This is a genomic window from Paenibacillus polymyxa M1, from assembly GCF_000237325.1.
GTDB lineage: Bacteria > Bacillota > Bacilli > Paenibacillales > Paenibacillaceae > Paenibacillus > Paenibacillus polymyxa_C.
In genome coordinates, this window is the sequence record NC_017542.1 from 937,501 (window position 1) to 995,171 (window position 57,671).

The 57,671-nt window shown below is 47.3% G+C and carries 59 protein-coding genes, 2 rRNA genes and 1 riboswitch (2 of these 62 only partly in view); of the genes, 48 read left to right on the top strand and 13 right to left on the bottom strand.

Annotated elements, in window-relative coordinates:
• From PPM_RS04160 to PPM_RS29555, 5 genes are all read left to right on the top strand, one after another.
• A 23S ribosomal RNA gene (locus PPM_RS04160) occupies positions 1 to 1,044 on the top strand; it begins 1,883 nt to the left of the window's first position.
• Between the two features lie 77 nt (positions 1,045 to 1,121).
• A 5S ribosomal RNA gene (gene rrf, locus PPM_RS04165) occupies positions 1,122 to 1,238 on the top strand.
• A gap of 216 nt (positions 1,239 to 1,454) precedes the next feature.
• On the top strand, positions 1,455 to 2,447 hold the full coding sequence (locus tag PPM_RS04170) for a ketoacyl-ACP synthase III (protein ID WP_013369459.1): 993 nt from the start codon (positions 1,455 to 1,457) through the stop codon (positions 2,445 to 2,447).
• 134 nt (positions 2,448 to 2,581) lie between these two features.
• Positions 2,582 to 4,717 carry a DNA topoisomerase III gene (locus tag PPM_RS04175; protein WP_013369460.1) on the top strand — a complete coding sequence of 712 codons (2,136 nt, stop codon included), beginning with the start codon at positions 2,582 to 2,584 and terminating at the stop codon, positions 4,715 to 4,717.
• Between the two features lie 99 nt (positions 4,718 to 4,816).
• Positions 4,817 to 4,954, top strand: coding sequence for a hypothetical protein (locus PPM_RS29555; protein ID WP_013369461.1), 138 nt, complete (start codon positions 4,817 to 4,819; stop codon positions 4,952 to 4,954).
• Positions 4,955 to 5,139: 185 nt separating this feature from the next.
• Here PPM_RS29555 and PPM_RS04180 read toward each other — a convergent pair whose 3' ends face one another.
• The gene (locus PPM_RS04180) at positions 5,140 to 6,300 is read right to left on the bottom strand and encodes a type II asparaginase (protein ID WP_013369462.1); all 1,161 of its coding nucleotides are present in this window, start codon (positions 6,298 to 6,300) and stop codon (positions 5,140 to 5,142) included.
• A gap of 365 nt (positions 6,301 to 6,665) precedes the next feature.
• Entirely contained in the window at positions 6,666 to 6,794 is a 129-nt protein-coding gene (locus PPM_RS28340; protein ID WP_013369463.1) for a DUF4023 family protein, read from the bottom strand.
• 194 nt (positions 6,795 to 6,988) lie between these two features.
• Here PPM_RS28340 and PPM_RS04185 point away from each other — a divergent pair, with 194 nt between their 5' ends.
• The 20 genes from PPM_RS04185 (at position 6,989) to PPM_RS04285 (ending at position 26,614) form a co-directional block, all read left to right on the top strand.
• Positions 6,989 to 7,252, top strand: a complete 264-nt coding sequence (locus PPM_RS04185) for a DUF1294 domain-containing protein (RefSeq protein ID WP_013369464.1) — start codon at positions 6,989 to 6,991, stop codon at positions 7,250 to 7,252.
• 150 nt (positions 7,253 to 7,402) lie between these two features.
• Positions 7,403 to 7,837 (top strand): universal stress protein, encoded by a 435-nt coding sequence (locus tag PPM_RS04190; protein WP_013369465.1) that lies wholly within the window; start codon positions 7,403 to 7,405, stop codon positions 7,835 to 7,837.
• Positions 7,838 to 8,187: 350 nt separating this feature from the next.
• Positions 8,188 to 8,289: riboswitch (purine riboswitch) on the top strand.
• A gap of 148 nt (positions 8,290 to 8,437) precedes the next feature.
• Positions 8,438 to 8,923: a 5-(carboxyamino)imidazole ribonucleotide mutase gene (gene purE / locus PPM_RS04195; protein WP_013369467.1), complete on the top strand. Its 486-nt coding sequence runs from the start codon at positions 8,438 to 8,440 to the stop codon at positions 8,921 to 8,923.
• The gene (purK, locus tag PPM_RS04200; protein ID WP_013369468.1) at positions 8,920 to 10,095 is read left to right on the top strand and encodes a 5-(carboxyamino)imidazole ribonucleotide synthase; all 1,176 of its coding nucleotides are present in this window, start codon (positions 8,920 to 8,922) and stop codon (positions 10,093 to 10,095) included. The genes purE and purK overlap by 4 nt, the downstream gene beginning before the upstream one ends.
• Positions 10,096 to 10,097: 2 nt before the next feature.
• Positions 10,098 to 11,396 carry an adenylosuccinate lyase gene (purB, locus tag PPM_RS04205; protein ID WP_013369469.1) on the top strand — a complete coding sequence of 433 codons (1,299 nt, stop codon included), beginning with the start codon at positions 10,098 to 10,100 and terminating at the stop codon, positions 11,394 to 11,396.
• Between the two features lie 233 nt (positions 11,397 to 11,629).
• Positions 11,630 to 11,875 (top strand): hypothetical protein, encoded by a 246-nt coding sequence (locus tag PPM_RS04210; protein ID WP_013369470.1) that lies wholly within the window; start codon positions 11,630 to 11,632, stop codon positions 11,873 to 11,875.
• Between the two features lie 120 nt (positions 11,876 to 11,995).
• Positions 11,996 to 12,877, top strand: coding sequence for a phosphoribosylaminoimidazolesuccinocarboxamide synthase (locus tag PPM_RS04215; RefSeq protein WP_013369472.1), 882 nt, complete (start codon positions 11,996 to 11,998; stop codon positions 12,875 to 12,877).
• Between the two features lie 58 nt (positions 12,878 to 12,935).
• A complete protein-coding gene (gene purS, locus PPM_RS04220; RefSeq protein WP_007428837.1) occupies positions 12,936 to 13,181 on the top strand; it encodes a phosphoribosylformylglycinamidine synthase subunit PurS in 246 nt (81 codons plus the stop codon).
• A gap of 4 nt (positions 13,182 to 13,185) precedes the next feature.
• Entirely contained in the window at positions 13,186 to 13,875 is a 690-nt protein-coding gene (gene purQ / locus PPM_RS04225) for a phosphoribosylformylglycinamidine synthase subunit PurQ (RefSeq protein ID WP_013369473.1), read from the top strand.
• Entirely contained in the window at positions 13,853 to 16,096 is a 2,244-nt protein-coding gene (gene purL, locus PPM_RS04230; protein ID WP_013369474.1) for a phosphoribosylformylglycinamidine synthase subunit PurL, read from the top strand. The genes purQ and purL overlap by 23 nt, the downstream gene beginning before the upstream one ends.
• The gene (gene purF / locus PPM_RS04235; protein WP_013369475.1) at positions 16,081 to 17,562 is read left to right on the top strand and encodes an amidophosphoribosyltransferase; all 1,482 of its coding nucleotides are present in this window, start codon (positions 16,081 to 16,083) and stop codon (positions 17,560 to 17,562) included. The genes purL and purF overlap by 16 nt, the downstream gene beginning before the upstream one ends.
• Positions 17,563 to 18,218: 656 nt before the next feature.
• Entirely contained in the window at positions 18,219 to 19,259 is a 1,041-nt protein-coding gene (purM, locus tag PPM_RS04245) for a phosphoribosylformylglycinamidine cyclo-ligase (protein ID WP_013369478.1), read from the top strand.
• Complete coding sequence (gene purN / locus PPM_RS04250) at positions 19,259 to 19,873, top strand: phosphoribosylglycinamide formyltransferase (RefSeq protein WP_013369479.1); 615 nt, start codon at positions 19,259 to 19,261, stop codon at positions 19,871 to 19,873. The genes purM and purN overlap by 1 nt, the downstream gene beginning before the upstream one ends.
• Positions 19,874 to 20,003: 130 nt before the next feature.
• Positions 20,004 to 21,548: a bifunctional phosphoribosylaminoimidazolecarboxamide formyltransferase/IMP cyclohydrolase gene (purH, locus tag PPM_RS04255; protein WP_013369480.1), complete on the top strand. Its 1,545-nt coding sequence runs from the start codon at positions 20,004 to 20,006 to the stop codon at positions 21,546 to 21,548.
• A 64-nt stretch (positions 21,549 to 21,612) separates the two neighbouring features.
• Positions 21,613 to 22,878: a phosphoribosylamine--glycine ligase gene (purD, locus tag PPM_RS04260; RefSeq protein ID WP_013369481.1), complete on the top strand. Its 1,266-nt coding sequence runs from the start codon at positions 21,613 to 21,615 to the stop codon at positions 22,876 to 22,878.
• Positions 22,879 to 23,003: 125 nt separating this feature from the next.
• Positions 23,004 to 23,681: a TetR/AcrR family transcriptional regulator gene (locus tag PPM_RS04265; RefSeq protein ID WP_013369482.1), complete on the top strand. Its 678-nt coding sequence runs from the start codon at positions 23,004 to 23,006 to the stop codon at positions 23,679 to 23,681.
• A 99-nt stretch (positions 23,682 to 23,780) separates the two neighbouring features.
• Positions 23,781 to 24,638 (top strand): transporter substrate-binding domain-containing protein, encoded by an 858-nt coding sequence (locus PPM_RS04270; protein ID WP_013369483.1) that lies wholly within the window; start codon positions 23,781 to 23,783, stop codon positions 24,636 to 24,638.
• Positions 24,639 to 24,723: 85 nt separating this feature from the next.
• Positions 24,724 to 25,371, top strand: coding sequence for an amino acid ABC transporter permease (locus PPM_RS04275; RefSeq protein ID WP_013369484.1), 648 nt, complete (start codon positions 24,724 to 24,726; stop codon positions 25,369 to 25,371).
• Positions 25,372 to 25,385: 14 nt separating this feature from the next.
• Complete coding sequence (locus tag PPM_RS04280) at positions 25,386 to 26,135, top strand: amino acid ABC transporter ATP-binding protein (RefSeq protein WP_013369485.1); 750 nt, start codon at positions 25,386 to 25,388, stop codon at positions 26,133 to 26,135.
• 53 nt (positions 26,136 to 26,188) lie between these two features.
• Entirely contained in the window at positions 26,189 to 26,614 is a 426-nt protein-coding gene (locus PPM_RS04285; RefSeq protein WP_013369486.1) for an OsmC family protein, read from the top strand.
• 149 nt (positions 26,615 to 26,763) lie between these two features.
• On the opposite strand, the gene PPM_RS04290 is transcribed toward PPM_RS04285, so the two are convergent.
• From PPM_RS04290 to PPM_RS04310, 5 genes are all read right to left on the bottom strand, one after another.
• Entirely contained in the window at positions 26,764 to 27,741 is a 978-nt protein-coding gene (locus PPM_RS04290) for a FecCD family ABC transporter permease (RefSeq protein WP_013369487.1), read from the bottom strand.
• The gene (locus tag PPM_RS04295) at positions 27,738 to 28,742 is read right to left on the bottom strand and encodes a FecCD family ABC transporter permease (RefSeq protein ID WP_013369488.1); all 1,005 of its coding nucleotides are present in this window, start codon (positions 28,740 to 28,742) and stop codon (positions 27,738 to 27,740) included. Before PPM_RS04295 ends, PPM_RS04290 begins: the two co-directional genes overlap by 4 nt.
• Positions 28,739 to 29,725 carry an ABC transporter substrate-binding protein gene (locus tag PPM_RS04300; RefSeq protein WP_013369489.1) on the bottom strand — a complete coding sequence of 329 codons (987 nt, stop codon included), beginning with the start codon at positions 29,723 to 29,725 and terminating at the stop codon, positions 28,739 to 28,741. Before PPM_RS04300 ends, PPM_RS04295 begins: the two co-directional genes overlap by 4 nt.
• Before the next feature lie 203 nt (positions 29,726 to 29,928).
• On the bottom strand, positions 29,929 to 30,657 hold the full coding sequence (locus PPM_RS04305) for a response regulator (protein WP_013369490.1): 729 nt from the start codon (positions 30,655 to 30,657) through the stop codon (positions 29,929 to 29,931).
• Positions 30,650 to 32,326, bottom strand: coding sequence for an ATP-binding protein (locus PPM_RS04310; RefSeq protein WP_014599490.1), 1,677 nt, complete (start codon positions 32,324 to 32,326; stop codon positions 30,650 to 30,652). Before PPM_RS04310 ends, PPM_RS04305 begins: the two co-directional genes overlap by 8 nt.
• A gap of 161 nt (positions 32,327 to 32,487) precedes the next feature.
• Between PPM_RS04310 and PPM_RS04315 the strand changes: the two genes are divergently transcribed.
• Together PPM_RS04315 and PPM_RS04320 are read left to right on the top strand one after the other, a co-directional pair.
• Positions 32,488 to 32,781, top strand: a complete 294-nt coding sequence (locus PPM_RS04315; protein ID WP_013369492.1) for a putative quinol monooxygenase — start codon at positions 32,488 to 32,490, stop codon at positions 32,779 to 32,781.
• A gap of 45 nt (positions 32,782 to 32,826) precedes the next feature.
• Positions 32,827 to 33,651 (top strand): aldo/keto reductase, encoded by an 825-nt coding sequence (locus PPM_RS04320; RefSeq protein WP_013369493.1) that lies wholly within the window; start codon positions 32,827 to 32,829, stop codon positions 33,649 to 33,651.
• A gap of 91 nt (positions 33,652 to 33,742) precedes the next feature.
• Here the strand turns inward: PPM_RS04320 and PPM_RS04325 are convergent, their stop codons facing one another.
• Together PPM_RS04325 and PPM_RS04330 are read right to left on the bottom strand one after the other, a co-directional pair.
• On the bottom strand, positions 33,743 to 34,396 hold the full coding sequence (locus PPM_RS04325) for an SdpI family protein (protein ID WP_013369494.1): 654 nt from the start codon (positions 34,394 to 34,396) through the stop codon (positions 33,743 to 33,745).
• Positions 34,397 to 34,426: 30 nt separating this feature from the next.
• On the bottom strand, positions 34,427 to 34,705 hold the full coding sequence (locus tag PPM_RS04330; protein WP_013369495.1) for an autorepressor SdpR family transcription factor: 279 nt from the start codon (positions 34,703 to 34,705) through the stop codon (positions 34,427 to 34,429).
• 213 nt (positions 34,706 to 34,918) lie between these two features.
• On the opposite strand from PPM_RS04330, the gene PPM_RS04335 reads away from it, so the two are divergent.
• The 10 genes from PPM_RS04335 to PPM_RS04380 all read left to right on the top strand — a co-directional run bounded on the left by PPM_RS04335 (position 34,919) and on the right by PPM_RS04380 (position 45,250).
• Positions 34,919 to 35,530 (top strand): alpha/beta hydrolase, encoded by a 612-nt coding sequence (locus tag PPM_RS04335; protein WP_013369496.1) that lies wholly within the window; start codon positions 34,919 to 34,921, stop codon positions 35,528 to 35,530.
• Between the two features lie 73 nt (positions 35,531 to 35,603).
• Positions 35,604 to 35,828 carry a small acid-soluble spore protein Tlp gene (gene tlp, locus PPM_RS04340; protein ID WP_013369497.1) on the top strand — a complete coding sequence of 75 codons (225 nt, stop codon included), beginning with the start codon at positions 35,604 to 35,606 and terminating at the stop codon, positions 35,826 to 35,828.
• 237 nt (positions 35,829 to 36,065) lie between these two features.
• Positions 36,066 to 37,358, top strand: a complete 1,293-nt coding sequence (locus PPM_RS04345; protein WP_013369498.1) for an ABC transporter substrate-binding protein — start codon at positions 36,066 to 36,068, stop codon at positions 37,356 to 37,358.
• Between the two features lie 27 nt (positions 37,359 to 37,385).
• Positions 37,386 to 38,348, top strand: coding sequence for a carbohydrate ABC transporter permease (locus PPM_RS04350; RefSeq protein ID WP_013369499.1), 963 nt, complete (start codon positions 37,386 to 37,388; stop codon positions 38,346 to 38,348).
• Between the two features lie 3 nt (positions 38,349 to 38,351).
• The gene (locus PPM_RS04355; RefSeq protein ID WP_013369500.1) at positions 38,352 to 39,191 is read left to right on the top strand and encodes a carbohydrate ABC transporter permease; all 840 of its coding nucleotides are present in this window, start codon (positions 38,352 to 38,354) and stop codon (positions 39,189 to 39,191) included.
• Between the two features lie 212 nt (positions 39,192 to 39,403).
• Complete coding sequence (gene ilvA, locus PPM_RS04360) at positions 39,404 to 40,690, top strand: threonine ammonia-lyase IlvA (protein WP_025676833.1); 1,287 nt, start codon at positions 39,404 to 39,406, stop codon at positions 40,688 to 40,690.
• A gap of 198 nt (positions 40,691 to 40,888) precedes the next feature.
• Positions 40,889 to 41,863 carry a glycoside hydrolase family 43 protein gene (locus PPM_RS04365; protein WP_014599492.1) on the top strand — a complete coding sequence of 325 codons (975 nt, stop codon included), beginning with the start codon at positions 40,889 to 40,891 and terminating at the stop codon, positions 41,861 to 41,863.
• A 201-nt stretch (positions 41,864 to 42,064) separates the two neighbouring features.
• Complete coding sequence (locus PPM_RS04370) at positions 42,065 to 43,150, top strand: FecCD family ABC transporter permease (RefSeq protein WP_013369504.1); 1,086 nt, start codon at positions 42,065 to 42,067, stop codon at positions 43,148 to 43,150.
• Entirely contained in the window at positions 43,150 to 44,175 is a 1,026-nt protein-coding gene (locus tag PPM_RS04375) for a FecCD family ABC transporter permease (protein ID WP_014599493.1), read from the top strand. The genes PPM_RS04370 and PPM_RS04375 overlap by 1 nt, the downstream gene beginning before the upstream one ends.
• Positions 44,176 to 44,302: 127 nt before the next feature.
• Positions 44,303 to 45,250 carry an ABC transporter substrate-binding protein gene (locus PPM_RS04380; RefSeq protein ID WP_013369506.1) on the top strand — a complete coding sequence of 316 codons (948 nt, stop codon included), beginning with the start codon at positions 44,303 to 44,305 and terminating at the stop codon, positions 45,248 to 45,250.
• Positions 45,251 to 45,414: 164 nt separating this feature from the next.
• Here the strand turns inward: PPM_RS04380 and PPM_RS04385 are convergent, their stop codons facing one another.
• Positions 45,415 to 45,846 (bottom strand): hypothetical protein, encoded by a 432-nt coding sequence (locus PPM_RS04385; RefSeq protein ID WP_025677306.1) that lies wholly within the window; start codon positions 45,844 to 45,846, stop codon positions 45,415 to 45,417.
• A gap of 196 nt (positions 45,847 to 46,042) precedes the next feature.
• On the opposite strand from PPM_RS04385, the gene PPM_RS04390 reads away from it, so the two are divergent.
• The 3 genes from PPM_RS04390 to PPM_RS04400 all read left to right on the top strand — a co-directional run bounded on the left by PPM_RS04390 (position 46,043) and on the right by PPM_RS04400 (position 48,326).
• Positions 46,043 to 46,342, top strand: a complete 300-nt coding sequence (locus PPM_RS04390) for a hypothetical protein (protein WP_013369509.1) — start codon at positions 46,043 to 46,045, stop codon at positions 46,340 to 46,342.
• A 275-nt stretch (positions 46,343 to 46,617) separates the two neighbouring features.
• Positions 46,618 to 47,442, top strand: coding sequence for an alpha/beta hydrolase (locus tag PPM_RS04395; protein WP_013369510.1), 825 nt, complete (start codon positions 46,618 to 46,620; stop codon positions 47,440 to 47,442).
• Positions 47,443 to 47,534: 92 nt separating this feature from the next.
• A complete protein-coding gene (locus tag PPM_RS04400) occupies positions 47,535 to 48,326 on the top strand; it encodes a dioxygenase (RefSeq protein WP_013369511.1) in 792 nt (263 codons plus the stop codon).
• 72 nt (positions 48,327 to 48,398) lie between these two features.
• Here PPM_RS04400 and PPM_RS04405 read toward each other — a convergent pair whose 3' ends face one another.
• Together PPM_RS04405 and PPM_RS04410 are read right to left on the bottom strand one after the other, a co-directional pair.
• A complete protein-coding gene (locus PPM_RS04405) occupies positions 48,399 to 48,869 on the bottom strand; it encodes a hypothetical protein (protein ID WP_013369512.1) in 471 nt (156 codons plus the stop codon).
• 185 nt (positions 48,870 to 49,054) lie between these two features.
• Positions 49,055 to 49,573 (bottom strand): DoxX family membrane protein, encoded by a 519-nt coding sequence (locus tag PPM_RS04410; protein WP_013369513.1) that lies wholly within the window; start codon positions 49,571 to 49,573, stop codon positions 49,055 to 49,057.
• Positions 49,574 to 49,823: 250 nt separating this feature from the next.
• Here PPM_RS04410 and PPM_RS04415 point away from each other — a divergent pair, with 250 nt between their 5' ends.
• The 7 genes from PPM_RS04415 to corA all read left to right on the top strand — a co-directional run bounded on the left by PPM_RS04415 (position 49,824) and on the right by corA (position 56,661).
• Positions 49,824 to 50,918, top strand: coding sequence for a DUF3048 domain-containing protein (locus tag PPM_RS04415; protein WP_013369514.1), 1,095 nt, complete (start codon positions 49,824 to 49,826; stop codon positions 50,916 to 50,918).
• A gap of 188 nt (positions 50,919 to 51,106) precedes the next feature.
• A complete protein-coding gene (locus PPM_RS04420; protein WP_013369515.1) occupies positions 51,107 to 51,721 on the top strand; it encodes a DUF47 domain-containing protein in 615 nt (204 codons plus the stop codon).
• Positions 51,722 to 51,735: 14 nt separating this feature from the next.
• Positions 51,736 to 52,725 carry an inorganic phosphate transporter gene (locus tag PPM_RS04425; protein WP_013369516.1) on the top strand — a complete coding sequence of 330 codons (990 nt, stop codon included), beginning with the start codon at positions 51,736 to 51,738 and terminating at the stop codon, positions 52,723 to 52,725.
• A 241-nt stretch (positions 52,726 to 52,966) separates the two neighbouring features.
• A complete protein-coding gene (locus PPM_RS04430; protein ID WP_013369517.1) occupies positions 52,967 to 54,415 on the top strand; it encodes an amino acid ABC transporter substrate-binding protein/permease in 1,449 nt (482 codons plus the stop codon).
• A complete protein-coding gene (locus tag PPM_RS04435; RefSeq protein WP_013369518.1) occupies positions 54,408 to 55,136 on the top strand; it encodes an amino acid ABC transporter ATP-binding protein in 729 nt (242 codons plus the stop codon). The genes PPM_RS04430 and PPM_RS04435 overlap by 8 nt, the downstream gene beginning before the upstream one ends.
• Before the next feature lie 20 nt (positions 55,137 to 55,156).
• The gene (locus PPM_RS29400; RefSeq protein ID WP_158309126.1) at positions 55,157 to 55,327 is read left to right on the top strand and encodes a hypothetical protein; all 171 of its coding nucleotides are present in this window, start codon (positions 55,157 to 55,159) and stop codon (positions 55,325 to 55,327) included.
• Between the two features lie 374 nt (positions 55,328 to 55,701).
• The gene (gene corA, locus PPM_RS04440; RefSeq protein ID WP_013369520.1) at positions 55,702 to 56,661 is read left to right on the top strand and encodes a magnesium/cobalt transporter CorA; all 960 of its coding nucleotides are present in this window, start codon (positions 55,702 to 55,704) and stop codon (positions 56,659 to 56,661) included.
• Between the two features lie 6 nt (positions 56,662 to 56,667).
• On the opposite strand, the gene PPM_RS04445 is transcribed toward corA, so the two are convergent.
• Positions 56,668 to 57,174, bottom strand: a complete 507-nt coding sequence (locus tag PPM_RS04445; protein ID WP_013369521.1) for a hypothetical protein — start codon at positions 57,172 to 57,174, stop codon at positions 56,668 to 56,670.
• 229 nt (positions 57,175 to 57,403) lie between these two features.
• Between PPM_RS04445 and PPM_RS04450 the strand changes: the two genes are divergently transcribed.
• Positions 57,404 to 57,671 carry the 5' portion of a YerC/YecD family TrpR-related protein gene (locus PPM_RS04450; RefSeq protein WP_007428885.1) on the top strand. It continues 23 nt past the right edge of the window, so the window shows 268 of its 291 coding nt (coding positions 1-268); it begins with the start codon at positions 57,404 to 57,406; its stop codon lies beyond the right edge, outside the window.

Consider the following 57,671-nt stretch of genomic DNA (forward strand, 5'->3'; position numbering starts at 1 on the left):
GTTAAGGGGAGTGGTAAGCCTTCGGGCGAAGCTATGAACCGAAGCCCCAGTAAACGGCGGCCGTAACTATAACGGTCCTAAGGTAGCGAAATTCCTTGTCAGGTAAATTCTGACCCGCACGAATGGCGTAACGACTTGGGCGCTGTCTCAACGAGAGATCCGGTGAAATTTTAATACCTGTGAAGATGCAGGTTACCCGCGACAAGACGGAAAGACCCCATGGAGCTTTACTGCAGCTTGATATTGAATTTGGGTACGATCTGTACAGGATAGGTGGGAGCCGTTGAACCTTGAGCGCCAGCTTGAGGGGAGGCATCCTTGGGATACCACCCTGATCGTATCTAGGTTCTAACTTGGTACCGTGATCCGGTGCGAGGACAGTGTCAGGTGGGCAGTTTGACTGGGGCGGTCGCCTCCTAAAGAGTAACGGAGGCGCCCCAAGGTTCCCTCAGAATGGTTGGAAATCATTCGAAGAGTGCAAAGGCAGAAGGGAGCTTGACTGCGAGACCTACAAGTCGAGCAGGGACGAAAGTCGGGCTTAGTGATCCGGTGGTACCGCATGGAAGGGCCATCGCTCAACGGATAAAAGCTACCCTGGGGATAACAGGCTTATCTCCCCCAAGAGTCCACATCGACGGGGAGGTTTGGCACCTCGATGTCGGCTCATCGCATCCTGGGGCTGAAGTAGGTCCCAAGGGTTGGGCTGTTCGCCCATTAAAGCGGTACGCGAGCTGGGTTCAGAACGTCGTGAGACAGTTCGGTCCCTATCTGTCGTGGGCGTAGGAAATTTGAGAGGAGCTGTCCTTAGTACGAGAGGACCGGGATGGACGTACCGCTGGTGTACCAGTTGTTCCGCCAGGAGCACCGCTGGGTAGCTATGTACGGAAGGGATAAGCGCTGAAAGCATCTAAGCGTGAAGCCCCCCTCAAGATGAGATTTCCCAGTATGTAAGACCCCTTGAAGACGACGAGGTAGATAGGTTGGGGGTGGAAGTGCAGTAATGCATGGAGCTGACCAATACTAATCGGTCGAGGGCTTATCCTAAGATAAGGCGCAATGAAGTTTCGGATCCAGTTTTCAGGGTGTAACCTTGGAGTTAGAATTTGCGAGACAAATTCATGTTTGGTGGCGATAGCGGAGGGGTTCCACACGTACCCATCCCGAACACGACCGTTAAGCCCTCCAGCGCCGATGGTACTTGGACCGCAGGGTCCTGGGAGAGTAGGACGTTGCCAAGCAACAAGTAAAAAAGATCATGATCTCACTGAGATCATGATCTTTTTTTTGTGTTAAATTTCAGTAGTATTTTTTATTAGAGTAAGTTAGTTATAAGTTCGACTGAATATGTGGATATTAGCTAGTAAATAGATAGACATTTTTTTAAGAAAATTAGTACCAGGTATTAGTATCTGGTGTTATAATATGAATAAGAATTATAAAGGAGAGTGATCAGAATGTTGAATTCAAAAGCAAAGTTAACGGCCCTTGGCACTTATGTACCTGAACGGATTTTAACGAACGCCGACTTGGAGAAGCTTGTGGAAACTAGTGACGAGTGGATTGTACAACGAACGGGTATGCGGGAACGACGAATCGCGGCTGAAGATCAGTACGTATCTGATTTATGTATACAAGCTATTAAACGTATGGTTAACCTTTATAACGTAAATGTGAACGATGTTGACATGATCATTGTAGCGACAAGTACACCTGATTACTATTTTCCAAGTACGGCTTCCCGTATTCAGGCTTATTTTAATATTCCAAATACAGGATCAATGGATGTTAGTGCTGCATGCGCAGGCTTTGCCTATGGACTTCATTTGGCGAATGGTCTTATTACGGGTGGTCTACATCGTAAGGTTCTAGTGATTGGAGCAGAGACATTATCCAAAATTACAGATTATACCGACCGGACGACATGTGTTCTTTTTGGAGATGGAGCAGGAGTCGCACTTGTTGAATATGACGAGGATGAAGGATCATTTTTGACCGCAGATATAGGAACCTTTGGGCAAGGTGGAGCACATCTTTACCGCGCAGGATTATCTAACTATTTGGATGGAGAGAAGCTGCAAGATAATGGTTTTATTGCTCAAAATGGACGTGAGGTTTATAAATGGGCTGTACGCTCTGTTCCAGCTGGCATCGAAAGATTAATGGATAAGGCAAATATGGAGAAGGAAGATCTTGACTGGTTTGTACCTCATAGCGCTAATCTGAGAATGATTGAGTCCATATGTGAAAAAAGTACAGTACCTTTAGAAAAGACGCTGACAAGTGTAGAGTTTTATGGCAATACCTCGGCGGCGTCCATTCCGTTGGCTTTACAGTGTGGATTGGATGATGGGCGTTTAAGATATGGACAACATGTGGTGTTATATGGATTCGGGGGAGGCCTGACGTATGCGGGTCTGCTAATAAAATGGAGTGTGCCTGATTTGTAAGTTGGTCTAATTAATGCATAAGCAATAGTAATAGTAAGGAAAGATCATGTTGATAAAGAGACGTTGGTTGGCATTAGATTTATCGTAAGATGGTAGGATGGTATAATTAACATTATGAGAGAAAGGAGCGTAACATGAAGGTATTGGTATTGGCAGAAAAACCATCCGTGGCCAGAGAGATTGCACGTGTGATGGGCAGCCGAGAGAAGCATAAAAGTTATATAGAAGGACCTAAGTATGTAGTGACATGGGCTTTGGGTCATTTGGTCGGATTAGCAGAGCCTGAGGATTACGATTCTAAGTATGCGACTTGGAACTTGGAGGACTTGCCCATTCTTCCGAAGAACTCCAAGTTAAAGGTATTGCGGGAAAGTAATCATCAGTTCAAAGCTGTACAGCAGCTTATGAAACGACAGGACATTGGAGAACTTATCGTAGCAACAGATGCTGCTCGTGAAGGAGAACTGCTGGCACGATGGATTATACAAATGGCAAACTGGAAAAAGCCTTTCCGACGCTTATGGATTTCCTCGCAGACGGATAAGGCAATTAAGGCAGGTTTCGCGAAATTATTGCCTGGCCAGCAGTTTGATCGTTTATATGAATCGGCTCGCTGTAGGGCTGAAGCAGACTGGATGATTGGTCTCAATGTAACCCGCGCGTTAACGGTTCGTTATAACGCTCAGCTTTCGGCTGGAAGGGTACAGACACCGACACTGGGGATGATTATGGAACGTGAGAAAGAGATCACCCAGTTTCGTTCTCAGGAATATGATACTTTGACGGCTGATTTTGGCCATTTTCAGGCAACATGGCGGGCAGAAAATGGGGATTCACGTATGTTTGACCGTACTCAGGCAGAGACTTTGCGCCACAGGCTTGAGGGGGCCAAAGGTACAGTTGTGAGTGTTAAAAAGAGTGAAAAAAACGAGCCTCACCCGCTGGCGTATGACTTAACTGAGCTGCAACGAGATGCTAACCAGCGCTACGGCTTCTCAGCCAAACAGACGTCCAATGTCCTTCAGCGTCTGTATGAGCAGCATAAGCTGGTGACCTATCCGCGTACAGATAGCCGTTATCTTACATCCGATATGGTGGATTCACTTAAGGAAAGGCTCAGTAGCGTAGCAGTAGGTCCGTATGCTTCTTTAGCACGTCCGTTATTGCGTAACAAATTGCCAATCACAAAGCGAGTTGTGGATGATAGTAAAGTCACAGATCACCATGCGATTATACCTACTGAGCAGACATTATTGCTTAATCAGTTAAGCCCAGAGGAACGTAAGCTGTATGATCTGATTGCACGCCGTTTTATCAGTTTGTTCTACCCACCTGCACGTTATGATGCTGTAGCTGTATCGGTCATGGTGGGGCAGGAAACATTTCAGGTAAAAGGTACAACCATAAAAGATAGTGGTTGGCGTGCTGTATATGACGAAAGTCATTATGAATTGGACGATGAAGAGATAGATGATCGTGAAAATAATGGACGGGGCGTTATTTTGCCTGAGCTGAAAAAAGGAGACTCCGTCCAATTGCAGCGTTGTATTGTACGAGCTGGACGAACGATGCCGCCGAAGCGTTATACAGAAGCAGCCCTGCTCGCTCAGATGGAAAAGCACGGCCTGGGTACACCAGCTACTCGTGCAGATCTGATCGAGAAACTCGTCAGCTCGGATACGATAGAGCGCCAGGGGAACGTGATGCATCCAACTGGCAAAGGCAAGCAACTGATCGAATTGGCGGCTCCACAGCTACGAACGCCCGAATTGACGGCACGTTGGGAAGCGGAGTTGGAACGGATTGCCCGTGGTCAAGGACAACCTGAGCCATTTTTGAATTCTATCCGTGCTATGGCGAAAGAATTGGTTTCTACTGTGAAAAATAGCAGCGCGGAGTACAAACCCCATAACGTAACGAATAGCCATTGTCCGGATTGTGGTACAAAGTTGTTGGAGAAAAAAGGGAAGAAAGGCAAGTTCCTTGTATGTCCAAGTGCGGATTGTGGTTACCGTCGTTCAGGGGAAAAACGCTTGTCCAATCGACGTTGTCCACAGTGTCATAAAAAAATGGAAATGAAAGAGGGCAAAGCAGGTCTGTATGTAAGATGCTTACCCTGCGGCATTACGGAGACGCTGGATAAGGACAAGCAACGGGTAAACAAACGGGAACAGCAAAAGCTAGTAAAACAGTTTGAAAAGAAGGATTCCTTTGGCTCCAGTTTGGGGGATTTGTTAAAAGCAGCAATGGAGCAAAAGCAGGGCGAATAAAGATTGACCAGAACGTGCTATAAGCTACACAATTAGCAGGCGTATGTCGGTATAAAAAAGCTTACTCCTTGGCATGGTAATCCGAGGAGGTGAGTATTTATGCCCAAGCATAAGCCGCTTAAAATCAATAATCAGCAAAATAAATCAAGTATACTGGAGGAAGAAATCGCTGCTCATCTAGAGAAGCAAGCTAAATATCCTCCAAGCTTGAATGGGATTCCCAAACAGCAGTCTTGATGCTGCCTGTAAGGGGAAACGAATGGCTGTATAAGACCAGAACGATTGGAAACCAGATAAATTAGTTATCGGTCCCAGACTCTATTTTCTTGCATAAAAGAAGCAGCAGTACGGCGGTCAACCGTAACTGCTGCTTCTTTTTCATAATAAGGAAGTTGTATTTATTTGACTTGGAATGACTGCTCTTAGTATTCATTAAAGAAAGATTGAATTTGGTTCACATCGTGCGTTTGGGTCAAAGCGAGCATGAGCAAAATCCGTGCTTTTTGCGGATTGAGCGAATCAGTGGACACAAAGTTCGAAGCTGCGTCTTTTGTCGACGGAGACACAACTCCACTTCCTACGCGGGTAGAGCGGGCAATAATAACTCCTTTTTTACCTGCAGCCTCTGCGCCTTCTGAGGAGGTCTTGGACAAGGAACCATTACCGGAACCAGCGACCACTATACCCTTGGCACCAGCTGCTACGGCTGCGTCATACAGGTAGCGACCGTTGTTTTGATATTCGTATAAAATATCTACTTGTGGTAGCTGGGTGAGATTAGAGATATCGAATACAGAAGAAGTTGTGTGCTTATGAGTGGATTTGTTGTAGTAGTATACTTGATCGCCTACTACAGCTCCAAGGTATCCCTGCTCTACAGACTTGAACGTATCGACTGCTGTTGTGTTTGTTTTCGTGATATATCTTGCTGCACCGATGCGATCGTTCAGCAGTACGAGTACACCCTGGCCTTTAGAGGCCGAAGCACCGGCAACTTTTACAGCATTATAAAGGTTGAATGGACCATCGGCACTGATGGCAGTAGCTGGGCGCATAGAGCCAACAACAACTACAGGCTTATCGCTCTTAACGACAAGATTGAGGAAGTATGCCGTTTCTTCCAATGTATCTGTACCATGGGTAATGACAATACCATCTACATCATCTCTGGCAAGCAGTTCGTTGGTGCGTTTGGCAAGTTTTAAGAGGATTTCATTATTAACATCGGGGCTACCTACGTTAACCACTTGCTCACCACTGACATTTGCAATACTTTTCATCTCAGGAACGGCATTGATCAAGGTTTCAACACCTAATGCACCTGCTTTGTAGCCGGTTGTATCTGTGTTGACGGAGGATGACCCTGCAATGGTTCCTCCTGTGGCCAGTATTTTAATATTGGGCAAGTGATTAGTTTGTGGCTTATCAGATTTGTCCAAAGTTGTAGTGCTAGAAGTAGATAACGTTGTACTGGTTGTAGCTGCTGACGCTACGTTGGCGGTAACTCCACCACTCCATAAGGTACTTCCGAGAATAAAGCTGGCCAACAGGGGAATCATTGTCATTTTTTTCATGTTAGTCATATAAAGCTCCTCTCCAATCTGAAACCTCAAAATATTAATGATAGATTAGCTGACAAATATTTTGTCGAATAACGTTAATATCACGCATTATAGAGTGCTAAATCACCTTTAGTCAATATATATGTTAGATAATATGACCCTAAAACTCATCTTTATTATATGTAATCGCTTTAATTATACCTGGATGGAAAAGATTTGAAAACAAAAGCAACAAGCAGAAATCTCATAAGGAGTCTGCTTGTTGCTTTTGATAAAAGGTGAACAACTGAGTTTACCTACCTTTAATTTCATTGAATGAGAGTGACACGGTGAGTTGATGTCTTACGGTATTTACATGGTTCTACAGTTGAATACAGATCTCATGATCAGGGGTTTTTGCTATGCTGTTTTGTTGGCAAGCTGGCGCTGGGAGTTCCTTTTCCTTGTTTACGGTTACGTTCTGCCTTTTTTGCATTTTCTCGCAGCTTTTCAACGTACTCATGGGTGCTTTCCATCGTAGTTCCTCCTTTAAGACAAAATAGATGCACTCGGGAATTGCCCTCATACACCGTTACTATTTCCGCAAAAACGTTTTCCCAGTCAGGGAAGGCGTTGTTTCTATAAAAGGGGTGAGGTTATAATGAAGGAGAGAGCTCTATATAAGTCCTAATACCTGAAACTGGTGCGGTGTGCAAAAGGAGGGGAGACATTGCAGACAGGCTTGTTGGTATGGCTGCTGTTCATCAATGCAGTTGGCTATCTGGTAATGTCGGAAGATAAAAAGAGAGCACGTAAACACCGTGATCGTGTACCTGAACGGACGTTGTTTTTGCTGGCCCTGATCGGGGGCGCATTGGGTGTACTCATTGCGATGTACCGCAAGCGCCATAAAACACGGCATATGACCTTCAGATTAGGTATTCCTGCGTTGCTATTCATTAACGCATTGCTCTATGGGTATTTTTTACGGTAAGACTGGGAGTTTAGCTTCCCATAGGGAAGTTTAATGATGATTGAGAAGACTATTCTCAGCCATTACATGGTGTAATGAAAGTGAACAACTACAGGAATACATAATTTCAGGCTTTGATTTAACAAACTGAATTCGGAAGAGGTGCGTATTATGCTATTTTCAAAAGTATTGCTTGCTTATGACGGTTCGGATGCATCCAACAAAGCTTTATTGAAGGCGGCTGAATTGGTAAAGGCATCACCCTCCTCGAAGCTTGAGGTCGTAACAGCATTCGATTTCCCGCGGATTTTTATGGGCGAAGGCTTGGCTCCAATTCCAGCTTCGGTGAATAAAGAGTATTATGATTTGGCTGAGCAAACTACGGATGAAGTTAAAAAGCGGCTTGCTGAGCAAGGTGTAGATGCCAAGGTGGAACTGATTCAAGGTTCGCCGGCCGAAGTCATTTTGGATTATGCCAATGAGAATGGCTTCGATGTGATTGTGATCGGCAGTCGCGGTTTGGGTGGTATTCGTGAATTTGTCTTAGGTAGCGTAAGTCACAATGTGGTGCAGCATGCACGTATCCCCGTGCTGGTCGTAAAATAACGAAATAAAAAAAGTAAAAGTCGGATCACTACCTGTACAGGAAGTGCCGGCTTTTTATTTTTGTTGGTAAGATGTATTGCTGGCCGTTATCAGTGCAGGTAGAGAGATAGCTAAATGTAATACAATAGTCCCGAGGTGTGCATATAAAGGGCTTGGTTTTTGTTAAACACGAACATTAAATTGTATCATTATGACAATGTTCGTTTTCAAGTTGACACAGGGTGTAGGGAATTGTTAAACTATGAAGTGTATTGTCGATAAAAAATGAACTTTAGGTACAATTTAATTAGGTACACATGTTGGAGCCGAAACTCACCACGATTACGCTAGGAAAGTATATCGTTGGGTATGGAGTAAGCACAATCCTGACTCGTATAATGCCGGGGATACGGCCCGGAAGTTTCTACCTGGAAACCTTAAATTTCCGGACTACGGGAGACATACGGCTGAAGCCGCATTGGATGCGGTGGAACAGGCTTGCTTTTGGCATGCCTTTAAGAGGCTCTGTCGTTTGTTTTTTCGTAGTCCGGTGTCTTGAAAATAACGTTATTTTCGAGTGCCGGATTTTTGGCGCTTATTGATAAACAGGGAGTGAAGGACATGTCAGTGCAGGTCGCTGTCATTATGGGCAGCACATCAGACTGGGACACCATGCAACATGCATGTGCTGTGCTGGACGAGCTTGAAATCGGATATGAGAAAAAAGTAGTTTCAGCCCATCGTACACCGGATTTAATGTTTCGTTTTGCAGAAGAGGCCGCCGGGCGCGGATTAAAAGTCATTATTGCTGGAGCGGGCGGGGCTGCACATCTGCCGGGAATGGTGGCTGCGAAGACATCCTTGCCAGTAATTGGCGTGCCTGTCCAGTCGAAGGCTCTGAATGGTCTGGACTCCCTCCTCTCCATTGTGCAGATGCCGGGTGGTATTCCAGTTGCCACTGTGGCAATCGGTAAGGCAGGGTCTACCAATGCAGGGCTGCTGGCTGCACAAATATTAGGTGCTTTTGACGAAAAGATAAGTCAGCGGGTTGTGGCAAGACGCGACCGTATCCGTGACGAGGTACTGGAAGGCAGTGACTCACTATGAATGAAGCATGTGAATCGGCAGGCCGAATCCGCCCTCCTGGCACAGTGATTGGGCTTTTGGGAGGCGGACAACTAGGAAGAATGCTTGTACTGGCAGGAACAAACCTAGGCTATCGCTTCGTAACACTGGACCCTGCACCGGATAGTCCGTGTGGACAGGTGTCCGAACAAATCCGTGCTGCCTATGATGATGAGCACGCGGCCAGAGAACTGGCTGCACGGTGTGATGTGATCACGTATGAGTTTGAAAATGTGGATGCAGGTGTAGCCGCGCTTTTGGAACAGGAATCCAGTGTGCCACAGGGCAGTAGTCTTTTGTACACGACACAGCATCGTCTGCGTGAAAAACGTTCTATTGAAGCAGCTGGTGTTCCTGTCGCTCCATATCGTGAAATTAGCAGTTCTGCCGATATGGTTCAAGCGGTAGCCGAACTGGGTGTACCGTGTGTGCTCAAAACAGCAGTCGGCGGTTATGATGGCAAGGGCCAAGTGGTCGTTCGCCAATCGGAGGAAGCCACGAATGCCTACGAGCAACTGGCTGGAAGCGGTTCGGAACTGGTGTTGGAACAGTTCATCCGTTTTCGCTGCGAAATCTCGGTGATTGTAGCTCGCAGCACGAACGGTGAAGCCAAAGCCTTTCCGCCTGCGGAAAACATTCACGTAAACAACATTTTGCACACGTCGATTGTACCCGCACGCGTACCTGAACCTGTCCAGGAAGAAGCACGCAAATTGGCGCTGGCTGTGGCGGAGTCATTGGATGCGGTGGGGCTGCTCGCTGTGGAGATGTTTGTCACCGAAGATGGACAATTGTACGTTAATGAGTTGGCACCACGTCCCCATAACTCCGGCCACTACACGATGGAGGGATGCGCCACATCGCAATTTGAGCAGCATATACGTGCGATTTGTGGTTTGCCACTAGGCAACACGAAGCTTCTGACTCCGGTCGTGATGGTCAATGTACTAGGTGAGCATTTGGAGAACGTAATTCGGCGGTTCGGACAAACAGATGCTGAAGCTGAAAGATTGAGTGTTGTACCGAAGCTGCATTTGTATGGAAAAAGTGAAGCCAAGCCAGGCCGGAAGATGGGACATATTAATCTGTTGTGCCAGGATACGGAACAAGCGCTGGAATGGATTGATCAAACCAATATTTGGGGGGATAAATAGTCATGATCGAACGCTATAGCAGACCGGAAATGAGAGCGATTTGGACGGAAGAAAATAAATTCAAAGCTTGGCTGGAAGTAGAACTGTGTGCCTGTGAAGCATGGGCTGAGTTAGGTGTTATCCCAAAAGAAGATACCGTGGCTCTGCGCAAAAATGCAAGCTTTGATATTGAACGGATCTATGAAATTGAGCAGGAAACAAGACACGATGTCATTGCTTTTACCCGCACGGTATCCGAAAGTCTTGGCGACGAGCGCAAATGGGTGCATTACGGTCTAACCTCCACAGACGTGGTCGATACAGCACTGGGCTATTTGTTAAAACAGGCGAATGAAATTCTGGAACGAGATATTCTGAACTTTATTGAGATTTTGAAGGAAAAGGCATTGGCTTACAAGCACACACCGATGATGGGACGTACACATGGAGTGCACGCTGAGCCGACCACATTCGGACTGAAAATGGGCCTGTGGTACGAGGAAATGAAGCGCAATCTGGAACGTTTCCGCTATGCTGCTGACCAGGTACAATACGGTAAAATGTCCGGTGCAGTCGGAACATATGCCAACATTGACCCAGCTGTGGAAGAATTCGTATGCCGCAAGCTGGGCACCAAGCCTGCTCCGATTTCTACACAAACGCTTCAGCGTGATCGTCATGCTGAATATATGGCCACGTTGGCGTTGATCGCCACATCGTTGGACAAGTTTGCTACAGAAGTCCGTGCATTGCAAAAGAGTGAATTCCGCGAGGTGGAAGAAGCTTTTGCCAAGGGTCAAAAAGGATCTTCCGCAATGCCGCATAAACGCAATCCGATCGGAAGTGAAAACATTTCCGGCCTGGCACGTGTGATTCGCGGGCATATGGTATCGGCGTATGAGAACGTTACGCTGTGGCATGAGCGCGACATTTCGCATTCTTCTGTAGAACGCATCATTCTGCCAGATGCAACAATGCTGTTGAACTACATGCTGAACCGTTTTGGCAATATCGTGAAAAATCTGACGGTCTTCCCTGAAAATATGAAGCGCAATATGGCGCGTACGTATGGTGTACCATTCTCTGGCCGTATTATGACGAAGCTGATCGACAAGGGCTTTAGTCGTGAAAAAGCTTACGATACCGTGCAGCCGCGTGCTATGCAGGCATGGGAAGAACAACGCCAGTTCCGCGAAATCGTCGAGGCGACTCCTGAAATTACTGACGTGCTCAGTCCGGATGAAATCGAGGATGCGTTCAACCCAGCTTGGCATTTGAAAAACGTGGATACGATCTTTAAAAAGCTGGGATTAGGGGAGTAAGAGGGAAGGTTGGCGCTTGGGAGAGGATCAGGAGCGTGATGAGACCGCTGCACGAACGGATCGTTCTTCCGATTGCTGTTGCCCCTGGATTCCTGAATTGGAAAACCTGTAAAGGTTGGAATCCAGGGGCAAAGGCAAACGCTAACGCTTCTCCGGAACGATTCCGTCTGCTCCGCTGCTTCCAGCACCAACCCTCATGTGGGAGCAGAACTTGAAAAGGTGCGGCACATAAGATGCCGCACCTTCCCAAGAGCGATGGAAAAGCAGTGGAACACGCTTTTCTATCACAAGCAACGTTTCTGGAAGGACTGCCGAATTTGCACAGCAAACAGCCCGCAGTCCTTCCAGAAACGCACAGGCTCAAGAAGCGAAGCCTTGAGCCAGCCGTTCGCGCCGACGTAAAAGCGTTGCTGGATGAGGCTTGTGCCAACAAGCTTCATCCAGCGGAGCGCGCTCACCCGACCGTAGCTACAAAATAGACGCCCTCACCCGGCTCACCAGCCAACTCTTGCGGGAGTCCCGAGGGCAGCAGCCCTGGGGGTTCTCCCCGAGGGGAGGATTTAGGAGGGGCCATACTCTTTTGAAAGAGGTGTAATGAAATGTCATTGTCTACCGCCGAAGGTCTGATTCATGCGCCGCTCTTGTACAAAGGCAAAGTGCGTGAGTTGTATGATCTCGGAGAACATTTTCTGATTGTCGTGACGGACCGGATTTCGGCTTTTGATTATGTGTTGGAGCCGCCCGTACCGGAAAAAGGAAATGTATTGAACAAGCTCAGTGCTTTCTGGTTTGAACAGACGAAAGACCTGCTGGAAAACCATGTCGTGCATACCGATGTAGATAAGCTCGGACATGTTATCGACGAACAGCATAAAGAGCTGCTAAAGGACCGGATCATGGTTACGCTGAAGGCTGAACGCATCGACATCGAGTGTGTGGTGCGCGGATATATTACCGGAGGCGGCTGGCGTCAGTATGAGCAGACCGGCGAGGTAAACGGTATTCCATTGCCCAAGGGGCTACGTAAGAATGAACGCTTTCCCAAGCCTCTATTTACACCGGCTGCAAAAAATGATGTCGGTCACGACGAGGACATTTCCCTTCACCAAATGAAAGAGCTGGTCGGGGCCCAGCTAACCGGTGAGCTTGAGGAAAAAAGCTTGGCATTGTACGAATTTGCGCGTGCTTTCTGCGAAAAGCGAGGAATCATTTTAGCGGATTGCAAGTTTGAGTTTGGTCTTGTTGATGGCAAGGTGATTTTGATTGATGAAATTTTCACTCCGGACTCATCCCGTTTTTGGGCGCAGGAAAAGTATGAGCTGGATATGGAGATTGACAGCATGGACAAGGAGCCGGTACGAAGCTATTTGGCATCATCCGGTTGGGACAAGAACAGCAAGCCCGATCCGTTGCCTGCTGAGGTCGTAGAAGAAACAACTGCAAGATATACGGATATTTGGCGGCGTCTGACGGCACAGTAAATAGTAATCATAATTCAACCAATAGGATTCACTCATTCGGAGGAGGAACTGAAGGAACATGATGAAAGCAACAGTCTATGTCACGATTAAGCAAAGCGTTTTGGACCCGCAGGGGGTTGCGGTGCAGGGCGCACTGCATTCTATGGGTTTCGGAGAAGTGGATAGCGTCAGAATTGGTAAGTATATGGAACTGAATCTGGATACAACAGACCGCGAGAGTGCAGAGAAACGCGTCATCGAGATGTGTGAAAAGCTGTTGGCCAACACGGTCATTGAAGACTACCGCTACGAACTGGAGGGCTGATTCCATGAAATTTGCAGTTCTGGTTTTTCCGGGCTCCAACTGTGATATTGACTGCTATAAGGCGATAGAGGACACGGTCGGTGAACCTGTCGATTATGTGTGGCATACTGCAACGGATCTGTCACCTTACGATTGTATTCTTGTTCCGGGAGGCTTCTCCTACGGGGATTATCTGCGGTGCGGTGCGATTTCCCGGTTTGCCCCGGTGATGAAGGAAGTAGCCAAAGCGGCTGCTGAAGGCAAATATATTTTGGGGATTTGCAACGGTTTTCAAATTTTGACCGAAGCCGGGCTGTTGCCAGGAGCTTTGCGCCGTAATCTGTCGATGAAATTCCTTTGCCGTGATACGGTGTTGCAGGTTGCGAATAACGATACGCCTTTTACAAGAGATTATGCTGCTGGTGAAGAAATCATTATTCCGATCGCACATGGTGAAGGCAACTATTACTGTGATGATGAGACGCTGGCTCGTTTGCAGGCGAACAATCAGATCGTATTTACGTATAAAGATAATCCCAATGGTTCCATGACGGATATTGCGGGGATTTGTAATGAACAAGGTAACGTACTGGGCATGATGCCCCATCCGGAACGTGCGGTGGATGCATTGCTTGGCACGGATGACGGCAAACGTATGTTTACATCTATTTTGAATGCTTGGAGGGATCGTCATGGCGCAGCAAGTGTCCGCTAAGGAACCGACGGCAGAGCAGGTTGCCGAACATAAACTGTATCAGCAGATGGGTGTGTCGGACAGTGAATATGCGCTGATCTGTGATTTCATGGGGCGTCAGCCGAATTATACGGAAATTGGCGTGTTCAGTGTTATGTGGTCAGAGCATTGTGCTTACAAAAACTCCAAGCCGTTGCTGAGACGTTTCCCGACGAGCGGTCCGCGAGTGCTGATGGGACCGGGTGAAGGAGCAGGGATTGTAGATATTGGAGACAACCAAGCGGTTGTATTTAAAATCGAAAGTCATAACCATCCATCCGCTGTAGAACCTTTTCAAGGGGCAGCGACCGGGGTAGGCGGCATCATCCGTGATATTTTCTCCATGGGCGCAAGACCTGTAGCTGTGTTGAACTCTTTGCGTTTTGGCAAGCTGGAGAGCGACCGTGTGAAATATTTGTTCGAGCATGTGGTATCCGGTATTGCGGGCTATGGAAACTGTATCGGTATTCCAACCGTAGGCGGCGAGGTTGTATTTGATGAAAGCTATGAGGGCAATCCGCTCGTCAATGCAATGTGTGTCGGACTGATTGACCATGATAAAATTCAGCGCGGTGTGGCAAAAGGGGTCGGTAACCCGGTGTTTTATGTGGGACCTCCGACAGGTCGTGACGGGATTCATGGAGCTACCTTCGCATCGGTTGAGCTGACAGAGGAATCCGAAGCGAATCGGACTGCGGTTCAAGTAGGCGATCCATTTATGGAGAAGCTGGTTATGGAATCATGTCTGGAACTGATCGACAGCGGTATTGTACTGGGTATTCAGGATATGGGCGCAGCGGGACTTACCTGCTCCAGTGCCGAAATGGCAAGTAAGGCGGGCAACGGTCTTGAGCTGTATCTGGATCAGGTACCGCAACGTGAAGAGGGCATGACACCTTATGAAATGATGCTGTCCGAATCACAGGAGCGTATGCTGTTCGTTGTTGAGCCAAAGGATGAAGCACAGGCGCTTGAAATTTTCGAGCGTTGGGGCGTCATTTGTGCCAAGGTCGGCAAGGTGACGGATGACGGGCGTTTGCGTTTGTTCCATCACGGTGAAGTGGTGGGGGATATGCCAGTGACGGCGCTAGTAGACGAGTGTCCGATCTATGACAAGCCTTCCGAAGTTCCTGCTTATTATGAGCAAAATGCTGCTGTTGACACATTGCGTTACCCAGAAGTGACTGATTTGAACGGTGCGCTGAAAAAGGTGCTTTCATCCCCAAGTGTAGCCAGCAAGAAATGGGTATACGAGCAATATGATTACATGGTTCGCACCAGTACGGCCGTTCGTCCGGGCTCGGATGCGGCTGTAGTGACTGTACGCGGCACCCGCAAGGGACTTGCGATGACTACAGATTGTAACGGACGTTATGTATACCTGGATCCAGAGGTAGGCGGACGAATTGCAGTCAGCGAAGCAGCTCGTAATATTGTATGCTCCGGCGGAGAGCCTTTGGCGATTACGGACAACCTAAACTTCGGTAACCCTGAAAAGCCGGATATTTTCTGGCAAATGGAAAAAGCCGTGGACGGTATGGCAGAAGCTTGTTGTGTACTGGATACACCTGTTATCGGGGGGAACGTTAGCTTGTACAACGAAAATGCCAAAGGTGCGATCTATCCGACGCCTGTAGTCGGTATGGTCGGTCTGGTACATGATACAGATCATATTACGACACAAGGCTTCAAAGCTGAAGGCGACGTCATTTTCCTAGTGGGGGAGACGAAGGCTGAGCTAGGAGGCAGTGAGTTCCAGGCTGTCGTGCACGGTGTATCCGAAGGACGTCCGCCTGAGCTAGATTTGAACGTAGAGAAAAAACTGCTGACCGCAGTACTGGGAGCGATACAAGCCGGATTGGTACAATCTGCGCATGATCTCGCAGAGGGCGGATTGGCTGTGGCGCTTGCCGAATCTGGAATTAGCGGCGGATTGGGAGCACAGGTTAACGTAGAGACGTCTTTGCGTCCTGACCATGCTTTATTCAGCGAAAGTCAATCCCGCATTTTGTTGTCTGCATCGCCGGATAAAGCGTCTGCGTTGGAAGCGCATCTGCGTGGATTGGAAGTGCCAGTTACCGTATTGGGAAAAGTTGAAGGATCACAATTGACAGTTGAGGTGAACGGACAACCCGCTTTGAACGAGGCAGTCGCCAGTTTGAAGCAAATCTGGGAGGATGTCATTCCATGTCTGATGAAATAACAGCACGGACGTTGTGGACTGGAGATTATTATAATGAGGGCTCTGGTAAAGAGGGGCTGTTTGATAAATTAAAAGAGGAATGCGGCGTATTCGGGGTATACAGACACTCCGATGCCGCTTCCCTAGCCTATTACGGCTTACACGCGCTTCAGCATCGTGGTGAGGAAAGCGCAGGGATCTGTGTGAGCAGTGGCGACGAGTTCCATTATCATCGTGGAATGGGGCTTGTCAAAGAAGTATTTAATAAAGACTTAATGGCTTCGTTGACAGGCGATATTGCTATAGGACATGTGCGCTACTCGACAAGTGGAGACAGTAAGCTGACAAATGCACAGCCTTTGGTGTTCAAGTATCGTGATGGTGATCTGGCGGTAGCGACAAACGGAAATATCGTAAATGCTTTGCAAATTCGGCATGAGCTGGAGCAGGGTGGGTCTATTTTTCAAACGACCAGCGATACCGAAGTAGTAGCTCATTTGATCGCCCGTTCGTCCAAGGATTTGGTAGAGGCTGCCAAGGATGCATTGAAGCGTATCGTCGGCGGGTTTGCTTTCCTTATTATGACCAATGACAAGCTGCTTGTGGCTTCTGATCCCAACGGCTTGCGTCCATTGACGATGGGCAGATTGGGAGATGCTTATCTGTTTGCATCCGAATCCTGCGCTTTGGAAACGATTGGTGCAGAACTGTTGCGCGATATCGAGCCAGGTGAGCTGTTGATTCTGGATAAAAATGGACTGCACGAAGACCGCTATACGGAAGATAAGCAGCGTAAAGCGCTGTGTGCGATGGAGTATATTTATTTTGCTCGTCCTGACAGTGATTTGAACGGAGCTAATCTTCATGCTGCACGCAAACGGATGGGCAGCCAACTGGCGCTGGAGGCTTTTGTCGATGCTGATTTGGTGACCGGTGTACCGGATTCCAGCATATCGGCTGCGATTGGCTATGCAGAGCAAACAGGTATTCCTTATGAGCTGGGCATGATTAAAAATAAATATACCGGTCGTACCTTCATTCAACCGAGTCAGGAGCTGCGCGAGCAGGGTGTGAAAATGAAGCTGAGCGCCGTACGCCGTGTGGTTGAAGGTAAACGGGTCATTATGATCGACGACTCTATCGTTCGTGGCACCACGTCTCGTCGAATCGTAAATATGCTGCGAGATGCGGGCGCACTGGAAGTACATGTACGTATTACCTCGCCGCCTTTCAAAAACCCGTGCTTCTACGGTATCGACACGCCGGACCGTCGGGAGCTGATCGCTTCGTCCAAAACCGTAGAGGAAATTCGGCAAGAGATTAACGCTGATTCGCTCTTCTTTATGAGCGCCGAAGGGTTGATTGCCGCAGTAGGCGGGCATAACGAACAGGATTACAAGGGCGGTTTGTGCCTGGCTTGTTTCGATAACGATTATCCGACACAGGTAGATTTCAAAGGCGAAGAAAAGTTCGGGTGTAGTTGCTAGTATAGGGAACAAAAGAGGTACAGAGGTGCATGGGGATGGTGGTTCTGAGGGGGCCACTCCGCGTGTGGAAGGTTCTTACGATCGCTGTTGCCGCTAGATTCCAGGATTGGATTAACCCCTTACAGGGTTGGAATCCAGCGGCAAAGGCGAACGCTTCGCTTCTCCAGAATCCTTCCACCCGTTGCGTTCCTCAGGTGTGCAGCATTTTGCAGCAGTGCCTGTACCTCTTCTGTTCCCACAGGGAAGAGGATAGGTAAGGCCGTTAAAAACTCATGGCATAACTATTTCATGCCATGAGTTTTTAACAGGCAGGGCGCAGCTGCCTGCCTTAAGGGTCAAAGAAGTAAGCCGCCCGTTGGTGCTGCTCACTTCTTTGACCGGCACGTCCCCGACTTTGCAAAGCAAACAGCCCGGGACGTGCCCCTGCCGCCGCCACTACCAAAGGCGGCCACGCATCAAAGCGTGTCCTTGTGAATTGCGGGAAGACCCGCAACTCTCAAAGGAAAACACGCGACTCACAGCACGAACCACCACCAAGCAGCACCCAATCCTACGCATCTGACCGACTCTTGAGGGGTCCAGGGGGAGCAGCCCCATGGAATCCTCCCTGCTAGGGAGGACTTAGGAGGGTCAATCATTTGAAGGAGTGTTCATGAATGTCCGAAGCATACAAAAACGCAGGGGTAGATATCGCTGCTGGTAATGAAGCAGTAGAACGGATGAAAAAGCACGTTAAACGTACCTTCCGTCCGGAAGTGCTCACGGACTTGGGCGGATTCGGTGCATTGTTCGGTCTGAATAAAGATAAGTACGAGGAGCCTGTACTTGTGTCTGGTACTGACGGTGTCGGCACGAAGCTGAAGCTTGCCTTCGCAATGGATCGTCATGACACCATCGGCATTGATGCAGTTGCGATGTGCGTAAACGACATTGTCGTAGGGGGCGCGGAGCCACTCTTTTTTCTCGATTATCTCGCCTGTGACAAGGTTATACCTGAGAAAATCGAAGCGATTGTCGCCGGTATTGCCGAGGGCTGTTACCAGTCAGGTTGTGCATTGGTCGGCGGTGAAACCGCAGAAATGCCGGGGATGTACAGCGAGGGCGAATATGATATTGCCGGATTCACGGTAGGGATTGTAGATAAAAGCAAAATCATTAACGGCAGTTCCATTGCTCCTGGAGATACCGTAATCGGACTAGCTTCCAGTGGCGTTCACAGTAATGGTTTCTCCCTAGTTCGCAAGCTGTTATTGGAACAGCAAGGTTATGATTTGCATGATGAAATCGAAGGCTTGAACGGCAAACTGGGCGATGTACTGCTGGAGCCTACGAAAATTTATGTGAAATCTGTGTTGGCATTGCTGGATAAGGTAAAAGTAAAAGGCATGGCGCATATCACTGGTGGCGGTTTTATTGAAAATATCCCTAGAGTGTTACCGGATCACGTCAATGTGGATATACAATACGGCACTTGGCCGATTCTTCCGATCTTCCAGCTCATGCAGGAAAAAGGCGAAATCTCCAACAAAGACATGTTCACGACTTTCAATATGGGGATTGGAATGGTGATCGTTGTCGGTGCAGAGCACGCACAGACCGCACTGGAAGTTATGAAGGAACAGGGTGAAGCTGCGTATGTGATCGGAAAAGTAACGGAAGGCAGCTCTATCGTGACCTTTACAGGAGCCGAGGTGTAATGAACGAGTACCGGATTGCTGTTTTTGCATCAGGCGAAGGGACGAACTTTCAGTCTTTGGTGGATGCGGCCGCGCGGGGTGAACTGGGCGGCGCCTCGGTAGAACTGCTCATCTGTGACAAGCCTGGGGCTCCTGCTGTAGCTAGAGCACAGAAAGCTGGAATTGCCTGTCATACTTTTCGTCCTAAAGATTATCCTGCCCGAGAAGACTATGAGCGTGAATTAGTGGCTTTGCTGGAGCAGAAATCGATTGATCTCATCGTGTTAGCAGGCTATATGCGTTTGCTATCTAGTGTCATGGTTGATGCGTACGCTGGGAAAATCATTAATATTCATCCGTCGCTGCTTCCGGCATTTCCAGGGAAAGATGCTATTGGACAGGCATTAGCCTATGGGGTCAAGGTAAGTGGGGTCACCGTCCATTTTGTGGACGGGGGGATGGATACTGGGGCGATTATTGCCCAACGTGTCGTGGAGGTTCACGATCATGATACAGCGGAATCCTTATCCGTAGCCATTCAATCCGTGGAACGTCAGCTATATCCTGAGGTAGTTGGCAGACTGGCCCAAGGCAAAATCCAATTGAATGGCCGCAAGGTGAACTCACTTCTCTAAAGATAACTGTAATTTGTCATATCATTGTCCTAACAAGGATACTGTACAGGCATTTTCCGATATTTCTCGGGAAATAAATTGATAGAAGAGAAATTTGCAAAATTCTGAAAGAGCTAAAGGAGGAGACAGGGTGAGTATTAAAAGAGCGCTCGTCAGCGTATCAGATAAACGGGGAATCGTAGAGTTTTGCCGTGAGTTGTCCAAATTGGGTGTGGAGATCGTTTCGACAGGGGGAACGAGCAGCTTGCTGTCGAAGGAGGGTATTCCTGTCATCGGTATTTCAGAGGTAACGGGATTTCCAGAAATTATGGATGGACGTGTTAAAACACTCCACCCTGCGGTACACAGCGGTTTGCTGGCTGTTCGGGATAATGAAGAGCATCAGCGTCAAATGAAGGAGCTTGGATTGGATTATATCGATCTGGTCGTTGTGAACCTGTATCCTTTTGCGGAAACGATCGCCAAACCCGGTGTAACCTATGAGGACGCGATTGAAAATATCGACATCGGCGGTCCAACGATGCTTCGTTCTGCGGCAAAAAACCATGCTTTTGTCAGTGTAGTGGTTGATGCTGATGACTATAGCACTGTACTGGAGGAAATACGTAAGGATGGCGACACGGAGCTGAATACTCGTAAGCGTTTGGCTGCAAAAGTGTTCCGTCATACGGCGTCATACGACGCTTTGATTTCCGATTATTTGTCGAATGTGACAGGTGATCCGCTGCCTGAGCGTTACACTGTAACCTATGAAAAAATTCAGGATTTGCGTTATGGCGAAAATCCTCATCAACAGGCTGCGTTTTACCGTGAGCCATTGGCGGTCAAGGGTACACTGACAACAGCAAAGCAACTTCACGGTAAAGAGTTGTCTTACAATAATATCAATGATGCTAATGCAGCCCTGCAAATCGTCAAAGAATTCAGCGAGCCTACAGTAGTTGCAGTTAAGCATATGAATCCTTGCGGTGTGGGAATTGGCGGCAGTATTTATGAAGCGTACAGCAAAGCTTACGCAGCAGATCCAACTTCGATTTTTGGCGGCATCGTCGCGGCTAACCGGATTATTGATGGTGATACAGCGAACAAGCTGAGTGAAATCTTTCTGGAAATTATATTGGCACCGGGCTTCACGAAAGAAGCATTGGAGATTTTAACGAAAAAGAAAAATATCCGTTTGCTTGATCTGGGTGAGCTTTCCCCGTCTGAGGCGAAGAGCCGTTTCGTCGTGACTTCCATTGAAGGTGGCATGGTTGTTCAGCAAAATGACGTTCATGCTGTAGACCCGGATGCACTTACGGTTGTAACAGAGCGTGCGCCATCCGAGGAGGAACTGAAACAACTTTTGTTTAGCTGGAAAGTGGTTAAGCATGTGAAATCCAACGCCATTGTATTGGCGGCAGATAATATGACCGTTGGCGTAGGCGCAGGACAAATGAACCGTGTCGGAGCAGCCAAGATTGCAATCGAGCAGGCCGGTGACAAAGCAAAAGGTGCCGTACTGGCATCGGATGCATATTTCCCGATGGGCGATACGCTGGAGTTGGCAGCTAAAGCAGGTATCACGGCAGTCATTCAGCCGGGTGGCTCTATCAAAGACGAAGAATCCATCAAGGTTGCTAACGAATATGGCATTGCTATGGTCTTTACGGGCGTACGTCATTTCAAGCACTAAGTTGCGTGAGTTGTGGATGCAGCACACCTGAACGATCATACTGGGAGCGGGAGGAATCACCTGAATGGATATTTTGGTTATCGGAGGGGGCGGTCGCGAACATGCAATTGTGTGGGCGCTGAAGAAAAGCCCCAAGGCCGGACAAATCTATTGTGCGCCAGGTAATGCTGGTATTGGACAATTAGCGGAGTGTGTGCCGATTCCGGTGAGTGAGTTTGACGCGCTGACAGAACTGGCGGAATCCAAAAAAGTCGGACTGGTCGTGGTAGGCCCCGATGATCCGCTGGCAGACGGCATTGTGGATGCCTTTGAAGCCAAAGGCATCCCAGTATTCGGACCGCGTAAAAATGCAGCGGAAATTGAAGGTAGCAAAATCTTTATGAAAGATTTGCTGCATAAATATCAAATTCCGACAGCAACCTATCGCAAATTTTATACCTATGAGGAAGCACATGCCTACTTAAAGGAACAGCCTATTCCGGTGGTCATTAAGGCCGACGGACTGGCAGCAGGCAAAGGCGTGACAGTCGCTTACTCGATGGAGGAAGCGGAAAAGGCGCTGTCCGATATTATGGTGGCAAAGGTATTTGGAGAAGCGGGCGCACAGGTCGTGATCGAGGAGTTCCTCGCTGGACAGGAAATGTCGATTCTTTCCTTTGTTGACGGTGAAACGGTACGGCCGATGGCAGCGGCGCAAGATCACAAGCCGGTTTTTGATGGTGACAAAGGACCGAACACAGGTGGCATGGGAACATATTCCCCGCTGCCTCACATAGCCAATTCCATTATTGAGGAAGCCATTGAGACGATTATTAAGCCGACGGCCAAGGCTATGGTTGCTGAAGGACGCCCGTTCCGTGGTGTTTTATTTGCTGGACTGATGATTTCGCCGGACGGCAAGCCGAAGACCATTGAGTTTAATGCACGTTTTGGTGATCCAGAAACACAAGTCGTATTGCCTCGACTACAATCCGATTTGCTCGATATTTTTCTCGCTGCTGTGAACGGCACGCTGGATCAGGTAGAGATCGAGTGGAAGGATGAAGCTGCGGTGTGTGTGGTACTGGCATCCGGAGGTTATCCTGCAGCTTACGCCAAAGGAGTACCTATCCACGGACTGGACCAGGCAAACGAAGCTATCGTCTTCCATGCCGGAACAGGCATCAACGAACAGGGTGAGTGGGTAACGAACGGCGGACGCGTGTTAGGCGTGGTTGGTTTGGGACGTGACATTGCCGAGGCACGGGACAAAGCTTACGAACAGGCTGCTCATATTACCTTTGAAGGCAAGCAAAACCGTACAGACATTGCGGCAAAAGCATTGCTATAACAGCAATATATAGGATACAGAGGACCTCTTTGGAGGTCCTCTTTTTTCGTTTGACAAAAGTATACTTATCCTATAGGATTAAAAATACAAAACTGACTGACTGATCAATCGGGAGGAGGAAACCCATGCAGCCACGCAAGGCGAAGCAGCCCAAAACCCTTTCGAATGACTCACCTGTTGACCACGGGGGAGAAGAAACAGACCGCAGAACACAGCTTCTTCACATTGCGTTAAAGCGGTTCGCTGAGCAGGGTTATCACCAAACGAAGATTTCAGATATCGTGGTGGAGGCAGGAGTAGCTCAAGGCACATTTTATTGGCATTTTAAAAGTAAAGAGGCCTTGGCGCTGGAGATTATCGCTACAGGTCGTGAACAGCTTTTGTCAGCGATCGGGCAGGGGTATCGCCGTGATGCGGGAACACTGGCTGATATGGTTAAGGCATCGGAAGCGCTGTTTGTTCGGCTATTTCATTTTGCATTGGAGAACCGTTATCTGATGGGTTTGCTGCTGATCGGCAGTGGTGTCGATGAACCAGTGAGGCAGAGCATCCGTGAAACAAGGACTGCGATGGAGCTTGCATTCCGACGCAATATGGAGCGAGCGATCGAGCTGAACATGTTGCCTGCCGAATTAGATGTCGAATTGAGGGCAGCACTACTCATGAGCATGATTGAAGGTGTCATTATACGCTGGCTATTCGGTTCAGAGGGAACACATGACCACATCAAGCAGGTATCCGCTACAAGATTGGCAGAAGAGGCTGCTAATTTTGAATTTTACGGACTATTAGGCCAAAGCTAGACGGTCAACATCGCATGAATGAGTAGTGGGCAACAAATAGTATAGCCCAATTACACATACAAACTTAAACATTTACATCTAGACAGGAGAGAACGATACATGAAAACACGTAAAAAAGGATTCTTGGTGACTACACTCATGGCTCTGGCATTGTTTAGCCTTGTGCTGAGCGCTTGCGGTACAAAGCCAGAAGCTTCGAATACTAGCAATGGAGCAGGCAGCAGTAACGAGGCAGCCGCCAATCAGCTCGAAGCCATCAAGAAGGCCGATGTAATGAAGGTAGGCATGATGGGTACTTACCCGCCGTACAATTTCTTGAACGACAACAAGGAGTTGGACGGGTTTGATGTGGATATTGCCAAAGAATTAGCGAAACGGATTGGAGTAAAAGCGGAGTTCACGGCACAAGAATTTTCGGGACTGATTCCAAGTTTGCAAAAGAAAAAATTCGATGCAGTGGTTAGCCAGGTGGCGATTACAGAGGATCGTAAGAAGGCCATTGACTTCACAGATCCCTATATCACCAATAATGTGAATATTATCGTGAACAGTAAAACCAATGACATTACGACGTTGGAAGACTTTAAAGGCAAAACGATTGGTGTCGGCTTGGGAACAAATGATGAGTCTTATCTGCGCAACGAAGTGCTGCCAAAGGTAGGCGATTTTGAGATCAAAACATATGATGATGTCATTACTTCATTGAAGGATCTAAACTCTGGTCGTATTGATGCAACCATTAACAATCTGTATGCTCTTAAGCCCATTATCGACAAAAACGGATTTCAAATTAAAGCTGTAGGCGAGCCGATTAAATCGGATCAGGCGGCTGTAGCTATTAACCAGAAAACTCCTGAGCTGAAGGCAGCCTTGAACAAGGCTCTAAAGGAAATGAAGGAAGACGGCACTTACAAAACAATTTTTAAAAAATGGTTTGGCGAGGAGCCAAAAGAATAACGTAAGCCTGTTACAGGCGTCTGGCTCCAGTCTTGGCTTTTATGCTGACATGGGGCCACTCGTCTGAAAGAAGGGAATATAACCGATGCTCGAATTAATGTGGGAGAACGTGCCTTTTTTATTGAAGGGTGCTTATTATACGCTGTATATAACGATTGTTTCTATGCTGTTTGGTCTAATCATTGGTTTGATTGTTGCAGTAGCGCGCTTGAAGGGGAATCGACCTGTTCGGTGGCTGGCTCGCATGTATGTATCAATCATCCGGGGAACGCCGGTTTTGGTGCAGATTGCGGTCATTTATTATGGTCTGGATGATTACGGAATATCATTTGGATCGTTAACGGCTGCTTGTCTCGCGCTCAGTATTAATACAGGGGCGTACTTATCAGAGACGTTCCGTGGAGCTATTTTAGCCGTACCGCAGGGACAGACCGAGGCCGCTTATGCTACGGGAATGTCGCCTGGTCAAACGATGTGGCGTATCATTCTTCCGCAGGCGGTACGCATTGCAATTGCACCGATGGGGAATACGTTCGTGGGTATGCTTAAAGAAACGTCGCTGGTGTCAGTTATCGGGGTCAGTGAATTGATGCGGCAGGCACAGCTTTTACAGGCGCAGTATTTGCTCTACATGCCGTTTCTGCTCGAAATTGCCCTGATGTACTGGATTATGAGTATTGGATTCTCCGCTATACTGGAGCGGGTGGAAAAGCGTCTGGCTCGAGCTTATTAAGGTGGAGATGATAGATGATGATAACAACAAACGGATTAGGTAAACGATTCGGACAGGTAGAGGTTCTGAAAAGCATAGATTTTCAGGTTGCCGCTCGTGAAATCGTCGTATTGCTCGGTCCCAGCGGCTCTGGTAAAAGTACCTTGCTGCGCTGTCTGAACGGTCTGGAAGAGCTGTCTTCCGGCAAGTTTGAGGTGAACGGGATTGAGGTTGATGCTACATCTCCTGTTCGTGCCCGCCAAGCGGCCATTCGTGATATTCGCAAGCAGACGGGGATGGTGTTCCAGCAATTCAATTTGTATCCGCATAAAACAGCAATCGGCAATGTCATTGAAGGACTGCTGACAGTAAAGAAAATGCCGCGCGATAAGGCTATGTCTATCGGACAACAGCTACTGAAGCGGGTGGGATTACTGGATAAGCAGGATGTACACCCATCTCGTCTGTCGGGTGGACAGCAGCAACGGGTAGCTATTGCACGTGCACTGGCGATGGACCCGGCGATTATGCTGTTCGACGAGCCGACATCGGCGCTTGATCCCGAACTGGTGGGTGAAGTGTTAGGGGTTATGCGAGAGTTGGCTCAAGACGGAATGACAATGGTCGTCGTGACTCATGAGATGAAATTTGCCCGCGAGGTGGCGGACAAGGTTGTATTTATGGCAGACGGAATCATTGTGGAGGAGGCTGCGCCACAGGCATTTTTTGATGCTCCCCAGCATGAGAGGACACAAAAATTTTTGCGTCAAATCAGCGAATTTTAAGTTAGATCGAGAATAAATCATAGATTACTAAGATGGAAAGAAGGCAATTGAACATGAAAGTATCTACAACTTGGCACGGCAAACGCGCGTTTACATCGGAAGGACCATCCGGTTATTCCGTAGGGATGGATGCTACGGCGGCTTATGGCGGTGATGGTAAAGGGATGACACCGATGGAACTGCTGCTTGCGGGTCTGGCGGGATGTATCGGTATTGATATTACGATGATTTTGGATCGTTTTTTGTCGGACATTCAGCGAATTGATATTGATGCAGAAGGTACGCGCAAGGAACAAATGCCAACGGGATTTACAGCGATTGATCTGACATTCCACGTGGACGGAGATATTCCAGACTACCGTGTATGGAAAGCGATTCAGATGGGTAAGGAAAAATATTGTGCAGTATCCGACTCCTTAAAAGCGGAAATTCGGATGCACCTCATTTTGAATGGAACAGAAGTACCCTATCCAGCGTAAGTGTTGAGGGGTGAGGAGAGTCAGCCTGTGTTATATACAGGCTGACTCTCCTTTTTTATGTTATCTGAGATCGGTGTACAGGTTGGGAGGTAATGCAGCTAAACGCTACGTTATCGTGCAGCATTTAGCTGTAATGGAGAACTTGTCCTTTATCCGCTGCTTTTTTGCTTGCGTTCCCGTAGCAAGAGATACAGGAAATAGGGCGCGCCAATCACGGCTGTCACGATGCCAGCAGGAATTTCGAGCGGCGGCTTCAGCCCCCGTCCGAGCGCATCGGCAAGGACGAGAATCAGGGCACCGATCATGGCTGCGCCGGGCAATAGATAGCGGTGGCGATTGCCAAACAAACGCCGCGCCAGATGTGGTGCCAGCAGTCCTATAAAACCGATGGAGCCGATGGCAGCGACACAGGAAGCAGCTAAGGCCACGGATACGGCCAGCAATCCTGTGCGCATACGCTTCACGCTAAGTCCCAAGCCAGCGGAGCTTTCCTCATCCAGACTCATAATATCCAGCTTGCGCTGTAGCGTATAGGCTAGAGGCAGCAATACAATTAACCATGGCAAAAGTCCATATACTTCATCCCAGCCTTTGCCCCACAGACTTCCAGCTAGCCAAGTCAGCGTATCGCTGGCTTCAAGTGGATATTTGACCAGAATATAATCGGTTGCAGCCTGAAAAATAGCACCTACCGCCAGCCCGGTTAAGGCTAGCATGTTAGGACGCATGCCCCCCTTCATCGAAAGCTGTACGAGCAGTAGTGCAGCTAATCCGGCACCGACAAAGGCAGCTACAGGCAATAGCGCCACGGGGGATGAGGGGAGCAGCACGATGACGAGAACCGCAGCAAAGCCGGCTCCCTTGGATACACCCACCACATCCGGCGAAGCCAGTGGGTTGCGGATCATACCTTGCAGCAGCACGCCAGCTACTGCAAGGCCAGCACCGGCCATGATGGCCAGCAGGCCACGAGGCAGTCGGTAATGGTGAACGATGAACCAGGAAGAGGCATTTCGGTCAGTCAGAGCGGCGATCAGCTCAGCGGGTGTAATGTAGGTGCTACCCACGCCGATAGCTACAAAGGAAACACCCAGCATTAACACGAGTAAAATCCACAGCTTTTTCATCGTGAAGCCCTCCCGTTCTTGTGCGCCAGATATAAAAAGAAGGGCGCGCCCACCAGCGCGGTTACGATACCAACGGGCGATTCATAAGGAAAGGCAATAAATCGTCCAAGCACGTCTGCATATGTCAGCAGCAGAGCTCCGCAGATTGCAGACAGGGGGATGACCCGTTTGTAATTATCGCCTGTAAACACCTTGATGATATTCGGCACCATCAGGCCCACAAAGCCGATAGACCCGGCTACTGCTACAGCAGAGCCTGCCAGCATAATAACTGAGGCTGAGGCCAGTAAGCGGACAAGACGTACATTTTGCCCCAGTCCCTGTGCGACCTCTGTACCGAGGCTAAGCACAGATAGCGAGGGGGCCAGTGCCAGTGCAAGGATCATACCGACGGCGAACCAGGGCAGCACCAGACGCGTATCGGCCCAAGTGGACCCGTCGATGGCTCCGGCGAGCCAATACAGTACATCGGATATTTGCTCGTTAAACACGAGCAGTCCCTGAGTGACAGAGGCCAGCAGCAGATGCACTGCCATCCCGGCAAGGGCCAACTTGACTGGCGTCATGCCCGCCGTTCCGGCCAGTGCGTATACGAAGGAGCCGCCTGCGATCGCTCCAGCAAAAGCAAAATAAATGCTGCCGGACGACCCGATATTCGGCAGCAGCACGACCGACAGGACGACAGCCAGCGAAGCGCCAGAGCTGACTCCAAAAACCTGCGGCGAAGCCAGCGGATTGCGTGTGATGGCCTGCATTAGCGCTCCGGCCACGGCCAGCCCGGCGCCGACGATCAGGCCAATGACGGCACGTGGTAGGCGTATCGTCAAGATAATGAGCTGATCCTTGGACGGATGCTCGGTGAACAGCGCAGTCAGCATGGTGGGGATGTCCATCCTGACTGGGCCAATTGCCACGCTCAGCAGCAGTCCAGCCAGCAGCGCGAATAGAAGTGCAAAGACGACCGGCTTATTTAGCCGGTCGCGTAAGGCTTGTCCGATCAACGGGAGCCGTCTCCTTTATTTTGCGCGGGATACAGAAGCGAAATCGCTTGCTCCAGTATTTTCTCGGCAGAGCCGAGTCCACGGTACCGGGTCCACAGTGCCCGGTTTACTTCGTAAACTTCCCCTTTTTTCACGGCCGTAATGTTTTGCCATAACGGATTTTGCTTCCATTCCGCAAGCAGCTTCTCATCGGCTTCCACCAAGAAGATCACATCTGGATCAGCTTGTGCAATCTGCTCCAGTGTCAGCTTGACTGTAGGCTCGCTTGTATTTTGAAGCGCATTGTGGATGCCTGCTTGCTCCAGCAGTTGTCCATCAAAAGATGAAGCGCCGTGAGCCGATAGTGAATCCGAACGGAATACCCCAAGCAATACGCTGCGTGACTCACCAGCTTGGATGCCTTCTTTCAGCTTTGCCATGGTAGCTTTATGTGCTGCGAGAATTTGCTCACCCTTTTCCTTCTCACCCAACGCGTCAGCGATAACGCCGAAGGATGCCAGGTTTTGTTCATAAGAGGAATTGCGGCTCTTAAGAACAATGGTAGGAGCAATCTCACTTAGTTCTTCGTATATGCTCTTATGACGGTTTAGATCAGCAATAATCAAATCGGGTTTCAAGGAGCTGATCGTTTCCAGGTTCGGCTGTTTGCGTGTGCCGACAGGTGTAAAGTCGATTTTTTTACCAAGCAGACCATCGATATCATCCTCATTTTCCTGAGCTATGCCGACAGGCATCACACCCAGTTGGGTAGCGGCATCGACAAAAGAGAATTCCAACGTTACGATTCTTTTAGGTTTGCCTGTAACTTTGGTTTCTCCCATCTCATGTTTGATCGTTCGAGTGTCGCCTGTGGTTTGAGGTGCTGCTGCATTATTATTTTGTGATTGGCCTCCACATCCCGCCATAACGGCTGTCAGTAGTACCAGAATCGCTGCAAGCAGCATGCCTGTGCGTAGTGGTAGTGGCTGTTTTGGTGTTGCCATGTATTGTCCCCCGTTCCAAATATGCTTACCAGAGAAACTGATAATCATTATCAATTAACTAACTGTTGATCATTCTAGCAACCGGGAAGGGGGACGTAAATAATGTGATCATTTAAACCATTTTAGCCTATTAAGCGAATTAAGTTTATTAAAATCACAACCGAGGAGAGAGGAAGGAAGGACCGAACGGCAGAATTGGTGGTTTATGCATTTTCCTGCCGTCTGCGATAGATACGCTCCGGTCTGCCGACGGTTCCGTATACCTGATCATGGTGCGCATCGCCACTTTCAACTAAATATTCCAGATACCTTCTGGCGGTAGATCGGCTCATACCTAGCTCAATTCCCACTGTACCCGTAGTAACCTCACCTTGTCGATTCAGGAGATCAAGCACCTTTTCGCAAGTGACTTTATCAATGCCTTTGGCCCATAGCTCTCCGACTCCGTTACCCGTCATCCGACCCGTGCCCGCGCTTTGTAGCAGACGGTCAATTTCCGATTGCTCCACCGTAGATTGTTCCTCTTGCCATGTTGTGACCTGGCGCCGAAAACGGGCATATTCCTCTAAGGTCGCTCGCAATCTTTCGAATACGAGCGGCTTTACGATAAAATCAAATACGCCTGCGCGAACCGCTTGTACCACAGTTTCAGCTTCTTTGGCGGCAGTCAGCATAATGACATCTGTACCCGGATAGTGTTGCTTGATGAACGATAGCAGGGTTAGACCATTCGTATCGGGAAAATAAACATCCAGCACGGCTAAAGACGGACGCAGAACATCTAGTTGGAGCTTTGCCTCAAATTCGTTCGTTGCTATTGCACATACAGTGAACCCGTCCACCTTTTCAATAAATCGTCGGTTAATCTCCGCAATTCGCGGATCATCTTCAATAATAAGAACCTCAATGTCCGATAAAACCCGCTCATTCATGGACGTAACCTCCTTTTGCATTATTGATCCTCGTGTCCGTCCTATTTAAAGGAATGTATACTTCAAAAATGCTACCACCACCAGGCCGTTCATGTGCTTTTATGGAGCCACTCATTCGTTCGGTGTACTCCTGCACGAGAGCGAGGCCATATCCGTGTCCTGCCTCTGCTTTGGTTGATGCTCCCTTAACGAACAGTTTTTCCTGGATATCCTCTGAAATACCCGATCCATTATCTGCAACTTCGACGATGATGGCTTCAGTCATTTCTTCCAGCCGGAACCAGACCTGTCTGTCAGGTATAGAGCCTATCGCAACTGCTTCCATAGCATTGTCCAGCAGGTTTCCGGCAATGGCAGCAAGAAGCGACCACTCCAACGTAGGAGACGGAGTTGAAAATGCTCCTTTAATATATGAATGGAGTACAATCCCTTTTTCCAACGCCTGTTTTTTCTTGCTGATCAGCAGGCTGGCGATGATTGAATCAGGTGAAAGAGAAGAGGAAACAGAACGATGTACACGATACTCCTCCGATTCCTGAGTAATAAAGTCCACTGCTTCGTCATAACACTCCAACTGAATCAGACCGGATATGAGATATAGCCGATTGGTATATTCATGTGTTTGTGATCGCAGCACATCCGCATAATCCTTGACCTCCGTCAACTGCCGCGTCATGCGAAGCAGCTCTGTTTTGTCGCGCAGACTGGCAACCGTGCCCAGTATTCGTCCAAATCGATCCTTGATCGGCACACGGCTGACGACTACGACTCGTTGTTGGATCTCAATTTCTTCATTGAATACGTTCTGTTCCTGATCGGGCTTCATGCTTGGATTCTTCTCGATAAAATCTGTAGCAAGTACATCTGCTAGTTGATCTGCAGCGTCCGCCAAGTGACGAAGCTCGCATCCATAGAGGCTAGTTTCCGGGGGAAGGCCCAGCAAACGGACGGCTTGTGGATTGGCAAGTGTGACTTGTCCACTGCTATTAACCGCGATAATCCCTTCGCCTATGGATTCGAGAATGGCTTGCTTTTCCTGATACAACCGTCCAATCTCTACTGGCTCCAGCCCATGCAGTTCGCGCCGTACCCGTCGTGCTATAACTAAACTTCCTAATATGCCGATCATCAGCGCGCCTATCATGAACCATAGCCATGTATATGTGTATGTACGAATATTTTGCGCCACATCTGTCATCAGAAAACCTACAGAAACGAGTCCGATAGCTTGGCCTTGTTCATTATAGACTGCGGTTTTGGCTCGCAGTGACGGTCCGAGAGAGCCGGTGGATTCCGTAATAAAGGACTGCCCTTGCAGCACCTTAGTATTCAGCGGGTCCATCATAGGCTGTCCGATGCGTTCCGGGTTAACATGCCATTGACGAATGAGATGACGATCTGCAATTGTAATAAAATCAGCCCCGCTGCTGGCTTGAACGGGCTTCACTGCCTCGTTGATCCGCGCACGTAGTTGCGTTGTATCGGTCTGTTCTAGAGCATCCCTGACCTGTGCATCTACCGCAAGCGTATTGGCTACGGTCAGCGCCCTTTTCCCAATCTCTTCATACAAGGCGGAGGTAATCATATAGCGCAAGGATAATCCCAACAGTCCGGTAACGACTAGCACTAGAAGGGATATGAATACCATTAATTTTGTCTGAAAACGCACATGCCTTCACCGCCACTAAACAAAATATAGGAGCAGTTGATCAGTCGATCAACTCCCCAATACGATTCATTTTACTGTATTTCAGAAACGGCCGCACTTTTAATCTATCGAAAGAATGGTCTATAATAGAAATAGTTACATAATGCGAGGAGGAAAATATTATGATTATTATTCATGCCGATATGAAAGTTTTACCAGAAAAAAGAGAAACATTTCTGCAACAAACCCAAGGGTTGATCAGCGCATCACAAGCTGAAGAGGGCAATGTCCGCTATACGTTAATGCAGGATCTGAATGATCCCAACGCATTTACGATGGTGGAAGTGTGGAAGGATGCTGCTGCTGTAGATTTCCATAACAATTCTGCCCATTTCCAGGCATTTGTTGCTGCAGCGAAAGAACTGTTGGCTGCTCCGCTTGAAGTGAATGCTTTTCAGGATGCGACTAAACTGTAATTATCCTGTTGGATAATATATAACTAAGAATAGGAGGAGATAGACATGGGGAACATTGCGGATACAGCTTTACTAAATAACGGAGTTCAGATGCCTTGGCTTGGTTTTGGTACGTACAAGGCGGAAGGTAATGAGGTTTACGAAGCAGTCAAAACAGCGATTGAGGTCGGTTACCGTCACATTGATACCGCGGCGATCTACGGCAATGAGGAACTGGTCGGACAAGCCATTCGTGACAGTGGAGCGGCTAGAGAAAATCTGTTTGTGACCACTAAACTATGGAATCAAGATCAAGGCTACGATTCAACACTGCGTGCCTTCGAGGAAAGCCGCAAACGGTTGGGCCTGGATATCATTGATCTGTACCTTATCCATTGGCCTGGCAAGGACAAGTACAAGGAAACTTGGAAGGCGTTCGAACGGCTGTATGAAGAAGGAAGCGTACGCGCAATTGGAGTAAGCAACTTCCAAATTCACCATCTCGAAGACCTCCTAAAAGACAGCAATATTGTGCCTGTTATTAATCAGGTAGAGCTTCACCCGCGTCTGACACAGCAAGAGCTGCATCAATACTGCCGGGAGCACCAGATCCAGCTTGAATCATGGAGTCCTCTGATGAAGGGGAAACTGACGGAGCAGGCAGACATTGTTGAGATTGCTGCTAAATACGGCAAAACGACTTCTCAGGTTATTTTGCGTTGGCATCTGGATCGGGGGATTGTGACGATTCCCAAATCGGTTACCGCGCATCGTATCCGCGAAAATGCCGATTTGTTCGATTTTGAACTGACGACTGAGGATATTGACCGAATCAATGGTCTTCATCTGGATGAGCGTGTAGGCACCCATCCCGATAAGCTGTTGTTTTAATTGAATATGTAGATGTATAAAGAACCTCCCATTCTGCTTTTATCGCGGTTTGGGAGGTTCCTTTATTAGGTTCAGGTGTGGCTTTGTCTATTTACTTGTTTAGCTTACGATACAACAAGTAAGAATAGAGTACAGGAGAGATAACGGATATGATCAGTACGGTTAGGAAAATGACTACTCCCGCCATTCCACCGACCCATGCCGCCACCAACGCTGAAGCACCGCCAAGCATCATCATAGGCCCCCCGAAACGGTGCGTTTTACGCCATACCTCGGGATTAGACAGAGTCCACGGCGTGCGGATACCGAACGTATAGTTCGGCTGTACCTGAGTCATATAATTCCCCATCACCATCAGCATCAGGCCTATTAACCCTAAAATTATAGCATTCATTTGCAGTCGTATATTCAGGTTATACAGCAGCATTCCCCATCCAGCTACAGCGAGAACTACAGAAACACCTGCACGCGTAACTTCATAGGCTTTTGAAAATTTCTCATAATTAGCTCTGTTGGGGTCCATGTGGCGTGCCAATCGAATGACCAGCGGGACTAGGCCCAACAACACGAGCATGATAATAGAACCACTTTTGCTCGTATACCCGTCTGCTGTATTGTTAAAGTTAATATGCGAGGCTAGAACATTGGGAAGTCGGTCGTACAGCAGTATAGCGCCTATGGCGGGTGATAAGGCAATCAAAGTTGTCAAAACATCCGTCAAGCTCCAAGGTGTTCGAAATTTCATTCAGATTCCTCCTCATCCTTAATATGATTCCTATTTTTTTTCGTCAGGGGTATCGGAGTGGGCGATACTGAACATCCAACCGATCACATCCGCCACAACCGTTGTATGCAGGGTGTAGATAATGTTTTGCCCCTGTCGTTCATCCAGCACCAGCCCAGCCTGCTTCAGGATATTGAGATGGTGGGAGATGCTGGGTTTGCTAATTTGAAAATGTTCAGCTACTTCGCCTGCGCTCATGCTTTTTTCCTTTAAAAGCTGCAAGATTGTACGCCGGGTCGGATCAGCCAAAGCTTTGAAGGCATCATTCAAAATACATTTCCTCCTTTAGATATTTAGATAATATTCTAAATATCTAACACCATAGTAAAATACAGCTATACTACATGTCAATGGAACAAGACATCATTTTATAAAAAATGAACGAGGTCAATTATGTTTGTATAAAGCAGTGAAATGGGCTATAATCAATTTATACAAAAAATAAGATTCTTAATTTAAAGTTAATTAGAGGAGGGAATAGATATGAAACACGTCTTTCGTAAAGGAAATGATCCGCAAGCCCCGGTTATTTTGCTGTTGCATGGTACCGGCGGGAATGAACAAGATTTGCTACCCTTGGCTGATATGGTAGCACCGGGAGCGTCTGTGCTGGGCGTGAGAGGTAATGTATTGGAAAATGGGATGCCGCGCTTCTTTCGCCGTTTGGCTGAGGGGGTATTCGATATTGAGGATCTCGTATTTCGTACCAAAGAACTAAGCGAATTTGTAGATTCAGCTGCAGAGCAATATGATTTTGACCGTAACAACGTGGTGGCTCTGGGCTATTCCAATGGAGCCAACATAGCGGCCAGTATGCTCTTTCATGATGCAAAAGCGCTACGTGGGGCCATTCTCCATCATGCCATGGTGCCATTGCGAGGGCTGCAACTGCCGGACTTGAACGGTGTCCCTGTATTTCTGTCTTCTGGTGAAAATGACCCGATTGTTCCAGCGGCGGAATCTCAGGAGCTGCAAGCCCTGCTGGAGGGGGCCGGAGCGCAGGTGGAAGCCTACTTGGAACGCAATGGTCATCAATTGACTCGCACTGAAGCCGAAGCAGCAGGCCAATGGTTTGGAAAGCATTTTAATGTATAAAATAACTCGATAACGATCAAGCTACGGTTTAGCGCTCTAGTGAGCGATTCTATGATTAGGAGGCGTTAAACCGATGGCAAAACCGGATAATCGAGCAGATAATGTGGAGCATTTGCAACAAAATATTCAGAATACATTGCAGAATCTTCATGAGGCTGAAGGATACCTAAACGAATTTTCCTCTGAAATCAGCAATGAGGAGCGTAAGCAGATCGAAGAAAAAAATAATCGTCGTAAACAAAGTATTAGATCATTTCGAGAAGAAGTGAAAGACGAAGCAGCACATTCGCAAGAGTAGTTAACATAGCGCGACCCAACTCCGAGTTTCAATTGAAGTTGGGTCGTTTTTTTTATGCAGAAATCATCATATTCCCATCCAATTCATTTTCCCCCTATAATGCAATGAGATCTGTTTTACACAAAAACGAATTTTTTTGAATAATGTTGTTGTAAACTAATTTGTATTGATGTTAAATAATAAAAGAAAGCGCAATCATTTACGAATTAGGATTTCATCATGCGAAGGGGGAAGGATATGCTGCTGCGAAGAAAAAGCATGGCTTTGATGCTTATGGCGGTGGTTTTGATGGCTGGACTGCTGCAAGGTTGTTCTTTCAAGAGCGATGAAAAGGATGGGCCGGGAACAGAACTTGTATTGTGGACTTTCAATGAACTGCATGAGAAGTTTTTTCTGCAAATGGCTGACCAATGGAACCAACAGCACCCTGATGAATTGATTAATTTGAAAGCGAATACATTTCCTTATGACAACCACCACAGCAAGCTCTCGATTGCGTTGCAATCAGGGGTGGGAGCGCCGGATATCGCGGATATTGAGGTCAACAAAATTGGTAATTTCCTCAAAGGAATACCGCAACTGGTCCCGCTCAATCCGGTGATTGACCCTGAGATCAATAACATTGTGCCTTCCAGAGTACAGATTTACGGCAAAGACGGTAAGTATTACGGCATTGACTTCCACGTTGGAGCCGAAGTGATGTATTACAATAAAGAGATTATGGATCAGGCGGGGGTAGACCCGGATTCCATCGTTACCTGGGCAGACTATGCTGCTGCTGGCAAGCAAGTGCTGGCAAAAACGGGCAAGCCGATGGCAACCTTGGAGACCAATGACCTGTGGAGCTACTGGCCGATGATCTCCCAGCAAAATTCAGATTTTTTGGATGACAAGGGCGAGTTGACGCTGGATAACGAAACCAATATTAAAACACTTGAGTTTCTCCAACAGATGATAAAAGACAAAATCGCTATTCCCGCACCGGGCGGCGGGCATCATATGGAGGAATACTACGGGTTTATGAACAAAGGCGGGGCCGCTTCGGTGTGGATGCCGATGTGGTATATGGGACGTTTTACGGATTACATGCCTGATTTGAAAGGAAAAATCATCATTAGACCGATGCCGGCGTGGGAAAAAGGCGGCTATCGCTCAGCAGGTATGGGCGGGACCGGAACGGTAGTCACGAACCAGTCAAAGCACCAGGATTTGGCGATGCGTTTTCTAGCCTTTGCCAAGCTGTCCAAGCAAGGGAATGTGGAGATTTGGAAGCAGCTAGGGTTTGATCCCATCCGCAGTGAAGTGTGGACCATGCCGGAAGCCAAAGCCAAAAACAAATTTACGGAGTATTTCGGAACGAATATTTTTGACACGCTGATCGAAGTCAAAGATGAGATCAATGCGGTGCATATCGGACCGAAAACGCCTGACATCGCTAGTGCTGTACGTAATAAAATACTTTATCGGACACTACAGAGTGGCGAAGATCCAGCCACGGTGCTGCATGAGCTAGCAGATGAACTGAGATAGACCCCAACAGGAAAGGGAGTGAGATTCATGGCAACGCCCGTTCATACGAACGCTAATGTACCGACAGGTCAGCCGCCAAAAACTCAGCGTCCGACCAGAAGTCAATGGAGCCGATTTATTCATTCCAGTCGTACGGCACCGTATGTATTTGTCCTTCCATTTTTACTGTCCTTTGCACTGTTTTTTGCGTATCCGGTCATCTCGACGGTCATTATGAGCTTTCAGGAAGTTCTGCCGGGGATAACAACTTACGTTGGCCTGGAAAATTATAAGGATTTAATGAATCCTACATTTGGAAAAGCGATATTAAACAGCGTCCTGTACACGCTGCTTACACTGGTCGTGCTGATTCCTCTGCCACTGGTACTGGCGGTATTGCTGAATTCGCCTAAAATGCCGGGCAGAGGGCTGTTTCGCTCCGTGATGTTTATACCCGCACTAACCTCAGTGGTGGTAGCAGGAACAATCTTCCGACTCATGTTTGGGGAATTGGACGGCTCGTTGATGAACTCTCTGTTGGGGTTATTCGGTCTTGAGCCTTACAAATGGCTAATGAACGCGAACACCGGCTTTTTAGCGTTGATCGTGCTGGCCTTATGGAGATGGCTAGGCGTAAATATGCTGTACTACATGTCGGGACTCCAGAACATTCCTCCCGAGTTGTATGAAGCTGCACAGATTGATGGAGCCAGTCGTTTCGATTCATTTTGGCGGATTACGATTCCTATGCTGAAACCCGTGACGATCTACGTATTTACGATTAGTATTTATGCCGGGTTATCCATGTTCACCGAGAGCTATATGTTGTGGAACGGAAATAACTCCCCGAATGATATTGGGTTAACGATTGTTGGCTATCTCTATCGCCAAGGTCTGGAACAGAATAGTATGGGCTTTGGAGCGGCAGTCGGCATTGTATTGCTCGTATTCACATTAGTACTGAACCTGATCCAGCTCAAATTTTTTGGCATGTTTCGGAAGGAGGATTAAGCGATGGCTCAGAAACAAAAAGGCCCGTTATCCGCATTTCTCGTTGTCCTGTTCATTCTATTTGCCGGGTTCGCCCTGTTTCCGCTATTTGCCGTGACGCTTGCCTCATTCAAGCCATCAACGGAGCTGCTGCGCTACGGTTTGAATCTCAAGCTGGAGTGGGCCATCATGTCCTTGAAAAACTATGCGTTCATCTTTCAGGGGACGACGGATTATTTTCAATGGTACTGGAATAGTCTTGTCATTACCGTCTTGTTTACGGTGTTATGTCTGATATTGTCCGCAATGGTCGGGTATGGCCTGGAGATGTATCGTTTTAGACTGAAAAATGTGATTTTTACATTGGTGCTGGTCGTGATGATGATCCCGGTAGAAATTATCATGCTGCCACTTTACAAACTAATGATCGGTATGAAGCTGATCAATACGGTATGGGGTGTAATTTTGCCGTTTGTCGTTGCACCGATTCCGATCTTTTTCTTCCGTCAATATTTGAGCGGAGTACCCAAGGATTTTATGGATGCTGCACGAGTTGACGGTTGTTCAGAGTATGGTATTTTTGTGCGGATTATGATGCCTCTGATGGCACCTGCCTTTGCGGCAATGGCTATTTTACAGGCTATGAACAGTTGGAATAACTTCCTGTGGCCGATGATCGTATTGCGTACTAACGACATGCTGACACTGCCAATCGGTCTGTCCAGTCTGCTGACGCCATATGGCAACAATTATGATGTGTTGATTGCCGGATCAGTCCTGGCTATTCTGCCGATTCTCGTTGTGTTTCTGTTCTTCCAGCGTTACTTTATTGAAGGGATGACTGCAGGCGGGGTAAAAGGGTAATCATTACGGTGCTGAATGAGTCGATTGAATACTGAAATGTATAGAGTCAGGAAAGGCGGGTCGGGCATTGTCTCGACCTGCTTTTTTTATGGATTCAATGATTTTCATTCTCATTTTCATGGCTATCAACTGCACAAGCTATAGGTAAACGTGGTATGATGTTTGAAAGATTTCAAATACACAGAAATATTCAGGCGGAGCGTGGAGAACCTATGGAACCAACAGAAACCCAGAAAACTGAACCGGCCACGGCGTCAACCGTTGGCATGGAGGATATTGTACGGGCGCATCATATGCTGCGTGAGGTGATTGTTCGTACACCTTTACAGAGGGATGCCGTCCTATCGGCCAAATATAACTGTAATGTGTATCTGAAGCGAGAGGATCTCCAAGTTGTGCGGTCCTTTAAAATCCGTGGAGCTTACAACATGATCCGCAGCTTGACTCCTGAGCAGATGGAGAAAGGGATCGTGTGTGCGAGTGCGGGTAATCATGCACAAGGCGTGGCTTTTTCATGTAACGCGCTCGGCATCCACGGTAAAATATTTATGCCGAGCACAACGCCCAATCAGAAGGTGAAGCAGGTACGTCGCTTTGGCGGAGACAGTGTAGAGGTTATTTTGACCGGAGATACATTTGACGATGCTTATGACGAGGCTATGAAGGTGTGTAGCGAGCAGGGAATGACCTTCATCCATCCGTTCGATCAGCCGAAAATTATCGCGGGTAATGGTACGATTGCGATGGAAGTGATGGAGAGTCTGGATACACCTGCGGACTATATGTTCGTGACGATTGGCGGCGGCGGTTTGGCGGCAGGCGTAAGCACATATGTTAAAACTGTGAGTCCGACCACCAAAGTAATCGGCGTAGAGCCCCTGGGCGCAGCATCAATGACGGAAGCGATGCGTTTGAACAAGGTCGTTACACTGGAGCAAATAGACAAGTTTGTTGACGGGGCTGCGGTGAAGCGAGTGGGTCAGTTAACGTATGACATTTGTAAACATACCTTGGATGATATTGTGAAGGTACCGGAGGGCAAGGCATGTACAGCGATTCTGGCGCTGTATAATGAAAATGCGATTGTTGTGGAGCCTGCGGGCTCGCTGCCTGTAGCAGCACTTGATCTGTATCGTGAGCAGATTCAAGGCAAAACAGTAGTCTGTATCGTCAGTGGTGGCAATAACGATATTGATCGTATGCAGGAGATTAAGGAACGCTCCCTGATATACGAAGGGCTAAAACATTATTTCATGGTGAATTTCCCGCAAAGAGCAGGGGCACTGCGTGAGTTTCTTCAGGAAGTGCTTGGACCGGACGATGACATTACTAGGTTTGAGTATACGAAAAAGAATGATAAAGAAAATGGCCCGGCGCTGGTCGGTATTGAATTGTTACACAAGGAAGACTATCTTCCTTTAATTGAACGAATGAATCGCAAGGGGCTTAACTATACGGAATTGAACAAAAATGAGAATTTGTTTAATATGCTTATCTGACAAGGAGCCTACGGGCTCTTTTTTTTTGTATATGCAATGTTATGCGTAGTTTATAAATTTCTTTTTATTTGAAATAAAGCGTTTACAAAATTGAAGTTGATAGGTTAATATATGGGTAACTTCATAAGTGTAAACACTAATGTAATAAGCGTATCACCTGATTTTCATCATAAAATATTAATTCGGAGGTGCGAAAGAATGTTGAAAGCATGGAAAAAATCAGTACAGGGTAAATTCGCCCGAACAGCATTTGCTGCCGTAACTTCGGCTGCTTTGTTGCTGTCCGTGGTGCCGTCCACATCGGCCGAGCATTGGGCGTTAACAGGCGATGTGGCAGTACATGATCCGTCCATCACCAAGGAAGGAAATGCATGGTATATTTTCTCCACAGGGCAGGGGATACAGGTTCAAAGATCGGATGACGGACGCAATTTTTACAGATTGCCGCAAATCTTCTTGTCGCCACCATCTTGGTGGAAATCGTATGTACCTAAGCAAAAGACTAATGATGTATGGGCACCGGATGCTCAAAAGTACAATGGACGTGTCTGGGTTTACTATTCCATTTCTACGTTTGGGTCGCGCACTTCGGCCATTGGCTTAACTTCAGCAACGAGCATTGGCGCGGGAAGCTGGAGAGATGATGGACTAGTGCTGCGTACGACGGATTCTGACGATTATAATGCCATTGACCCGAATCTGGTCATTGACGCTTCCGGTAACCCATGGCTTTCCTTCGGTTCATGGAATTCGGGCTTGAAAGTGACTCGACTGGATAAAAATACGATGAAGCCTACGGGCCAGATTTATTCTATTGCTAAACGTACGGCTGGTGGTTTGGAAGCACCGCATGTTACATACCGCAATGGCTATTATTATCTGTTTGCTTCCATTGATAACTGCTGCAAAGGCGTAGACAGTAATTACAAAATCATTTATGGTCGCTCGACCAGTATCACTGGCCCGTATGTGGACAAGAGCGGAAAAAGTCTGATGGACGGCGGTGGAACGATATTGGATGCGGGGAATGACCGCTGGAAGGGACCAGGCGGACAATCTGTCTATAACAACAGTGTGATTGCGCGTCATGCCTATGATGCCACTGATGGCGGAAATCCAAAGCTTCTGATTAGTGATTTGAAATGGGATTCGGCAGGTTGGCCTACGTACTAAAGAGAGGGTTAATTGAAACTATACCTGTAACGATCTCACATAGATATATCCAAAAACTGTTCCTCCCACGGGGGAACAGTTTTTGGCTTGCAATGTCATAGAAACATGCTATTATGAATCAAGTTGATAATCATTATCATTGGCGTTTATTGTAATGAAAGTCGTAATGGCTTTCAGGTATGGAGGGAGTGACCTCACCGAATGCAGTCTAAAGACAGCATGGACAAACATACAGCTTCGACAGAGAGGAACGCTCCTAAAGTAGCCTTTATAGCCCGACCGGTGCTCCGAGCGGGCAGGATTCGGCAGGCGTTGTTGTTCACAGCTTCGGCTGTATTATTGGCTTTGGCCATGTTCGCTGCCATTTCCTTAGGAGCCAAGGATCTGACCATAAGCACGGTGTGGTCAGCAGTGTTTCACTATGATCGTTCGCTGACGACCCATCAGATCATTCATGAACTTCGATTGCCGCGTGTGCTCGGTGCAGCTGTCATTGGGGCTGCGCTGGCGGTTGCAGGCTCTCTGATTCAAGGAATCACGCGCAACCCGCTAGGGGATACAGGTGTGCTGGGCATTAACGCAGGAGCGATGTTTGTAGTTGCAGTGAGCTTTGCTTTTTTCCCTGATCTACCTTATGGGACGTTAATTGTTTTGTCGTTCCTGGGGGCACTGATGAGTACCTTACTGGTATTCGGACTAGGAGCTTCCGCGCCGGGAGGATTGACACCCATGAGACTAACGGTGTCTGGAGCTGTGACAGCAGCCTTGTTAGGTTCCATGACTTCGGGAATTGCGATTTATTTTGATCTAAGTCAGGATCTAGCCTACTGGTATGCGGGTGGTGTTGCCGGAATCAAATGGTCGCAGCTCGAGATTCTTGCACCGATTTTGCTTATTGTGATCGCTTGGTCTATGGGGCTCGCACGCTCCATTTCATTGATTTCAATGGGCGATGAGGTAGCGCTGAATCTGGGATTAAATCTCCGGCGTATCCGGCTGCTGGGGCTACTGACTGTGGTGGTCCTAGCTGGACTTTCTGTATCGGCTGCCGGGGCCATCGGCTTTGTAGGTTTGGTCGTGCCACATATTGCTCGCAAGCTGATCGGTGTGGATTATCGCCAGATCGTACCATTGTCTGCATTATTGGGAGCCGTGCTGCTAGTGCTGGCTGATTTGGGAGCGAGAATGGCGAATCCGCCAGAGGAGCTAGCTATTGGAATTATGGTGTCTTTTATCGGAGTACCTTTTTTCCTCTTTCTCGCCCGTAAGGAAAGGAGGGAATTATAGTGAGACGCTCTCTAGGGGCAGGGGATACAAGAACGACCAAGGCTTGGCTCGTTTGCTTCGTATTGGCTGGAATCAGTTTTGCTGTCCTTGTTCTGGGTTTGAATACCGGAACGATTCGTATTCCACCGCTACGCGTGCTGGATACACTTTTTGGCGGAGGCAGCGGACGTGACCATATGGTCCTGTTTGAATACCGGCTGCCGCGGATGGTTGTAACGGTACTGGCTGGAGCGGGACTGGGTGCAGCCGGGGCGGTCATGCAGGGCTTATCGCGAAACGCACTCGCAGATCCGGGAGTGCTGGGCCTTCATGCGGGGGCTGCTTTAGGACTGGTGATGTATGTCAGCTTTTTTCGCGATCTGGAAGGATCAGCAGCCTTGTTCATCCCCTTGTTTACCTTTGCAGGAGGTGTCGTCGCAGCGGTGCTGATAGTTATGCTGTCCTATAGTGGCAGCAGAGGAATCGTGCCTGTGCGGCTAATCCTGTCCGGTATCGGTGTAGCCTCAGGGCTCAGCGCCATAACGCTGTATTGGTCGTTGCGGTTGGATGAGGATACGTACGCATTTACCGCACGTTGGTTGGCTGGCAGCGTATGGGGACGGGACTGGATACATGCAGTGGCTTTACTGCCATGGATTGTCATTGTATTGCCCTACGTTCTATCGCAGACACGTAGCCTAAATAATCTGTCGCTGGGTGATGAGACCGCAGCTGGAATCGGTACAAGTGTAAAACGCCAGCGCTTGATACTGCTGGGCGCAGCAGTGGCTCTATCGAGCGCCAGCGTATCCATGGCCGGAGGTATCGGTTTTATTGGGCTGATTGCGCCTCATCTGGCTCGCCGTTTGGTTGGACCGATGTATCAGCATTTGTTGCCAGTAGCCGCTTTGGTTGGAGTCGTCATTCTGGTCACGGCAGATACGATGGGTCGTTCGGTATTTCAGCCGAATGCGATTCCAGCAGGTGTAGTGGTTGCTGTGGTAGGAGCTCCGTATTTTTTATTCTTGTTGTCCCGAACCAAATGACAATAGGATTAGGTTACATATGAAACCCAAAGCTGCACATGATGCAGCATGCTAAACAACAACGAAATAGAAGCGTTGAGGATCGAACATTAAAAATAGAGCTTCTATAGTATAGGAGAGAATATTCATGAGAAAAAATAGATTTGAGGGTTCAGGGTTTAAACGTTCGTGGATAGCCCTGTTTCTTGTTGCATGCATGATCATGCTGTCTGCTTGTGGGCAAACAGCAGACAAACAAGCTAGTAGTACGAAAGCAGCCGATAGTGCCCAAACCACCATGAGTGCGGATTCGCGTATTGCTTCCATGTCTATTCATTTGACGAACAATCTGCTAGCATTGGGCATTACTCCAGCGGGTTCGGTTATTGGTGGAGATGTGAAGGATTTTTTGCCCCATGTAAAAGATCGTCTTCAAAATACTCGTAAGCTGGGGGTTGTCACAGACCCCGATATGGAAGCGGTACTGGAGCTTCAACCTGATCATATTTTCCTCGACAAAAAATATTCGGGAACCGATGTGGCCAAGTTTGAAAAAATTGCACCGACCGAGGTTTTTGATTTGGATGAAGGTACATGGAAAGATCAATTGAAAAAAATAGCTGCTATGGTTAAACATGAAGCACAGGCAGACACTTTTCTGAAAGATTATGATACACAGAGGGAACGGGTCAAAAAGCTCATTCATTCCAAAATCGGAGACGGGACTGTCATGGCTGTACGTGTCACAGCGAAAGAAGTTCGTGTCATGGGGATGAAGCGTCCAGTAGGACCGCTATTGTATCAGGATTTGGGCTTGAAGCCAGCTAAAGGTGTGGAAAAGATTAATAAGGCCTACCAGGTTGTGTCTCAAGAGGTTTTGCCAGATTACGATGCTGATGCCATCCTGGTAATTATCAGTAAAGGTGCGGATGCCCAAAAGGTATATAAGCAGCTGGAGGGAAATACAGTATGGCAAGGACTCAAAGCTGTGAAGCAAGGTCATGTCTACATGTTGAACGGACAGCCTTGGCTGGACTATTCCGCGATGGGGCACAAAATTGCATTGGATAATGCAGAACAACTATTTTCCAAATAAATGCGAAAGTACATCAAGCCGTATTCCCCATGCATCTTCTTGCAGGTGGGGATACGGCTTTTCTGACGATTCCCAAGCTTCGAGTCAGATGGCTGATTGCAAATAAAAAAGGAGCTGCTACGATTCCGTAATGAGGCGGCTCCAGCACTGTGAGAATTGCGAGGTTATGAACGTTTTTTACGCAGAAAAATCGGTTTGAGTCCAATAAAGCCAATAGCCGCAAGCACTAAATTCATCCAAGGTGAGATTTTGAATACCGGCAGCACACTGCGTAGCGCAAGTCCGGCGACAAGAATGACAACAACCAGTACTACATACATCAAGATGGATTTGAAATTCATTTGGGGCTTCGCGGGAGCATGGTCTGGCTGTTGAGTCTCCTCGCCTTCTTCCGGACGATCCATGAAATTCATCAGTGCTTCAACCAGCAGAATGGCACCTGCGGCGATGATGATGAGGGTGGAAAGGCTAATTTTTTCAAAAGGTTTGATATCCCCGCCTGTAAATGTGATAAACCAACCAATAATCGCCTGTGTCAAGAAAAACATGGACAAGGCAACCCAGGCAATAAGTGTATAATTTTTTGCTTTATTCATTGCTTCCTCCTGCTTTATGATCGTATCCCAAGCTGCTGGAATCGCCATTTTGTAACAAAGACAGTATACGTGAGGAAACGCCGGATGGCAAAAGGCTTTATCCATTATGTATATTACCGCTGCATTCTCCTCAAACTGGATAAAGGGTGAGCACATGGAGCAACCTGAATATAAAACGTTGAGAGGATGTGGCATCATGGAACTGGAGAACCAGGCAGATTATTCGGTCCAAAAACGACTGACAGGTGCTCCGAACGGGAACAGCGGGGAAGCCTTGCTTGCAAACGTGAGTCACCGAAGCGTTCAAGGGACATCTCCAACGTACCGTATATTGGACGATACTGAATTGGCTGAGGACACAGAATTTGCAGGTGAACTGGGTGAACAGAGCTACCGCAGCCTGTGGCATGAGGATCAAAATAACGGCGCCTCTTGTAAACTGGAGTGGGAGGGACGAGTCGAAACCCACCAAATGTTCAGGCACAGCTACGAGTAGCAAGTCGTCTACTCTAATGTAGCGAATGCACTCTAATAAGCGAGTAGTATGGCGTTCTCCGGCATCACATCGGGGAGCGCCATTTGTTTACTTCCATCCCGGTATGAACTGACAGGTTGACAAGGAAGCAGGGCGATGATAGACTGACTTTACTATAAAACTTATTAAACTTATCGGAATTAAAGTGAATGAATATTCTGGATGGATATTCCACGTTACTATATGAGTTTGAATGATAAAATGCTTTAGTGAAGCTTGAAACAGGGGGAATCAGGATGGAACGGCAAATTGGAATTCGTTTTGAACATGAGGAGCTGGCCGCAACAATTCATTATCCAAACCGTACGAATGAGGGAGGACGTCAGAGACGAGTTCCGCTCGTTGTCATTTGTCACGGTTTTGTGGGCAATCGTATCGGAGTCGATCGATTGTTCGTCAAGACTGCGCGTGAATTGGCCGAAGGTGGATATTTTGTACTGCGCTTTGACTTTGCCGGTTGTGGGGAAAGTACGGGTGAATACGGCAAGCAGGGGCTCGAATCCATGATCAATCAGACACGCACAGTGTTGGATTACGCCGTGAATTGCGCGGACATTGACCCGACCAAGGTGACGCTGATCGGTCACAGTTTGGGGGGCGCTGTTGCCCTGCTCACAGCCGTTCGGGACAAGAGAGTACAAAACCTGGTCCTTTGGTCAGCTGTCGGCTATCCGTTAAACGACATTGTCAAAATTACGGAGCGAAGCGTGTACGACGAGTCTGTTAAAACCGGTCATGCAGACTACTTGGGCTATAAGTTCACACCAGCTTATTTTGAGTCATTAGCTCAATTCCAACCGTTCCAAGAGGCCGTTAAATTTAACGGTGATGTGCTCGTTATTCATGGCACCTCGGATGATATCATTCCTGTGGATTATGCATTTCTGTTTCAAAAGGTATTCTGGATGCGTCCAGAGGGACGCTGTGATAAGGAGATTATTTTCCAGGGAGATCACACTTTCTCGTCAGGTAAAGAGCGGCAACAGCTGATTGACCGCACACTGGAATGGCTGGATGAACAGGAAAATATTCAACGGGATTGGCAGCACTGGATGATCTGATTTCAGGGTGTAACGGATTGTATTGGAAATTGCTCCTCCGCCGGAGTAAAATGAAAGAGTAACACTATACTGGCGTGTGGAGGTTGGCAGCGATGACATTACCCTCAATTTTTGTTGCGCATGGTTCACCGACACTGGCTGTAGAAAATAACGCATATACCAGCTTTCTTGCAAAGCTGGGCGCGAGCCTGCCCCGACCCAAAGGAATCATCATTTTTTCCGCGCATTGGGATAGCCCCGATCAATGTATCGGCGCGGATGATCAGCATGCAGCGTTGCACGATTTCTACGGCTTTCCCGAAGAAATGTACTCACTTGATTACCCTGCACCAGGCGATCCAAAGCTGTATGAGGAGATAGGGCATCTGTTCAGTCAGCATAACCTGTTCCACCAGCCGGTTCGGAACCGGGGACTGGATCATGGAGCATGGGTGGTTTTGCGGCATATATATCCTGATGCGGACATACCGGTCGTACCCTTATCCATTGATTCACGGCGCGATCCTCAGGAGCAATATGAGATTGGACGGATGCTGGCGCCACTGCGTGAACAAGGGATTTTGATCCTTGGTAGTGGAGGCTTGGTCCACAACTTGCGGACACTCAAGCAGACGAGTGAGCCAGCCGATTGGGCCGTTCAATATGATGACTGGATCGCACAGCAGCTTCAAGACTGGAATTTGCGTCATCTGTTCCAATATGACAAGAAGGCTCCATATGCCAAGCAGGCGGTTCCTTCGTATGGAATAGAGCACTTTTCGCCTTTGTTTTACGTGATGGGGGCTGCCGATCATGATCGCTCCGCGCGTAAGCTTTTTCAGTCGTATGTCCTTGGCTCATTGAGCCTCAATTGTTGGGCTTTTGGTCAAGAAAATGATCTGTAAATGTAAGAAAAAGAACTTCCGAAACCACATGGTGTGTGGGGTTGGAAGTTCTTTTGGTGTGTTCTTCTGTGATTAATTAGCAGGCACGTTCTTTTTTAGCCAGGCGGATACTTGCGTAGTTCGCTTATCTTCATTTTGATCTAGTAGTGTCATAAATGCCTTCAGCTTTTGAATGTAGGGACTCTTCGAATCCCTGTTGCGCTGAACGACGAGCTGATATCCTTTTTTGGCATTGGGGCGAATCTTGTTGGTGTCATCATCGAATAATGGTGTATTGTTCGTACCATAAAAAGTATAGAAGAAATAGAGATCATGTAATGATTTCACTGCCTGTGTACGATTGGAATGTGGATATTGGGTTATAAATGACTCTTGCGCCAGCACCCTTCCGGCTAACTGTTGATAACCGATGTGTAATGCCGCATCCTTGGTAGCCGGCTGTCCAGATTCCGTCGCCATGATGTCAATATATCTGCGGATATCTGCGGTAATGTCATTTCCGAATACTTTATATTTTTCATAGTTGATGACTGGGTAAAACATGCCTTCTGAGGTTTCAAGTGGGAAAGATGAACCCGAAAAAGGAGTCTCCAAGTCAGGATGGACTTGAGGACTCCTTTGTTCATTTAAATAGAGGAGGGTGCAGCATAGCCACACATTAAAGAGAAGCAGCATGGCTGAACAAAAAAACAACCATTTCCAGAGGATAACGGTTGTTTTTTGGGTAGTTAAGCTATTTTTCGATTGGGGTCCGTTTGATAAGTGTCTTTATTTTTACCAAACAGTCCACGCAGGAAGGGCAGTACCCAACGGTCAAAGCCGATTCTTCCGGCATTTGCACCAGCAACGATAAGGAAGATTTCAACCAGCAGGTAGATTGCATTGGTGCTTACTGTTCCCGAGAACAGGAACGAGAAGTTCATAACCATAGCCATCAAAGTAGCCAGTGTAGTCAATGTACCAAGCAGCAGGCCAACCCCGACCAAGAACTCACCCAATGGGATCAGGACGTTGAACAAACCGACATTCGGCAGGGCAAAGGCTTCAAGGAACGATCCCCACCAGCCTTGTACAGCGGGGTGATCTCCGCCTGTTTTAGCAATGGCCCCCGAAATAAATCCACCTGCATCGAATCCGCCAGTCAGCTTCTCAAGTCCGTGGGTCATCCATTCATAACCTAGATAAACCCGTACTACAGTCAGCAGCCACATTGCTACTTTGTTCTCACGTAACCAGTTGTTAAACATTCAAATCACTCCTCTTTCTTAATCTATAATGATGGGTTGTATTTCATTTTGTTTGGGATGATCATCTTTGCTACACCTTTATTGTATTAGGTTCAGTTACAGTTATTTGTGATAAAAATCACAAACTCTAAATATTTTTTAAATTTTAATGTCTTTAGATAAGTATTCTATAGAGAGGTAATGCCTCAATCAAGACAAAAACAGGAAATAAAGCTTATAATGAGAAAAATAACGATGTGGAGGGATGAACTTGTCCGGGCCCATGTTTCAACGAAATCATTGGTTGCGTGTGATGGCCTCAGCTCTGTTATGCATGACAATGATATCTTGTTCTGCTTTGTCCAATACGGGTGAATCTGAATCCGTTCCCCAACCGAACCAGCAAGAAACAGAGAAGAAGGTGCTTGAACCGCCTAAGGAGCCATCTGTTCCGGCATTTACAGCTCCGCTTACCGGGCTTCCGGTGGAGCAGCCTGTTATAGAGCGGCCACTGGCTGTCATGATTAACAATGCCCCGGCTGCGCGTCCACAGGCAGGGCTTAGCGAGGCAGACATGGTATATGAGGTTCTTGCAGAAGGCGGAATTACCCGTTTGGTAGCTTTTTTCCAAAGTCATGGTGGAGATGTGAAGATCGGTCCGGTCCGCAGTATTCGGCCGTATTTGATTGAACTAGGCGAAACCTATGGTGCGTTGCCGATACATGCAGGGGGAAGTACAGATGCCTATGCGATTTTACAGCAGCAGCGGAAGGAGCATCTGGATGAGATTTCAAATGGAGGGGCTTATTTTTGGCGAAGTAAAGATCGTCGTCCACCACATAATTTATACACAGATGTGAGCAGGCTACGTAAAGGAAGCGAAAGCAAAGGATATACCAAGCAGACGGAAGTTCCAGTGTATCCTTATCTCAAAACCGGCGAAACTCCAGTTATGGTGGACGAGAGTGCCGCATCTGTGCACATCCGGTTTTTGCTAAAAAGCTATCGCGTATCTTATACCTATGATCGAGCCGATCAACGATATAAGCGTTTTGTGAACGAAAAGTCACATCTGGATCAAAATAATAACCAACAGCTCTCAGCGGCTAATGTTATTGTGATGAGCACGAGGCATCGAACGCTGGATGATGTAGGCAGACTAAGCGTTGAACTGGACGGTAGCGGAGAGGCCATGGTGTTTCAACAAGGACAGTTAATACGTGCTGAATGGCAGCATACATCTGGCGATGCGATTCGGTTTATGAAAAATGGGGTTGAAATCCCGTTAACACCAGGTACATCCTATATACATGTAGTACCTGCAGATACTTCACTAACGGAACATGTAACGTTTGAAGCGAATTAGAAAACGTAATACACCTATTTAGGAAAAAATTGTCGGATAATGACCCTCTATGTCGGGCATTGTATACGTATATCTAGAAATTTGCTTTTACAAACATTACAAAAACATTGATGAGTGTGATAAGATAGCAAAGGTTGTCTATTGCAGTCGAAACAGGTTGCGGATATTTTCGTAAAGGGGTAATCGTTATGAGATTGAAGAAAAAGGATATATTCTTCGAGACGTTGGAAAATATGGCAGATACGATCGTGCAAGCAGCCGATTATTTTGCCCAACATACTTCAAATTTTCAAGATGTGACTTTGTTTACCAATGAGATGAAGAAGTATGAAAATAAGTGTGATGATTACACACACACGATTATTACTGAGTTGAACAAGACCTTCATTACGCCGCTGGAACGCGACGACATCATGGAACTGACAACGACCATGGATGATGTGCTGGATGGTCTTGAAGCGACAGCCTCTCGTTTTTATATGTACAACATTACAGAGCCGGACGAGTATATTGTGCAGTTCGCTGATATTTTGCGTCAATCAGCTTACGAAATTCAGAAGGCTGTACATTTGCTTTCACAGAAAAAATTGTTGGCTATTCGTGAATACACCATTCGCCTGAATGATTTGGAAAATCAGGGGGATGAATTATTGCGTATTTGCATTAAAAACCTGTTTGCAACTGTAACTGATCCTATTGAACTGATTAAACGTAAAGAATTGTACGAACGCCTTGAAACGACAACGGATTCATGCGAGGATGTTGCAAATATGCTGGAATCCATCATTATGCGTAACTCGTAAGGGAGTCCTTTTACATGGATACAAGTTTACTGGTACTAGGTATTGTTATTTTTCTTGCTCTGGCATTTGATTTTATTAATGGATTTCATGATACGGCGAACGCGATTGCTACTTCGGTCTCGACCCGTGCATTGACGCCGCGACGTGCGATTATTATGGCTGCGGTTATGAACTTTCTCGGAGCTATCTTGTTTACCGGAGTTGCCAAGACCATTGGTGGAAGTGTCGCTGACCCTACCAAGCTTACAAACGGTATTGATATCGTTATTGCGACGCTGATCGCTGCGATTATCTGGAATCTTCTAACCTGGTGGTTTGGTATTCCTTCATCCTCCTCTCATGCATTGATTGGTGCGTTGGCAGGGGCGGTGTATGTAGGTGCGGGACAGGATAAATTAAATTGGAGCGGCTTCATCGGGATTGTTGAGGGGCTTATTTTCTCCCCGTTGATTGCTTTTGTTGTCGGTTACATTGTGATGATGATTTTGAAATACATCTTTGCTTATCGTAGTCCGCATACAGTGAACAAAGGTTTCCGCACCATGCAGGTCATTACGGCAGCTATCCAGTCGTTTACGCATGGTACGAATGATGCTCAGAAGGCGATGGGGATTATCACATTCGCACTCGTCTCCGCAGGTTATCAAGACCATTTGGAAGTACCCATGTGGGTGAAAATTTCAGCTGCAACCGCTATGGCACTGGGTACGTCTATTGGTGGTTGGAAGATCATCAAAACGATGGGAACCAAGATTTTTAAAATTGAGCCAATCAATGGATTCGCAGCCGACGTTTCGGGAGCTTCTGTTATTTTTACAGCTACCATGCTTCATTTACCAGTAAGTACCACTCATGCCATTACTTCGGCGATTCTGGGTGTTGGTTCTGCGAAGCGCTTTAGCGCAGTTCGCTGGTCATTAGCTGGTCGTATTGTAATAACCTGGGTAATAACGATTCCAATTTCTGCGCTGTTGTCAGGTTTAATTTTCAAAATTCTTTTCTAGTTTTCTTCATGAATCCCTGAAAAAAAACATACAATATAGGATACACAATAAGCTTCCGTCCGTTTTTTGCGGCAGGGGCTTATTGGCATTCTGGGGCAAAAATACATCTTGAGAGTTCACACATCCAGATAGTTCCATGAGATGTTTTTTAAAAAATACCTGACATCAAAGTAGTCAATTTTTAATAACTCCTGTAGAATAAACAGAAAACTTTGAACCGTTCAACTGACTGGAGGATCTTATGCAAAAACCAAGAAAACTAATAGCACTCATGATTTGTTTGTTTTCTGTGGTTGCCCTGGCCGGTAATTTCGGTGTAGTGGCTCACGCAGAAAATAAAACAAAGTATGATATCGGCACGGATACAACGTTCGCGCCTTTTGAGTTTGAAGATGTAAATGGGAAATTTGTCGGAATCGACATGGATTTACTGGCAGCTATTGCTAAAGATCAGAATTTTGAGTATACCATTAAGCCGCTTGGCTTTAACGCGGCAGTGCAGGCCCTTGAAACGAATCAAGTGGATGGTGTCATTGCTGGGATGAGTATTACCGATGAACGCAAGCAAAAATTTGATTTTTCTGAACCCTATTTTGACTCAGGTGTTGTCATGGCGGTCCGTAAGGATAATGATACGATTAAACGCTATGAGGACTTGAAAGGACAGCGCGTCGCTGTCAAAACAGGAACAGAAGGCTACACGTTCGCGGAATCCATTAAGGCGAAATATGGCTTTACTACAGTTCCGTTCGACGATTCTTCTCAGATGTATGATGAAGTTAAAACAGGTAATTCGGTTGCCTGCTTTGATGATTATCCGGTACTGGCATACGGTGTGACTCAGAATAATGGTCTTAAGCTGGTGACTGATAAGGAAAAAGGCGGTTCTTACGGTTTTGCTGTCAACCAAGGCAAAAATGCGGAGCTGCTGGAGAAATTTAATGCAGGGCTTGTGAATCTTCGCAACAGCGGGGAATATGACAAGATTATGTCGAAATACCTTGGTGAATCCGGCAAAGGTGTGGCTCCTGTAGAACGTAGCCGCTGGGAGCTCATTTCCGCTTCGCTGCCTGCGTTGATTAAAGGGATGGGAAATACGCTGTTGTACACCCTGGTATCCTTGCTCGTAGCCTTTTTGCTGGGACTAGTGTTTGGCTTTATGAAAGTTAGCCATAACAAGGTGTTCCGCGGTATTGCAACTGTTTTCGTTGATGTATTCCGCGGTATTCCACTGATCGTACTTGCATTCTTTATTTACTTCGGTATCCCACAGGCACTCGATTTTAAAATGCCGCTTTTTGTCGCGGCGGTGTTGACGTTATCTCTAAACGCTGGTGCTTATGTGACCGAAATTATCCGCGGGGGTATTCAGTCCATTGATCCAGGACAAATGGAAGCAGCTCGTTCGCTTGGTTTGCCATACCGGACAGCCATGCTGAAGATCATTTTGCCACAAGCAGTGAAAATCATGATCCCGTCGTTTATCAATCAGTTGGTTATTACGTTGAAGGATACGTCAATTTTGTCAGTTATCGGTCTGGTTGAATTGACCCAATCGGGCAAAATCATTATTGCGCGGACGTTCCAATCCTTTGATATTTGGCTGGTCGTTGCGGTGATGTATCTTATCGTCATTACAGTCCTGACCAAAATTTCCAACCGTCTTGAAGGGAGAGTTCGCCGTGGGTAAAATTATCGTTAAAAACCTGAAAAAAAGCTATGGCAGTAACCAGGTGCTAAAAGGCATTGACATGCAAGTACGGGAAGGCGAAGTTGTATGCGTCATTGGCCCTTCTGGTTCAGGGAAAAGTACGTTTTTGCGTTGTATGAATATGCTGGAGGAAATTACAGCTGGTGAGGTCATCGTCGATGACTACAAATTGGGTGACAAAAACGTGGACATTAACAAGGTCCGTGAAAATATAGGTATGGTGTTTCAGCATTTCAATCTGTTCCCGCATATGACGGTGCTCAAGAACATTATGTTCGCACCGACTGAACTGGGGAAACAGACGAAGACAGAGGCCCGTGAGACAGCTATGAAACTGCTGGATCGCGTAGGTTTGGCCGATAAGGCAGATGCATTGCCAGGACAGCTTTCAGGCGGTCAGAAGCAACGTGTGGCGATTGCACGTGCGCTGGCAATGAACCCAGACATTATGCTGTTCGATGAGCCAACCTCGGCGCTTGATCCTGAAATGGTGGGCGAAGTGCTCGGCGTAATGAAAGATCTGGCTCGCGAAGGCATGACGATGATGATCGTTACGCATGAGATGGGCTTTGCGCGAGAAGTAAGCGACCGTGTCGTATTTATGGATGGTGGCTATATTGTGGAAGAAGGAACACCGCAAGAGGTATTTGGTAATCCAAAAAACGAGCGGACCATTAGTTTCTTGGAGAAGGTATTGTAAGTGGGGTAGGGGGTGTGAATGTGAGTCGGGGTGCTCGTTGTGAGACGCTCCACAATCCATTTGATCTTTCGATCGCTGTTGCCTATGAATTTTTTCGATTATATAAGACCTATATGGTGAAAATTCAAGGGCAAAGGCGAACGCTGGCGCTTCTACAGATTCAAATGGACCGCTACGCTACGACTTGCTGAACCTACTCCTTTCTTCGCAAAAGCCTGCCCCACTTTTAAATGAGTGGGTGCAGGCAGCGGAATTGGCGCAGCGCTTTGCTTGCTGCGCCGAGGGAAATAGCGATACAAGCAACATATGACTATCGGGGTGAACGACTGAATGCACATTATTTTTATCGCCGATTAGGGTATGAAGCGACAAGCATAGTTTTTTTGAAAAATATAATGCGTGGATTATTGTATAAGGATATCTTCGGGAGCGTGCTGGCCCGGAGATATCCTTTTTTTATTTAGTGTATGGAAATATAGAGCATGAGATTTGTATAATGTGGAATGGCTTATATAAAATATAAATGACATATAAGACGGCAGTATTTAAGCTAGGGGGACATACGGTGATACGTACATTGGCTATAGGTCATGATCATCAGGTGACGGTGGGACAACCATTGGAGCAGATTGTCATGGAAGATTACATATGGATCTGGGCTGACTTTAACGAGCCTACAGATCGAGAGTCGGAGCTGCTGACGAGTTATTTTCATTTTCACCCGCTGGCTGTAGAGGATTGTATGCATGTTCTGCAACGTCCCAAGTTGGATTATTACGAGAATGTACAGTTTCTGGTGGTACATGCGCTTGATGTAGATACATTAGAGGCGGAAGAGGTAGATATGTTTATTAGCAGCCGTTTTTTGGTTACATATCACCATCATGAACTAGAGGAGCTGGATCAGGCCTGGGAGCGGATTGTCGAGCATGCGAACGAACGCAAAATATGGTCTCGCGGACCGCTGTCTGCAGCTTATACGGTGATGGACAAGCTGGTTGACAACTATTTTCCGAGCCTTTTCATCATTGAGGATGAATTAGCCGAGCTTGAAGGTTTGGGCGCACATGAATCGGTAGAGGAATTAATGAAGCAGGTATTTGACCTGCGTGGCAGGTTGCTCAAGCTGCGCCGCACGATCGTACCGATGCGTGATCTGATGTACCGAGTTTTGAATTCGCAGCATGTGCAGGGTCAGGGGGATCATATGGCTTATTTTACTGATATCTATGATCATTTATTGAAGCTGACGGACATGCTGGAGGCCGACCGCGAGATGACAGCCGACCTGAGAGACAGTTACATATCGCTTAATTCCAATCGCATGAATTCAATTATGAAGACGCTGACCGTAATTACGACTGTTTTTATGCCCTTGACGCTGATTGCAGGAATTTATGGTATGAATTTTTCGAATATGCCCGAGCTGGGCTGGAAATATGGATATTTTGGCGTATTGTTCTTTATGTTCTTATTGAGTGTTGCAATGGTGGTGTGGTTTATGCGCCGAGGTTGGTTTAAATAAAATAGCCTACTTTCTTGTGCGTTTGCGCGGACGTCTGCGCGGGGTAGTGGTACTTTTGCGCTGTGTCTTTTTCCGGCGTCGGCGTGGTGGTGTATATTCATCCAGTTCCTCAGTAATTGGTGTTGTCGTTTTTTTGCTTGCGTTTTTGTTGAATGCTGGGAGCGAGCCCATAATCAGTTTTGCCATCGGAGCAAATTGCTGCACGCTAGACATGATCTTTTGTACCTTGCCGACCGTAGCAACAATCCCGTCAATACCGCCCATACGGTCAATAATACCTTTAATATCGTTGAGATTACCAAGACCGCCAAGCAGCCCTCCTTTGGCTGGGGCGGGGTCTGGCGTGACCACGGCGGAATCTGTTATACTCGCTGGTGCCTCATAGGGCACCACGGCGGAGGAATCGACTTGCGGAACCTCGCTGTATGGATCGAGTCCAGGATAAGGAGTTGAACTATACGGATCGGAAATGGAACGCGTTTGCGCCCTCCGATGATAGTAATGTCCAGGCATGAGATCACATTCCTTTGCAGATTGATACTCTACTGTATGTTACAAACGCACAGTGGGTTTAGGCGCGTGTCCCGAAATTAGGTATAAAAGCGGATTTGGGCATTCGCACAGTATGTTTCTGTAGTCATGTAATGTTGTTCTGTAATGCGTGAAACCGTTAATGCTTGAAAAACTGACTATTTGTCGAGTACAATGAGGAGAGATTGTAACCTTTGGGAGATGATAATCTATGCAGCTTAAAAAGCTTAATGATAAAAGTATTGATCAATTGTTTGAAGCTATTTTAACTCTTAAAAATTTGGAAGAGTGCTATGTATTTTTTGATGATCTGTGCACAATTAATGAAATTCAATCCCTCTCCCAACGTCTGGAGGTTGCCCGTATGCTTGGCAAAGGCAGCACATATAATCAGATTGAAGCTGAGACAGGCGCCAGTACAGCCACCATTTCACGTGTTAAGCGTTGTCTGAACTATGGGAATGACGGGTATAAAATGA

Coding starts and splice junctions, on each gene's coding strand:
- PPM_RS04170 (WP_013369459.1), top strand. CDS start 1,455: ATGTTGAATTCAAAAGCAAAGTTAACGGCCCTTGGCACTTATGTACCT.
- PPM_RS04175 (WP_013369460.1), top strand. CDS start 2,582: ATGAAGGTATTGGTATTGGCAGAAAAACCATCCGTGGCCAGAGAGATT.
- PPM_RS29555 (WP_013369461.1), top strand. CDS start 4,817: ATGCCCAAGCATAAGCCGCTTAAAATCAATAATCAGCAAAATAAATCA.
- PPM_RS04180 (WP_013369462.1), bottom strand. CDS start 6,300: ATGACTAACATGAAAAAAATGACAATGATTCCCCTGTTGGCCAGCTTT.
- PPM_RS28340 (WP_013369463.1), bottom strand. CDS start 6,794: ATGGAAAGCACCCATGAGTACGTTGAAAAGCTGCGAGAAAATGCAAAA.
- PPM_RS04190 (WP_013369465.1), top strand. CDS start 7,403: ATGCTATTTTCAAAAGTATTGCTTGCTTATGACGGTTCGGATGCATCC.
- purE (WP_013369467.1), top strand. CDS start 8,438: ATGTCAGTGCAGGTCGCTGTCATTATGGGCAGCACATCAGACTGGGAC.
- purK (WP_013369468.1), top strand. CDS start 8,920: ATGAATGAAGCATGTGAATCGGCAGGCCGAATCCGCCCTCCTGGCACA.
- purB (WP_013369469.1), top strand. CDS start 10,098: ATGATCGAACGCTATAGCAGACCGGAAATGAGAGCGATTTGGACGGAA.
- PPM_RS04210 (WP_013369470.1), top strand. CDS start 11,630: ATGCCGCACCTTCCCAAGAGCGATGGAAAAGCAGTGGAACACGCTTTT.
- PPM_RS04215 (WP_013369472.1), top strand. CDS start 11,996: ATGTCATTGTCTACCGCCGAAGGTCTGATTCATGCGCCGCTCTTGTAC.
- purS (WP_007428837.1), top strand. CDS start 12,936: ATGATGAAAGCAACAGTCTATGTCACGATTAAGCAAAGCGTTTTGGAC.
- purQ (WP_013369473.1), top strand. CDS start 13,186: ATGAAATTTGCAGTTCTGGTTTTTCCGGGCTCCAACTGTGATATTGAC.
- purL (WP_013369474.1), top strand. CDS start 13,853: ATGGCGCAGCAAGTGTCCGCTAAGGAACCGACGGCAGAGCAGGTTGCC.
- purF (WP_013369475.1), top strand. CDS start 16,081: ATGTCTGATGAAATAACAGCACGGACGTTGTGGACTGGAGATTATTAT.
- purM (WP_013369478.1), top strand. CDS start 18,219: ATGTCCGAAGCATACAAAAACGCAGGGGTAGATATCGCTGCTGGTAAT.
- purN (WP_013369479.1), top strand. CDS start 19,259: ATGAACGAGTACCGGATTGCTGTTTTTGCATCAGGCGAAGGGACGAAC.
- purD (WP_013369481.1), top strand. CDS start 21,613: ATGGATATTTTGGTTATCGGAGGGGGCGGTCGCGAACATGCAATTGTG.
- PPM_RS04265 (WP_013369482.1), top strand. CDS start 23,004: ATGCAGCCACGCAAGGCGAAGCAGCCCAAAACCCTTTCGAATGACTCA.
- PPM_RS04270 (WP_013369483.1), top strand. CDS start 23,781: ATGAAAACACGTAAAAAAGGATTCTTGGTGACTACACTCATGGCTCTG.
- PPM_RS04275 (WP_013369484.1), top strand. CDS start 24,724: ATGCTCGAATTAATGTGGGAGAACGTGCCTTTTTTATTGAAGGGTGCT.
- PPM_RS04280 (WP_013369485.1), top strand. CDS start 25,386: ATGATGATAACAACAAACGGATTAGGTAAACGATTCGGACAGGTAGAG.
- PPM_RS04285 (WP_013369486.1), top strand. CDS start 26,189: ATGAAAGTATCTACAACTTGGCACGGCAAACGCGCGTTTACATCGGAA.
- PPM_RS04290 (WP_013369487.1), bottom strand. CDS start 27,741: ATGAAAAAGCTGTGGATTTTACTCGTGTTAATGCTGGGTGTTTCCTTT.
- PPM_RS04300 (WP_013369489.1), bottom strand. CDS start 29,725: ATGGCAACACCAAAACAGCCACTACCACTACGCACAGGCATGCTGCTT.
- PPM_RS04305 (WP_013369490.1), bottom strand. CDS start 30,657: ATGAATGAGCGGGTTTTATCGGACATTGAGGTTCTTATTATTGAAGAT.
- PPM_RS04315 (WP_013369492.1), top strand. CDS start 32,488: ATGATTATTATTCATGCCGATATGAAAGTTTTACCAGAAAAAAGAGAA.
- PPM_RS04320 (WP_013369493.1), top strand. CDS start 32,827: ATGGGGAACATTGCGGATACAGCTTTACTAAATAACGGAGTTCAGATG.
- PPM_RS04325 (WP_013369494.1), bottom strand. CDS start 34,396: ATGAAATTTCGAACACCTTGGAGCTTGACGGATGTTTTGACAACTTTG.
- PPM_RS04335 (WP_013369496.1), top strand. CDS start 34,919: ATGAAACACGTCTTTCGTAAAGGAAATGATCCGCAAGCCCCGGTTATT.
- tlp (WP_013369497.1), top strand. CDS start 35,604: ATGGCAAAACCGGATAATCGAGCAGATAATGTGGAGCATTTGCAACAA.
- PPM_RS04345 (WP_013369498.1), top strand. CDS start 36,066: ATGCTGCTGCGAAGAAAAAGCATGGCTTTGATGCTTATGGCGGTGGTT.
- PPM_RS04350 (WP_013369499.1), top strand. CDS start 37,386: ATGGCAACGCCCGTTCATACGAACGCTAATGTACCGACAGGTCAGCCG.
- PPM_RS04355 (WP_013369500.1), top strand. CDS start 38,352: ATGGCTCAGAAACAAAAAGGCCCGTTATCCGCATTTCTCGTTGTCCTG.
- ilvA (WP_025676833.1), top strand. CDS start 39,404: ATGGAACCAACAGAAACCCAGAAAACTGAACCGGCCACGGCGTCAACC.
- PPM_RS04365 (WP_014599492.1), top strand. CDS start 40,889: ATGTTGAAAGCATGGAAAAAATCAGTACAGGGTAAATTCGCCCGAACA.
- PPM_RS04370 (WP_013369504.1), top strand. CDS start 42,065: ATGCAGTCTAAAGACAGCATGGACAAACATACAGCTTCGACAGAGAGG.
- PPM_RS04380 (WP_013369506.1), top strand. CDS start 44,303: ATGAGAAAAAATAGATTTGAGGGTTCAGGGTTTAAACGTTCGTGGATA.
- PPM_RS04385 (WP_025677306.1), bottom strand. CDS start 45,846: ATGAATAAAGCAAAAAATTATACACTTATTGCCTGGGTTGCCTTGTCC.
- PPM_RS04390 (WP_013369509.1), top strand. CDS start 46,043: ATGGAACTGGAGAACCAGGCAGATTATTCGGTCCAAAAACGACTGACA.
- PPM_RS04395 (WP_013369510.1), top strand. CDS start 46,618: ATGGAACGGCAAATTGGAATTCGTTTTGAACATGAGGAGCTGGCCGCA.
- PPM_RS04400 (WP_013369511.1), top strand. CDS start 47,535: ATGACATTACCCTCAATTTTTGTTGCGCATGGTTCACCGACACTGGCT.
- PPM_RS04405 (WP_013369512.1), bottom strand. CDS start 48,869: ATGTTTTACCCAGTCATCAACTATGAAAAATATAAAGTATTCGGAAAT.
- PPM_RS04410 (WP_013369513.1), bottom strand. CDS start 49,573: ATGTTTAACAACTGGTTACGTGAGAACAAAGTAGCAATGTGGCTGCTG.
- PPM_RS04420 (WP_013369515.1), top strand. CDS start 51,107: ATGAGATTGAAGAAAAAGGATATATTCTTCGAGACGTTGGAAAATATG.
- PPM_RS04425 (WP_013369516.1), top strand. CDS start 51,736: ATGGATACAAGTTTACTGGTACTAGGTATTGTTATTTTTCTTGCTCTG.
- PPM_RS04430 (WP_013369517.1), top strand. CDS start 52,967: ATGCAAAAACCAAGAAAACTAATAGCACTCATGATTTGTTTGTTTTCT.
- PPM_RS04445 (WP_013369521.1), bottom strand. CDS start 57,174: ATGCCTGGACATTACTATCATCGGAGGGCGCAAACGCGTTCCATTTCC.